At 49.5% G+C, this 57,671-nt stretch carries 50 protein-coding genes and 3 pseudogenes (2 of these 53 cut by a window edge); 23 read left to right on the top strand and 30 right to left on the bottom strand.

Features of this window, described 5'->3' with window-relative positions; translation table 11 throughout:
• Nucleotides 1-799, top strand: partial view of a histidine-type phosphatase gene (locus tag T499_RS0107775; protein WP_033150469.1) — the 3' portion only. It extends 506 nt beyond the left edge of the window; the window shows 799 of its 1,305 coding nt (coding positions 507-1,305); the start codon falls outside the window, past its left edge; the stop codon is at nt 797-799.
• Here T499_RS0107775 and nrdG read toward each other — a convergent pair.
• The 11 genes and pseudogenes from nrdG to T499_RS0107725 all read right to left on the bottom strand — a co-directional run bounded on the left by nrdG (nt 789) and on the right by T499_RS0107725 (nt 11,415).
• Nucleotides 789-1,286: an anaerobic ribonucleoside-triphosphate reductase activating protein gene (nrdG, locus tag T499_RS0107770; protein WP_013063954.1), complete on the bottom strand. Its 498-nt coding sequence runs from the start codon at nt 1,284-1,286 to the stop codon at nt 789-791. The genes T499_RS0107775 and nrdG overlap by 11 nt on opposite strands.
• A complete protein-coding gene (locus T499_RS0107765) occupies nt 1,283-3,523 on the bottom strand; it encodes an anaerobic ribonucleoside triphosphate reductase (RefSeq protein WP_033150468.1) in 2,241 nt (746 codons plus the stop codon). Before T499_RS0107765 ends, nrdG begins: the two co-directional genes overlap by 4 nt.
• Nucleotides 3,524-3,544: 21 nt before the next feature.
• A complete protein-coding gene (locus T499_RS0107760; protein WP_033150467.1) occupies nt 3,545-3,970 on the bottom strand; it encodes a SufE family protein in 426 nt (141 codons plus the stop codon).
• A 748-nt stretch (nt 3,971-4,718) separates the two neighbouring features.
• Nucleotides 4,719-5,051: pseudogene (locus tag T499_RS14995) on the bottom strand (BT0820 family HAD-type phosphatase); the annotation flags it as partial.
• Nucleotides 5,048-5,272 (bottom strand): annotated as a pseudogene (locus T499_RS14990) (hypothetical protein); the annotation flags it as partial. The pseudogenes T499_RS14995 and T499_RS14990, both read right to left, overlap by 4 nt.
• On the bottom strand, nt 5,169-5,444 hold the full coding sequence (locus T499_RS14665) for a hypothetical protein (protein WP_157054559.1): 276 nt from the start codon (nt 5,442-5,444) through the stop codon (nt 5,169-5,171). The gene T499_RS14665 and the pseudogene T499_RS14990, both read right to left, overlap by 104 nt.
• A 206-nt stretch (nt 5,445-5,650) precedes the next feature.
• Complete coding sequence (locus T499_RS0107745) at nt 5,651-7,573, bottom strand: SpoIIE family protein phosphatase (protein WP_084162984.1); 1,923 nt, start codon at nt 7,571-7,573, stop codon at nt 5,651-5,653.
• Nucleotides 7,574-7,585: 12 nt separating this feature from the next.
• The gene (locus T499_RS0107740) at nt 7,586-8,545 is read right to left on the bottom strand and encodes an ABC transporter substrate-binding protein (RefSeq protein WP_033150464.1); all 960 of its coding nucleotides are present in this window, start codon (nt 8,543-8,545) and stop codon (nt 7,586-7,588) included.
• Nucleotides 8,546-8,886: 341 nt separating this feature from the next.
• Entirely contained in the window at nt 8,887-10,134 is a 1,248-nt protein-coding gene (locus tag T499_RS0107735; protein WP_033150463.1) for a peptidase U32 family protein, read from the bottom strand.
• A 12-nt stretch (nt 10,135-10,146) separates the two neighbouring features.
• The gene (locus tag T499_RS0107730) at nt 10,147-10,767 is read right to left on the bottom strand and encodes a deoxynucleoside kinase (protein WP_013064125.1); all 621 of its coding nucleotides are present in this window, start codon (nt 10,765-10,767) and stop codon (nt 10,147-10,149) included.
• A gap of 33 nt (nt 10,768-10,800) precedes the next feature.
• Nucleotides 10,801-11,415 (bottom strand): deoxynucleoside kinase, encoded by a 615-nt coding sequence (locus T499_RS0107725; RefSeq protein ID WP_013065311.1) that lies wholly within the window; start codon nt 11,413-11,415, stop codon nt 10,801-10,803.
• A 134-nt stretch (nt 11,416-11,549) separates the two neighbouring features.
• Between T499_RS0107725 and T499_RS14185 the strand changes: the two genes are divergently transcribed.
• The 9 genes from T499_RS14185 (at nt 11,550) to T499_RS0107680 (ending at nt 21,846) form a co-directional block, all read left to right on the top strand.
• Complete coding sequence (locus T499_RS14185; protein WP_052173551.1) at nt 11,550-12,341, top strand: C1 family peptidase; 792 nt, start codon at nt 11,550-11,552, stop codon at nt 12,339-12,341.
• 15 nt (nt 12,342-12,356) lie between these two features.
• Nucleotides 12,357-13,307 carry an aldo/keto reductase gene (locus T499_RS0107715; protein ID WP_013063211.1) on the top strand — a complete coding sequence of 317 codons (951 nt, stop codon included), beginning with the start codon at nt 12,357-12,359 and terminating at the stop codon, nt 13,305-13,307.
• The gene (locus T499_RS0107710; protein WP_033150462.1) at nt 13,292-14,203 is read left to right on the top strand and encodes an amidohydrolase family protein; all 912 of its coding nucleotides are present in this window, start codon (nt 13,292-13,294) and stop codon (nt 14,201-14,203) included. The genes T499_RS0107715 and T499_RS0107710 overlap by 16 nt, the downstream gene beginning before the upstream one ends.
• A gap of 35 nt (nt 14,204-14,238) precedes the next feature.
• Nucleotides 14,239-15,255: a zinc-binding alcohol dehydrogenase family protein gene (locus T499_RS0107705; RefSeq protein ID WP_033150461.1), complete on the top strand. Its 1,017-nt coding sequence runs from the start codon at nt 14,239-14,241 to the stop codon at nt 15,253-15,255.
• A 16-nt stretch (nt 15,256-15,271) separates the two neighbouring features.
• Nucleotides 15,272-16,585: an L-fucose:H+ symporter permease gene (gene fucP, locus T499_RS0107700; protein ID WP_013063200.1), complete on the top strand. Its 1,314-nt coding sequence runs from the start codon at nt 15,272-15,274 to the stop codon at nt 16,583-16,585.
• 5 nt (nt 16,586-16,590) lie between these two features.
• Nucleotides 16,591-18,459 carry a glycoside hydrolase family 97 protein gene (locus T499_RS0107695; RefSeq protein WP_033150460.1) on the top strand — a complete coding sequence of 623 codons (1,869 nt, stop codon included), beginning with the start codon at nt 16,591-16,593 and terminating at the stop codon, nt 18,457-18,459.
• 8 nt (nt 18,460-18,467) lie between these two features.
• Entirely contained in the window at nt 18,468-19,652 is a 1,185-nt protein-coding gene (locus T499_RS0107690; protein WP_033150459.1) for an iron-containing alcohol dehydrogenase, read from the top strand.
• Between the two features lie 153 nt (nt 19,653-19,805).
• Nucleotides 19,806-21,296: a cysteine--tRNA ligase gene (cysS, locus tag T499_RS0107685; protein ID WP_028908082.1), complete on the top strand. Its 1,491-nt coding sequence runs from the start codon at nt 19,806-19,808 to the stop codon at nt 21,294-21,296.
• A gap of 22 nt (nt 21,297-21,318) precedes the next feature.
• Nucleotides 21,319-21,846, top strand: a complete 528-nt coding sequence (locus T499_RS0107680; RefSeq protein WP_033150458.1) for a peroxiredoxin family protein — start codon at nt 21,319-21,321, stop codon at nt 21,844-21,846.
• 88 nt (nt 21,847-21,934) lie between these two features.
• Here T499_RS0107680 and T499_RS0107675 read toward each other — a convergent pair whose 3' ends face one another.
• The 18 genes from T499_RS0107675 to T499_RS0107590 all read right to left on the bottom strand — a co-directional run bounded on the left by T499_RS0107675 (nt 21,935) and on the right by T499_RS0107590 (nt 41,843).
• Nucleotides 21,935-22,312, bottom strand: coding sequence for a RidA family protein (locus T499_RS0107675; RefSeq protein ID WP_033150457.1), 378 nt, complete (start codon nt 22,310-22,312; stop codon nt 21,935-21,937).
• A 25-nt stretch (nt 22,313-22,337) separates the two neighbouring features.
• Nucleotides 22,338-22,736, bottom strand: coding sequence for a M67 family metallopeptidase (locus tag T499_RS0107670; protein ID WP_033150456.1), 399 nt, complete (start codon nt 22,734-22,736; stop codon nt 22,338-22,340).
• 3 nt (nt 22,737-22,739) lie between these two features.
• Nucleotides 22,740-23,549 (bottom strand): HesA/MoeB/ThiF family protein, encoded by an 810-nt coding sequence (locus T499_RS0107665; protein WP_198021266.1) that lies wholly within the window; start codon nt 23,547-23,549, stop codon nt 22,740-22,742.
• A complete protein-coding gene (thiS, locus tag T499_RS0107660; RefSeq protein ID WP_033150455.1) occupies nt 23,546-23,758 on the bottom strand; it encodes a sulfur carrier protein ThiS in 213 nt (70 codons plus the stop codon). Before thiS ends, T499_RS0107665 begins: the two co-directional genes overlap by 4 nt.
• Before the next feature lie 4 nt (nt 23,759-23,762).
• The gene (locus tag T499_RS0107655) at nt 23,763-25,292 is read right to left on the bottom strand and encodes a SufS family cysteine desulfurase (protein WP_033150454.1); all 1,530 of its coding nucleotides are present in this window, start codon (nt 25,290-25,292) and stop codon (nt 23,763-23,765) included.
• Entirely contained in the window at nt 25,293-26,732 is a 1,440-nt protein-coding gene (locus T499_RS0107650; protein ID WP_033150453.1) for a family 2B encapsulin nanocompartment shell protein, read from the bottom strand.
• Nucleotides 26,733-26,740: 8 nt separating this feature from the next.
• Nucleotides 26,741-26,965, bottom strand: coding sequence for a sulfurtransferase TusA family protein (locus tag T499_RS0107645; RefSeq protein WP_033150452.1), 225 nt, complete (start codon nt 26,963-26,965; stop codon nt 26,741-26,743).
• Nucleotides 26,966-26,975: 10 nt separating this feature from the next.
• Nucleotides 26,976-27,455 (bottom strand): DsrE/DsrF/DrsH-like family protein, encoded by a 480-nt coding sequence (locus T499_RS0107640; RefSeq protein WP_033150451.1) that lies wholly within the window; start codon nt 27,453-27,455, stop codon nt 26,976-26,978.
• A gap of 5 nt (nt 27,456-27,460) precedes the next feature.
• Nucleotides 27,461-28,636, bottom strand: coding sequence for a trans-sulfuration enzyme family protein (locus T499_RS0107635; protein ID WP_033150450.1), 1,176 nt, complete (start codon nt 28,634-28,636; stop codon nt 27,461-27,463).
• Nucleotides 28,637-28,790: 154 nt separating this feature from the next.
• A complete protein-coding gene (locus T499_RS0107630; RefSeq protein WP_033150449.1) occupies nt 28,791-30,053 on the bottom strand; it encodes a carcinine hydrolase/isopenicillin-N N-acyltransferase family protein in 1,263 nt (420 codons plus the stop codon).
• 103 nt (nt 30,054-30,156) lie between these two features.
• Nucleotides 30,157-32,091 carry a TonB-dependent receptor gene (locus T499_RS0107625; RefSeq protein ID WP_198021265.1) on the bottom strand — a complete coding sequence of 645 codons (1,935 nt, stop codon included), beginning with the start codon at nt 32,089-32,091 and terminating at the stop codon, nt 30,157-30,159.
• 16 nt (nt 32,092-32,107) lie between these two features.
• Nucleotides 32,108-33,067 carry a FixH family protein gene (locus T499_RS0107620; RefSeq protein ID WP_198021264.1) on the bottom strand — a complete coding sequence of 320 codons (960 nt, stop codon included), beginning with the start codon at nt 33,065-33,067 and terminating at the stop codon, nt 32,108-32,110.
• 16 nt (nt 33,068-33,083) lie between these two features.
• Entirely contained in the window at nt 33,084-33,680 is a 597-nt protein-coding gene (locus T499_RS14180; protein ID WP_049769197.1) for a C-GCAxxG-C-C family protein, read from the bottom strand.
• Nucleotides 33,680-34,915 (bottom strand): OsmC family protein, encoded by a 1,236-nt coding sequence (locus tag T499_RS14175; RefSeq protein ID WP_052173549.1) that lies wholly within the window; start codon nt 34,913-34,915, stop codon nt 33,680-33,682. Before T499_RS14175 ends, T499_RS14180 begins: the two co-directional genes overlap by 1 nt.
• Before the next feature lie 21 nt (nt 34,916-34,936).
• Nucleotides 34,937-36,205, bottom strand: coding sequence for an OsmC family protein (locus T499_RS14170; RefSeq protein ID WP_084162980.1), 1,269 nt, complete (start codon nt 36,203-36,205; stop codon nt 34,937-34,939).
• A 21-nt stretch (nt 36,206-36,226) separates the two neighbouring features.
• Complete coding sequence (locus T499_RS0107600; protein ID WP_033150446.1) at nt 36,227-37,858, bottom strand: RagB/SusD family nutrient uptake outer membrane protein; 1,632 nt, start codon at nt 37,856-37,858, stop codon at nt 36,227-36,229.
• A 20-nt stretch (nt 37,859-37,878) separates the two neighbouring features.
• Nucleotides 37,879-40,947, bottom strand: a complete 3,069-nt coding sequence (locus T499_RS0107595) for a SusC/RagA family TonB-linked outer membrane protein (RefSeq protein WP_033150445.1) — start codon at nt 40,945-40,947, stop codon at nt 37,879-37,881.
• A gap of 17 nt (nt 40,948-40,964) precedes the next feature.
• Nucleotides 40,965-41,843 (bottom strand): hypothetical protein, encoded by an 879-nt coding sequence (locus T499_RS0107590; RefSeq protein ID WP_157054557.1) that lies wholly within the window; start codon nt 41,841-41,843, stop codon nt 40,965-40,967.
• Between the two features lie 299 nt (nt 41,844-42,142).
• On the opposite strand from T499_RS0107590, the pseudogene T499_RS13925 reads away from it, so the two are divergent.
• Both T499_RS13925 and T499_RS0107580 read left to right on the top strand, forming a co-directional pair.
• A pseudogene (locus tag T499_RS13925) lies at nt 42,143-44,124 on the top strand (TonB-dependent receptor plug domain-containing protein).
• Between the two features lie 6 nt (nt 44,125-44,130).
• Nucleotides 44,131-44,460 (top strand): heavy-metal-associated domain-containing protein, encoded by a 330-nt coding sequence (locus T499_RS0107580; RefSeq protein ID WP_033150443.1) that lies wholly within the window; start codon nt 44,131-44,133, stop codon nt 44,458-44,460.
• Here T499_RS0107580 and T499_RS0107575 read toward each other — a convergent pair.
• A complete protein-coding gene (locus tag T499_RS0107575) occupies nt 44,452-45,639 on the bottom strand; it encodes a dicarboxylate/amino acid:cation symporter (RefSeq protein ID WP_052173545.1) in 1,188 nt (395 codons plus the stop codon). The two genes, T499_RS0107580 and T499_RS0107575, sit on opposite strands and share 9 nt — an antisense overlap.
• A 136-nt stretch (nt 45,640-45,775) precedes the next feature.
• Between T499_RS0107575 and T499_RS0107570 the strand changes: the two genes are divergently transcribed.
• The 11 genes from T499_RS0107570 to fldA all read left to right on the top strand — a co-directional run.
• Nucleotides 45,776-46,585 (top strand): tRNA threonylcarbamoyladenosine dehydratase, encoded by an 810-nt coding sequence (locus T499_RS0107570; RefSeq protein ID WP_033150442.1) that lies wholly within the window; start codon nt 45,776-45,778, stop codon nt 46,583-46,585.
• Between the two features lie 130 nt (nt 46,586-46,715).
• Nucleotides 46,716-47,357: a response regulator transcription factor gene (locus T499_RS0107565; RefSeq protein WP_033150441.1), complete on the top strand. Its 642-nt coding sequence runs from the start codon at nt 46,716-46,718 to the stop codon at nt 47,355-47,357.
• A 107-nt stretch (nt 47,358-47,464) separates the two neighbouring features.
• Nucleotides 47,465-49,231: a carbohydrate-binding domain-containing protein gene (locus T499_RS0107560; RefSeq protein WP_033150440.1), complete on the top strand. Its 1,767-nt coding sequence runs from the start codon at nt 47,465-47,467 to the stop codon at nt 49,229-49,231.
• A 45-nt stretch (nt 49,232-49,276) separates the two neighbouring features.
• The gene (locus tag T499_RS0107555) at nt 49,277-50,461 is read left to right on the top strand and encodes a sensor histidine kinase (protein WP_232221075.1); all 1,185 of its coding nucleotides are present in this window, start codon (nt 49,277-49,279) and stop codon (nt 50,459-50,461) included.
• The gene (locus T499_RS0107550; protein ID WP_033150439.1) at nt 50,458-51,177 is read left to right on the top strand and encodes a LytR/AlgR family response regulator transcription factor; all 720 of its coding nucleotides are present in this window, start codon (nt 50,458-50,460) and stop codon (nt 51,175-51,177) included. The genes T499_RS0107555 and T499_RS0107550 overlap by 4 nt, the downstream gene beginning before the upstream one ends.
• 111 nt (nt 51,178-51,288) lie before the next feature.
• Complete coding sequence (locus T499_RS0107545; protein ID WP_033150438.1) at nt 51,289-52,569, top strand: hypothetical protein; 1,281 nt, start codon at nt 51,289-51,291, stop codon at nt 52,567-52,569.
• Nucleotides 52,570-52,599: 30 nt separating this feature from the next.
• Nucleotides 52,600-53,934: an imelysin family protein gene (locus T499_RS0107540; RefSeq protein WP_013064031.1), complete on the top strand. Its 1,335-nt coding sequence runs from the start codon at nt 52,600-52,602 to the stop codon at nt 53,932-53,934.
• Nucleotides 53,935-54,008: 74 nt separating this feature from the next.
• Complete coding sequence (locus tag T499_RS0107535) at nt 54,009-55,721, top strand: di-heme oxidoredictase family protein (protein WP_052173544.1); 1,713 nt, start codon at nt 54,009-54,011, stop codon at nt 55,719-55,721.
• A 30-nt stretch (nt 55,722-55,751) separates the two neighbouring features.
• On the top strand, nt 55,752-56,912 hold the full coding sequence (ccsA, locus tag T499_RS0107530; RefSeq protein ID WP_033150436.1) for a cytochrome c biogenesis protein CcsA: 1,161 nt from the start codon (nt 55,752-55,754) through the stop codon (nt 56,910-56,912).
• A 139-nt stretch (nt 56,913-57,051) separates the two neighbouring features.
• Nucleotides 57,052-57,426 (top strand): DUF2023 family protein, encoded by a 375-nt coding sequence (locus tag T499_RS0107525; protein WP_028908099.1) that lies wholly within the window; start codon nt 57,052-57,054, stop codon nt 57,424-57,426.
• Between the two features lie 24 nt (nt 57,427-57,450).
• On the top strand, nt 57,451-57,671 hold the beginning of the coding sequence (gene fldA, locus T499_RS0107520) for a flavodoxin FldA (RefSeq protein ID WP_013064475.1). 274 nt of this gene lie beyond the right edge of the window; the window shows 221 of its 495 coding nt (coding positions 1-221); its start codon is at nt 57,451-57,453; its stop codon lies beyond the right edge, outside the window.

The raw sequence follows: 57,671 nt of genomic DNA, 5'->3' as shown, positions 1-57,671 counted from the left end.
GAACAATCCCAAGCTGATATTCAATACCGATGCCTCGCAGCACGATATGTACTACATGAACATGCAGGATTCGGTGCTGTACAAGCAGCGTTACTCAAAGAAAACCCAGCAGGCCTACAGGGATTTCTGCGCCAAGTACGCAATCCACAAGCCTGCCATGGGCAAGATGTTTAACGATTCGGTTTACTTTAACAGCGAGGTGGATGCCTACGAGCTTAACAAGGCCATTTTCAAGATTGCCTCGAGCGTTCAGGGCACCGAGATGCGCGAGCTGTTCAGTCTGTTCGACATCTACACCCCCGACGAGCTGTATAACAACTGGTTGCAGGCCAACGCTTTCTGGTACCTCAGCTTTGGCAGCAATCCCTACAATGGCGGCAAACAGCCGTTTACCCAGCGCCGCTTGCTGCAACGTATCATCGAGGATGCCGACAGCTGTATTATCCGCCCTCACCCGGGTGCCACGCTGCGTTTCGGACACGAGACGATTATCTTGCCGCTAACATGTCTGCTGGATCTTAACGGCTACGGCCGCACGATTCGCGATCTGGACCGTTTGGATATCGACGGCTGGATTAACTTCGAGGTGTTCCCCATGGCAGCCAACATCCAGTTTGTGTTCTACCGTAAGGACGAGAACGATCTTGACATTATCTTCAAGGTGCTACTTAACGAGAACGAGGCTACACTACCCATACCAACTGATATAGCACCCTACTATCACTATCGCGATTTCCGCGAACACTACATGAAGAAAATAAACGATTACGAACTGAAGTTAGCCAAGTCTAAACGCTAACATCAGGCTTCCACAATACTACGTGCCCCTCGTAAAGCGATGCGGGCACGTTTATTATGCGTTGGTTTGATGAGCCGCGGAACAGCAGGTCGGGATCTTTCAGTCGCTCGATAAAAGGTCCGTCAACCAGCACGTCGATATTCTCGAGCAGTTCGCGCTGATCTTCCTGTATCAGGCTCTCGAACGTAAAGCCTGTAAAGCACCAGATATCCTTATTGGTTTGCTGGTGTATGGCGCGTGCCAATTCGGCAAAGCCTGCTGCCTGATACATCGGGTCGCCACCCGAGAAGGTCACGTTGGCAAAGGGGTCGGCCACGATAATCTTCATCAGCTGCTGTGTGGTCATCTCGCGGCCACCATCAAATGCCCACGACTGCGGATTATGGCAGCCTGGGCACTGATGATTGCATCCAGCACAATAGATGGACGTCCTGAACCCAGGTCCGTCCACCATTGTATCTTCTATGATATCTAATACTCTTATCATTTAAACAAGTCCTGATCCTGTGCGCTGTGGCCGATGTGGGTAACACGATCGTTCAGCTCGGCCAGCTTGCCGCTGTTCCAGCGATCGGTAGTACCTACCAGATAGCCGGTAATACGCTGCAACTTATCAATGTTGTTACTACCGCACTTAGGACACTTTTCCAGGTTGTCGTCGGCATTCTCATAGCCGCAGTCCATGCAGCGGTTGCGGTTGTGGTTTACGCTGCCGTAACCCATATCCAGCTGGTCCATCATGTCAACCACGCTCATAATTACCTGTGGGTTGTGGGTAGCGTCGCCGTCAATCTCTACGTAGAAGATGTGTCCACCACGAGTCAGGTTGTGGTAAGGAGCCTCAACCTCGGCCTTGTGGCGTGCGCTACATTTATAATATACGGGCACGTGGTTAGAGTTGGTATAGTAATCGCGATCGGTTACGCCGGGCACGATACCAAACTCCTTACGGTCCTTCTTGGTAAACTTTCCGCTCAATCCCTCGGCTGGTGTGGCCAGTACCGAGTAGTTGTGGTGGTAGCGCTCGCAGAACTCGTTAGCACGGTCGCGCATGTAAGTAACAATCTTCACACCCAGCGCCTGTGCCTCTTCGCTCTCGCCGTGATGCTTGCCAATCAGGGCTACCAAGCACTCAGCCAGTCCGATAAATCCGATACCCAGTGTACCCTGGTTAATCACGCTCTCAATGCTGTCCATAGGCTTCAGCTTATCGGCACCAATCCACAGGCACTGCATCAGCAGGGGGAACTGCTTGGCAAAGGCTGTCTTCTGGAACTGGAAGCGGTCGTCCAACTGCTTGGCAGTAATCTCCAGCATCTGATCCAGCTTGGCAAAGAACATGTCGATACGCTTCTGCTCGTCCTGCTCCTCGCGGCACTCCAGGGCCAGCTTTACAATGTTGATGGTCGAGAAGCTCAGGTTACCACGACCGATACTGGTCTTAGGTCCGAATCGGTTCTCGAACACACGTGTGCGGCATCCCATCGTAGCCACTTCGTGCACAAAGCGCTTAGGATCGTCGGCACGCCACTCGCTGTCCTGGTTAAAGCTGGCATCCAGATTCAGGAAGTTAGGGAAGAATCGGCGGGCTGTAACCTTACATGCCAACTGATACAGATCGAAGTTGCGATCCTCGGGCAGGTAGTTCACACCGCGCTTCTTTTTCCAGATCTGAATGGGGAAGATAGCTGTTTCGCCGTTACCCACACCCTCGTAGGTGCTCAGCAGTATCTCGCGCATCACGCAACGGCCCTCGGCACTGGTGTCGGTACCGTAGTTGATACTCGAGAACACCACCTGGTTACCACCACGCGAGTGGATTGTGTTCATATTGTGGATAAATGCCTCCATGGCCTGATGTACACGGGCCACCGTTTTGTTGATGGCATGCTGACGGGCACGATCTCTACCCTCCAGGCCATCCAGAGGGGCCTTGAGATAGTCCATCAAAGGCTCGTCGTACAAGTCCTGTAAGCTCTCGCCATACAGGTCTTCGAGTGCTTTCAGCTCCTCGATATAGCTCAGGCGCACGAATGGTGCCAGATAAAAGTCGAAGGCAGGAATAGCCTGTCCGCCGTGCATCTCGTTCTGAGCGCACTCCAACGAGATACAAGCCAGTACGCTGGCCGTCTCGATACGCTTGGCAGCACGCGAGGCACCATGTCCGGCAGTAAAACCGTTCTGCAGGATGTTGTCCAATGGGTGCTGCACGCAAGTAAGACTCTTGGTAGGATAGTAATCCTTATCGTGAATGTGCAGATAGTTATGCTCAACGGCGTTGCGACTCTCCTCGCTCAGCAGATAGTCGTCTACGAATGGCTTGGTAGTTTCGCTGGCAAACTTCATCATCATGCCCGCAGGTGTATCGGCGTTCATGTTGGCGTTTTCGCGCGTCACATCGTTATTCTTAATGTTCACGATATCCAGGAACACCTCGCGTGTCTTGGCCTTACGGGCAATCGAGCGCTGGTTGCGGTAGGCAATGTACTTCTGAGCCACGTCCTTACGACTCGACTTCATCAGCTCCATCTCCACCAAGTCCTGAATCTCCTCTACCGTCATCTGACTCTCGCCACGCTGGGCAATACGGTCGGTAATCTGGTACAGCAGTCGCTCGTCCTCGCCTTTGTCAGTATGTAACATGGCCTTACGTATGGCGGCCATCACTTTCTGTTCGTTAAATCCCACTATGCGCCCATCGCGCTTCTTTACAGTTTGTATCATGAGGTTTCTAATTATTTATGATTAATTCTTCAATGTCTCGTTAAACGCCAATGCGTACATCTTTATCTGCTTAACCATAGCCAGCAGTCCGTTGCTGCGGGTAGGCGACAGATGCTCTTTCAGTCCTATCTGCTCAATAAAATACAGGTCGGCATCCAGAATCTCCTGTGGCGTGTGGTCGCTCAGCACGCGTATCAACAGGGCCACGATACCCTTTACAATCAAGGCATCGCTCTCAGCGCTGAAGTGAATGTTACCATCCACCAGGTCGGCCTGCAACCATACACGACTCTGACAGCCGTCAATCAGGTTCTGTTCTGTTTTATACTTATCGTCCAGCGGCTCCTGCTCATTACCTAAGTCGATGAGTAGCTGATACTTATCCATCCAGTCGTCGAAACCACTGAACTCGTCGATAATCTCGTCTTGTATTTCGTTTATTGTCATAGCTTATATAATTTGCCTGCAAAGTTACTAAATTTCCCCTATCCCACCAAACATCTCCCGTATTAAATATGGTTAATATTTTGCCCCCATTTTTGTTATGTATTGATAAACAGAATCTTGCCCCGATTCTCTTTAGGCTTCACTGCAGAGAGAGGCCAAACGGTAGGGATTGCTACACGCTACAGTGCTACAGTTAGAAATCAAGTCGGCACCAAACCCAAACCAAATACCTATATTTATATAATATATATTATATATAATATAGACGTTAGTTGTAGGTGTGCAATGGCTCGAAAACTAACTGTAGCACTGTAGCACTGTAGCGCGTAGCAGGCTGAAAATTTGCGAGTATTAATAGTAGCAATTGCTACCATTAATAGTAACAACCGCAACTATTAATAGGATACTGTTGTTTACTTCAGTATATTATACAGCAGCGTAGTGAGGGAGATGGCAATGCCGGTGGCGCTGAACCAGATGGTGGTCATGGTACCGACACCTAGGGATTGGTGGTGTTAACGGTGATGGTGAGCTGGTCCTTGGGCATGATACGGGCATCGTAAAGGCGCTGCGAGCTACTCAGATCTACCTGCTCGCTGTTTTGCAGATAGGCCACATCGCGACTGCTACCACACGAGGTGAACAGCATACTCATAATAAACAGCACCAGCACCAAACCTCCACCTACCGACCAGCGGCAGCGACGACTGCAGTGGCTTTGCGACTGGAGCACGGCGGGGCGATGGGCAATCATCTGGTAGATGGTGCCCCAATCGGGCAGTGGGCACAGACCGCTATCGTCGATAAACACATCTACATTCAGCTTGCGTGAGTAGGTGGGATTGCCGGCGGGCGTTTCCTCGGGGTAGTTACTGTTAACAGCATAGAACTCTAAACCGCGCTGGCGACACCACTCTACGGCCTCCTGGAGCAAACGGCCCTCGCGACAGGTCCATAGTATTAACTGATGGTGGTCGCGGGCAAGCAACTTAAGGGTCTCGATGGCAAAGGGTTTCTCGTTGCCAATGTAAGGGTAACGGTTCTCAACGATGGTACCGTCGAAATCAACTGCAATAATCATCTCTTTATACTTTTATCGTTATTATTTCCGTAGTGCGAGTAGGCATAACGCCCGTAGCGACCATAAAAGCCGTAGCCATAATAATAGCCGTGCTTGCGCTTCGACATGTCGATGCCATTAAGCACCATGCAGGGCTTGGGCAGCTTTTGTTCGGCTGCCAGCGTGTTTACAATCTTTATATCGGTTTTGTGCGTATAGTCGGCACGGCACACATAGCAGCTTACGGGGCGTAAAGTTGAACGACTGCACAGGCTGACCGTTGCACAGCACCTGTCCCTCGACCTGCACGGTGTTATGAAGGGGTGCCAGCTCCAGACGGATAGTACGCGTTTCGTCGTGCAGCATGCGGTCCATACTGTCATCGGCTACACTCTGTTTCTTGTCATCTGTCATAAAAAAATCTTCAGTACTTAGTAAGTTCAGGGCATTGTTCTGTGTTGTTATCCTATCATGTCCAGCCCGTTTAATTTTTCCTTTTGGGCTGCAAAGGTACTGAAAATCAGGGAGAAATAGACAAGAAAAAAGGAGAAATCGACGATTAGTGTAATTTAACACTCAACCTCGTCGATTTCTCATATCAATCAAAACTCACTTAAACTTTACTGCATGCGCAGGCACATCATGGTAAGATCGTCGTTCGGATCGGCGCCGTCGCGGTGGCGCTGAACCTCGTTATAAAGGGTTTCAACTACCTGCTGGGCGCTCTCGAAATGGGTGTTGCGCAGGATAGATAGCAGCTGGTCGTCGCCAAACTGCTCGTGCTCGCGGTTCTCGGCCTCGTTCAGTCCGTCGGTATAAAGGAACAGCGCACGTCCCTTAATGGTATCAATCTCCTCGCCCTGGAACTCCAAGCCCGGCAGGACACCGATGGGGAAGTTGGGCAGCATCTGCAGGAACTCACCATGGTGCTCGCCACCACCTATCACAGGCGGGTTATGACCGGCATTACAGAACTTGAGGTGACCCGACTGCAGATTAACCATGCCCACAAACATGGTTACAAACATGTTGGTGGGGTTCTCGTCGCCCGACAGGGCCTCGTTCATGTGGGTACAGATATCGGCAGGTGCCATCTGCTGGTTGGCCAGCGTACGGAACAGGCGGGTTACCTGCGCCATAAACAGCGAGGCTGGCACCCCCTTACCACTCACATCGCCCACGCAGAAGTACAGGTTATCGCCCTTGAGCAGATAGCCGTAAAGGTCGCCACCAACCTCCTTGGCGGGTGTCATTGAGGCATGCATATCCAGTCCCTCGCGGTTGGGGAACACACTGGGCAGCATGCTCATCTGTATGTTGCTGGCCACGTTAAGCTCACTCTCGATAGACGCTTTCTGGGCGGTGGTAAGCTTCAGCTCGTCGATATACCTTACCAGTGATTGCTGCATGTAACCGAACGAGTGACTGAGCTGACCAATCTCGTCGGTACGTTCAAAGTCGGGCAGTTCGGCATCAAAATTACCCGAGGCGATGGTCTCGGCCTCGCGTGCCAGGCGGTGCAAAGGCTTGAGCTCGCGCGTAATTACATTAATAAATACGCACAACATAACCAACAAGCCAACAAACACAATACCCATCACGGTGTGGCGCAGGCGGTTAAAGCCGCCAAAAATGTCGCTCTCGGGGCACACAATGGCCATAGAGCAGCCCGTTTTGCCCAGCGGCTTGTAGAACACGTAGCTATCCTTGCCATCTATCACCATGCGGCGCATACCCTCTTCGCCACGCTGCATGGCATGGCCCAGGGCTGTCAGAGCCGTGTCGGGCTCCAGCATGGTCTGCGTAAAAATAGTCTGTCGGGTAATCTTGGTACTGTCGGGATGCACAAAGTAGGTGCCACCACGACCTATCATAATGCTATAGGAGTTAGGATAGGGCTTTACCGATGAGATGGTTTGCGACAACCAGTTGATAGACAAACTGGTGTTGATAACGCCAATTACCGCGCCCTGCTTGTTTTTGATGGCCTGACAGTATGTGGTAACCATCTCGTAAGTATTGGTGGGCGCATCAAGATCCATGTAAGGATCGGTCCAGCAGGGGTGCCCCAGCAACGTGGGCATCAGGTACCAGTCCATAAAAAAGTACTGGTAGTTATCGCTACCGCCCTGCAGGGTACGAATACTGTCGCCCTCGTATTTTGAGTAGGCCGAGAAATAACGGCCATACTCCTTGAAATAGTAAGGCTCGAAGGCGATTGAGCACGAGTAGAAATCGGGATTATTACGCAGCGTACCCTCGCTATACACAAACATCGAGTCGGCCACGTTAGGATGGCGCTGCACCAGCCACACGGTCATGTTAGTGGCCACCTCAACACGGTTCAGGATACCCTCTACCTGCAGCGATGTACGATCAAGAATGGTGGTGGCACGATGGATGGCCTCCTGGCGCACTGCCTCGCGCGACTGATAGAACAGGAACCCGAGGGCAGCCACAAAGATAACGGCGGCAAACATTACCACCCACAAACTAACCCTGATGGATAGCTTACGACGTATATATGCAATTACTTCATTCATAACGGTCAACTATCATTTTGCTATTAACTCCTGGTATGTTACCTCGCGATCAAGCATGCGGTTCTGTACCATCAGGTGGCTGGCGCGTTTTACCATATCGGGACGCAAACGGAACTCGCGCTTCTTCGACTCGCGATCCACCTGCAGTCGCAACACCTCCTTCAGCATCAGCTGCTGCATCACACGGTTGGTACCAATCTTCTCCCTGTCCACATACTTCATCACGATATCAAGCGCTTCGTCGGGGTGCTTAGCCACATACTCCCACCCTTTCTTGCTGGCCTGGGCAAAGCGCATGGCCTTGTCGCGGTGCTTCTCGTAGTAGCTGCGCGCCATGTACACACCATCCTCCTGCACGTTGTAGCCGTGGTCGCAAAATCGGTACACGTTCTTATCGGTTACGGTAATACCTGCTTGCACCAGCTGGTAGTACTCGTTGTAGCTCATTGCCAGCGTAGCATCCAGAGCCCCCGCCACAAACAGATTCACGTTCTGGGCAAAACGCACAAACTCGTAGTTCAGGTGATCCATGATACTCATGCAGATGGCCAGCTGACCGAAGCCCACACTCCAGATACCCACGCGGGCGCCCTTTTGCTTGAGCGGGTCCTCGTTACGGGCCGATACAATCACCATGGCGTTGTTCATGGATGTTTGCAGAATGTTTACCAGTGGTACGCCGCCATCCACTATCTCCAAGGCCTGGCACAATTGCAACGTGGTGGCCTGGCACCGGTTCTGCTGCAATCGGGCCATGGCGGGCTGCGTGGGCGTGGGGTGCTCAATACGCACCTTTACACCGGCCTCGCGGTAAAAGCCCTTGGCCTCGGCCACATAATAGCCGGCAAACTGCGCCTGCGCCGTCCACTGGGGGGTAAACACAATGGTTTCGTCCTGTGCCGCCATTGTAAACGGTACCATACTAAAGCATAGGGTTAGGATGACCGTAAGCATCCAACGTTTCGTATCCATGACAGTATCAACAATATAGTTTTAAGAGGTTTCTGCGGTGGCAAAGATAGTGTTTTTTCCGTAAACATCCAAACGTTTCTGTAAACTTTTTGTTTTTCGGGCTTCTTAAGAAAATATAAATCGGGCGATTGGCTGAAAAATAAGCCCATTTGGTTGAAGAGATTTGTATAGTTCAACCTTTCGGCATACCTTTGCACCAGAAAAAGTGATCAATAGTACATATAATTAATGGTAATGAGTTAGTTTTTTCATACATTTATAGTTTTTGTTAGTATAATGATTAGTAATTGGTTAGTAAGTTAGACAAATTAGGGGCGCAGTGATGCGCCCCTAATTTATTGTTATTCAGTAGGTTCAACCTGTTCGAGTTTAAACAGCTTATCGCTCTGACGTACCTTGCCTGTTACGGCTATCGATACGCGGGTGCCCTTCTCGGCAACCTCAACCGGACCGTTATCGCCGTGAATCTCTTCGGCCGTTACATACATCACACCGGTGGTAGGACCGGTAATCAGCATCTTGTCGCCTACCTTAAAGGTGTTTGCCTCAACCGTAAACTCAGCCACACCCAGGTTCGAGAAGTATTTCACGCCCTTACCAATGTAAACCTTGCGCTCGGTGGCGTTACTACCATAGTGTTTGTTCCACTCGCCCATGGTCTGACCCTGATAGTAGCCATCCCAGAAACCGCGGTTAAACACAGTAGCCAGACGGGCATCCCACTCGTCCTTCTTCTCCTCGGTAAACGTACCATCCAGCACAGCCTTAATGGCCTCCTTGTAGGCAGTAACCACGGTGTAAACATATTCGGGACCACGGGCACGACCCTCGATCTTAAATACACGCACGCCGCTCTTCATCATACGGTCGATAAAGCGTACGGTCTTCAGATCCTTCGGACTCATAATATATTTATTGTCGATATCCAGCTGGTAGCCAGTCTCGTTGTCGGTAGCGGTGTACGAACGGCGACAAATCTGAATGCACTCGCCGCGGTTGGCACTGCGGTTAGCAGCATGCAAACTCATGTAGCACTTACCGCTAATGGCCATGCACAGGGCACCATGACAGAACATCTCGATACGTATCTGCTTGCCACTGGGACCGCAGATGTGCTCCTCCTCAACCTGACGGAAAATCTCGGCCACCTGGTCCATGTTCAGCTCGCGGGCCAGCACTACCACGTCGGCAAACTGGGCGTAGAACTTCAGGGCCTCGATATTAGAGATGTTAAGTTGGGTTGAGAGGTGAACCTCCTGACCCACCTTGCTGCAGTAGGTCATTACAGCCACATCGCTGGCAATCACAGCCGAAATGCCAGCCTGCTTGGCGGCATCGATAATCTCGTGCATCAAGGGGATATCCTCGCCATAGATGATGGTATTAACTGTAAGGTAGCTCTTAATGCCATGTTCATCGCAGGTCTGGGCAATCTCGCGCAGATCGTCGATGGTAAAAGTAGTTGCCGAATGGGCACGCATGTTCAACTTCTCGATGCCGAAGTAAATACTGTCGGCACCAGCCTGTATTGCAGCTGCAAGGCTCTCGCGCGAGCCCACAGGTGCCATTATTTCGTAATCTTGTATCATATCCTTAATTTTTTACTCCATGGGGAAGAGACCGTACAGCTTCTGGTCGATAAGTTCGCAAACCTTCTGGAAGTCCTCTGGACGATCGCCAAACTTACAGGTATCACCATTCACAATAATCAGCGGACCTTTGTAGGTAGCAATCCAGTCCTCGTAACGTTTCTCCAATCCCTGCAGGTAATCCAGGCGCATGGTCTGCTCGTACTCACGTCCGCGCTTGGCAATCTGCTCTACCAGCGTAGGTATGCTCGAACGGATATAAATCATCAGATCGGGCAGTTTCACGAGCGACATCATCAGGTCGAACAGGTCGGTATAGTTAGCAAAGTCGCGATCGCTCATCATTCCCTGATCGTGCAGGTTGGGCGCAAAAATGCGAGCGTCCTCAAAAATGGTACGATCCTGAATCAGAGTATCCTTGCTCTGCGAAATCTCAACCACCTCCTTGAAACGTTTGTTCAGGAAATAGATCTGAAGATTAAACGACCAACGAGGCATATCGGCATAGAAATCAGCCAGATACGGGTTATTATCAACTGGTTCGAAACGGGGAATCCAGTTGTAACGATGTGCCAACAACTTAGTAAGCGTGGTCTTGCCACTACCAATGTTTCCTGCTACTGCAATATGCATACTATCTTTACGTTAAAGATTAAATATTAAACATTAAAACAGTCCAAAGAGAGTTGCATCGATTTTGTCGATGATGCCAGAGAGGTCCTTAGGAATGTTAAGGAAGTCGAGATTGTCTTTCTCGATAGTAATCACACGGCCGGGGTATTTATTCTTAATGAAATCGTCGTAACGACGGTTCAGGTTCTGCAGATACTCCAGCTGTATGCTCTGTTCGTAGTCGCGGCCACGCTTCTGGATATTGCTAACCAGATGGGGCACCGAAGCACGCAGATAAATCATCAGGTCGGGTACTTTCACCACCGTCATCATCTGCTCAAACAGTTCCATGTAAGTCTCGTAGTCGCGCTCGCTCAGGTTACCCATATCGCGGTTATTCTCCATAAACACATACACACCCTCGTAGATGGTACGGTCCTGAATAATAGTGTGATCAGCCTGAGCAATCGTAATCAGATCGCGGAAGCGTTCCTTCAGGAAATACACCTCCATATTAAACGACCAACGGTGAATATCGCGGTAGTAATCCTCGAGATACGGGTTATGCTCTACGGCCTCGAACCTCGGTTCCCAGCCATAGTGTTTGGCCAGGAGCTTGGTGAGCGTAGACTTGCCACTACCTATATTTCCTGCTACTGCGATATGCATACTTAATTGAATTGGGCTGCAAAGATACTACTTTTTCGGCACGTATTATGGATTTTATCGATTTTTTTTCGTTCGGCCATATATTTTTCATGTTAATTCGCAGAATTCGCTCCAAAATATATTATCTTTGCAGCATGAAACTTAAAACCGTGATGGCATGTGCAGTTGCTTTAGTGATGCTGATGGGAAGTTGTGCCCACCAGCCAAGTGTCTATACCCCTGGGGGCAAGCACTTTACCAACGAAGTACTGAACCGCATGACCCCCATTAAGGACCAGGGCGAAAGCCAGACTTGCTGGATTTACGCCATGCTGGCCGCCATTGAGACCGAGCACCTGAGCTGGGGCGACTCGGTAAATCTTTCACCCTACTATATCGAGAAGATGATTGAGCAGGAGAAGGCCTGTCCCGCCACCAAGCGTGGCGAGCCCACCACCCTTATCAGCATGATTGAGAAATACGGCATATGCGGCTACGACGCCATGCGCAAGATTACAACGCCCGCCCCCCAGTGGGTGTTTATGCTGGGCGCACAGTACACCCCGCAGGAGTTTGCCCGCAGCGTGTGCAAGCCTGGCGAGTACATTGCCCTGACCAGCAACAGCCATCAGCCCTATAACGAGGAGGCCGAGCTGGAGGTGCCCGACAACTGGACCCACGAGCGCTATCTGAACATACCGATGGACTCGCTGCTGGCTAAGACCGAGCGTGCCGTGCGTAACCACCACGGAGTGTGCTGGGAAGACGAGAACCACGCCATGGCCATCGTAGGACTGGCACACGACGAGGATGGCGAGCGCTACTTTATCATGAAGAACTCGTGGGGCGACCAAGGTCCGTACGGCGGACTGGAATACTATCCCATGGCACGTTTCTGCCAGGAAACCGTAGCCGTAGAGATGACTAACCAAGCATATCAGAACTAACTTATATCAATAAATATGATTTATAACGAAATCGGGAAAACAGGTATGAAGGTATCGAACTTAGGTTTTGGTGCCTCATCGCTGGGCGGCGTGTTCCATAGCATCCGCGAAGAAGAGGGAATAGAGGCTGTACACACAGCCGTTGACAATGGTATCAACTTTATCGACGTGTCGCCCTACTATGGTCACCTGAAGGCCGAAACCGTACTGGGCAAGGCGCTGAAGGAGATTCCACACAGTAAGTATTTCATATCTACCAAAGTGGGCCGCTACGGACATAACGGCGTGAACACCTGGGACTACAGCGCCAAGCGCGCTCAGGAGAGTGTGTACGAGAGTATGGAACGCCTGAACGTGGATTACATCGACCTGATTAATGTACACGACATTGAGTTCCAGGGCGACATGGAAGGCGGCCTGCAACTGATTGTTGACGAGACCCTGCCTGCACTGGTAGAACTTCGCGAAAAAGGTATTGTAAAGCACGTGGGTATTACCGACCTGCAGCCCGAGAACCTGAAGTGGGTGGTAGAGCATGCCCCCGAGGGTACGGTAGAAAGCATCCTGAACTTCTGCCACTACTCGCTGAACGACACCCTGCTGGCCGATTACCTGGGATTTTTTGAGCAGCACAACGTAGGTGTTATCAACGCCTCGCCATTCTCAATGGGCCTGCTGTCGCAACGTGGCGCCCCCGCATGGCACCCAGCTGGCAAGGATTTGCAGGAGGCTTGTGCCAAGGCTGCCAAGTACTGCGAAGAGCAGGGCTATCCTATCGACAAGCTGGCCATCCAGTTCTCAACCAGTCTGAATCCACGCATCGCTACTACCCTGTTCAGCAGCGCCAATCCCAAGAATGTACTCAAGAACATACAGTACGTTAACGAACCTATGGATGAGCAGCTGGTAAAGAAGGTACAGGAGATTATCGGCGACCAAATGTTTGTAAGATGGAAAAACTCATAATTGATGCCCACAGTCATCTGTGGCTGAATCAGGACACGGTGGTTAACAACCAGCGTATCTGCCAGTTAGAACCCAACCGCAGTCGCTCGCTGTTTTTCGGCGAGGAGCGACAGATGCTGCCGCCATTTATGACCGACGGACAGAATACGGCCGAGCGCTTTTTGAGTAACATGGACTACGCCCAGGTGGCAGCCGCCGTGGTTACGCAGGAGTTTATCGACGGCATACAAAATAGCTACCTGTTACAGGTAGAGAGCCGCTACCCCAACCGTTTTTTCACCTTCGGTATGCTGGATTACCGCAATCCCGACTTTATGCAGAACGCTCCAGGCGTGGTAGAGGCCTTTAAAGGCATCAAGATACCCGCTGCCCGATTACCCCAGCAGTTCCTAACCGATGCAATGTTGCAGTTGTTGCAGTTGATGGAGAAGCAGGGTAAGATATTAGGCATTGAGCTACAGGACGGCGACGCACAGGTAGGACAGATGGAAGAGCTGATACAGGAGTGCCCCAACCTGAAAATAGCCATCGGCCATTTCGGCATGGTAACACGCGAGGGTTGGATGAGTCAGATTAGCCTGGCACGCCACAAGAACGTATACGTGGAAAGCGGTGGTATTACCTGGCTGTTTAACGACGAGTTCTACCCCTTCCCATCGGCCATCCGCGCCATTAAGCAGGCTGCCGACGAGGTGGGCATGGACAAGTTGATGTGGGGTAGCGATTATCCCCGCACCATCACCGCCATCACCTACAAGATGAGTTACGACTTTGTAGAGAAATCGGCCGACCTAACCGCCGATGAGAAGCGTATGTTCCTAGGCCAGAACGCCAAGCAGTTCTTCGGCTTCGGCGAGCTGCCCGAGCTCCCTTACATCAAAAACATGAGCGAATAGTATAATAGTAAATAGTGAAATAGTCAAATAATCCAATGAAAGCAATACAGATTCCTGGCGAGCGCCAGATGGAAATAGTAAACATTCCTGAGCAGGAAATGAAGCCCAACGAGGTGCTGCTGCGCCTCAAGTATGTAGGTTTTTGTGGTTCCGACCTGAGCACATGGCTGGGTAAGAACCCCATGGTAAAAATGCCCGTTATACCTGGCCACGAGGTGGGTGCCGTGATTGAAAAGGTGGGTGCCGACGTGCCCGAACACCTGAAGCCCGGCATGGTGGTAACCTGCAATCCTTACACTAACTGCGGCAAGTGCGCCTCGTGCCGTAACCAGCGCGTAAACGCCTGTCAGCATAACGAAACACTAGGCGTACAGCGCAACGGTGCCATGCGCGAGTTCATCGCTCTGCCTTGGGAGAAGGTGATTCCCGCTGGTAATCTCGATCCCCGCACCTGCGCCCTCATCGAGCCTATGAGTGTTGGTTTCCACGCCGTGAATCGTGCCCAAGTAACCGATATCGACACCGTAGTGGTGATTGGTTGCGGTATGGTTGGCATGGGAGCTATCGTACGTTCGGCCCTGCGCGGTGCTACCGTGATTGCTGCCGATATCGACGACGAGAAGCTGGCACTGGCCAAGGAGATGGGCGCCACTTACGCCATCAACACCAAGACCGAGGATGTACATGCCCGATTGCTGGAGCTGACCGAGGGTTTCGGTCCCGATGTAATTATCGAGGCTGTGGGTAGCGCACCTACCTACCAGATGGCTGTAAACGAAGTAGCTTTCACCGGTCGCGTGGTTTGCATCGGCTATGCCAAGACCGACGTATCGTTCCAAACCAAGTTCTTTGTACAGAAGGAGCTCGACATTCGTGGTTCGCGTAATGCCCAGCCACAGGATTTCCGTGCTGTGATCCACTACCTGGAGCGTGGCACATGTCCGGTTGACCGTCTGATTAGTGCCGACGTAGCACCCGAGCAGGCCCCCAAGGCCATGCTGCAGTGGAGCGAGACACCTGGCAAGGTATTCCGTATCTTAGTTCACTTCTAAAAACCTACTAAAGAAAATGGAAAAGCAACAACAATCTCTGATAGTCAAGGATGGGGTTAACTACCTCATCCCCTTTATACTCGTAACATTCTGCTTTGCACTCTGGGGCTTTGCCAACGATATTACCAACCCCATGGTGAAAGCATTCTCTAAGATCTTCCGCATGAGCGTAACCGATGGCACGCTGGTGCAGGTAGCGTTCTATGGCGGTTACTTCTGCATGGCGTTTCCTGCAGCCATCTTTATCCGTAAGTTCTCGTACAAGGCGGGCGTATTGATGGGACTCGGACTCTATGCTGCCGGTGCCCTGCTGTTCTTCCCTGCCAAGGCCATCGGTATCTACGGCTGTTTCCTCATCGCCTACTTTATCATGACGTGCGGACTCTCGTTCCTCGAAACTTCGTGCAACCCTTACATTCTGACCATGGGCCCAGCCGAAACAGCTACGCGCCGCCTGAATATGGCACAGTGCTTTAACCCCTGCGGCTCTATCATCGGTATGTTTGTGGCCATGAACTTTATTCAGGCCAAGCTCAACCCCATGAGCAGCGACGAGCGTGCCCTGCTGAGCGACACAGAGTTCGAGGCACTGAAGGATGCCGACCTGAGCGTACTGATTTCGCCTTACCTGATTATCGGACTGGTGATTGTGGGCATGCTACTACTGATGCGCTTTACCAAGATGCCCAAAATCGGCGATGCCAACCACGACATCCACTTCCTGGTAACCATCAAGCGAATCTTTGCACTCAAATACTACCGCGAGGGTGTGATTGCCCAGTTCTTCTATGTAGGTGCGCAGATTATGTGCTGGACCTTTATTATACAATATGGTACGCGCGTATTTATGGCCGAGGGTATGGACGAACAGGCTGCCGAAGTACTGTCACAGCGATTCAACATCTTTGCCATGCTGTTCTTCATCTGTTCGCGTTTCATCGCCACCTTCTTGATGAAATACGTAAAGCCCGCCATGCTGCTGGCCATCTTTGGTGTACTGGCCATGGTATTTACACTGGGTGTTATCGGTTTCCAGGATCGTTTGGGCATGTACTGTCTGGTATGCGTTAGCGGTTGCATGTCGCTCATGTTCCCCACCATCTATGGTATTGCACTCGACGGACTGGGCGACGATGCCAAGTTTGGTGCAGCAGGTCTTATCATGGCCATCTTAGGCGGTTCGGTACTGCCCCCGCTGCAGGCTATGATTATCGACGAGGGCACGTTGATGGGTATGCCAGCCACCAACATCTCGTTCGTACTGCCACTCATCTGTTTCCTCGTGGTAACAGCCTACGGTTATCGAATTCATATCAAGAAACATTTATAAATCCCATGAAGAAAAAGTTTTTAATTTTTCTAACTACATGTTTCGGAGCGCTCAGCCTGTCGGCTCAGCAGCCCGTATCGCCCAATGGCAAGCTTACTGTATCCAACAGCGGCCAGGGCATCAGTGTTAACTATCAGAAACAAGAGGTGCTCAACATACCCGTGCTGGGCTACGAGGGCATCAAAAGCAATCGGCTGAAATTTAAGCCCATTGGCAAGGTAACAGCCAACTATCAAATGCTGGCTGGTAAAAAATCTACCTGCACCAACGAGGCCAACGAGTATGTGGCAAAGTTGAGCGGCAACCTGCAGCTGGTACTGCGCCTGTATAACGACGGTGCAGCCTTCCGCTATGAACTGAACGGACTGAAAGGCAAGCTGCCCAAGGAGAAGACAGCCTACATGATACCCGAAGGCACCAAGCGTTGGATGCTGCAGTGGACCGACAGCTACGAGGGATTCTACCCCATGAGCACCACTGGCAAAATAAAACCTATCGGTAGAATGGCTGGTGTAGTGAAATCCGACGAGGGTTACAACCTGCGCTGGGGATTCCCCACACTGGTTGAGCCACAGGAGGGTGTATTCATGCTGCTCTCCGAAGCTAACATCGAGCGTAACCAGGCTGCAGCATGCCTCTACACCGAAGGCAATCTGCTGCATGTAACTCCCGATGTAAACGAGGTAAACCTCAAAGGCAAGTGGCACTCGCCTTGGCGCATCGCTATCATCGGCAGCATGCAGGACCTGATTCAGAGCACCTTGGTAACCGACGTAAGCGAGCCTTGCAAACTAAGCGATACCAGTTGGATTAAACCTGGTGTTGTATCGTGGATCTACTGGGCATACAACCATGGTTCGAACGACTACAATATTATTAAGAAGTACGTAGATATGGCTGTTACCCTGAAGCTGCCTTACGTGCTGATTGATGCTGAGTGGGATGAGATGAAGGACGACAAGACCATCGAGGATGCCGTAGCTTATGCCAACTCGAAAGGTGTTAAACCCATGATTTGGTATAACTCATCAGTAGGCTGGATTGATGGTGCCCCCACACCGAAGTTCCGCCTGAACAAGCCCGAAGACCGTGAAAAGGAGTTTGCCTGGTGCGAGAAGATTGGCGTAGCTGGTGTAAAGATCGACTTCTTCTCAGGCGACTGTCAGCGCGATATGACTTACTGTATCGACCTGCTGGAGAGTGCCGCCAAGCATCATCTGCTGGTTAACTTCCATGGTGCCACCATACCTCGTGGATGGCAGCGCACCTACCCCAACCTCATGTCGACCGAGGGTGTGTATGGTGCCGAGTGGTACAACAACGTGCCCACATTTACCAACGTAGCAGCCAGTCATAACACCACACTGCCCTTTACCCGTAACATCATCGGTCCGATGGACTACACACCATGTACCTTCAGCGATTCACAGCATCCACATATTACCAGCGATGCCCACGAACTGGCTCTGACCGTACTGTACGAGAGTGCCCTGCAGCACCTGGCCGACAAACCCGAGAGCTATCTGGTGCAGCCTCAGCAGGTACAGGATTTCTTCGGAAAGCTGCCCACCACATGGGATGAGACCCGCTACGTGAGCGGTTATCCCGGAGAGAGCGTAGTACTGGCCCGCCGCAGCGGCGAAACCTGGTACGTAGCTGGTATCAACGGTACCGACAACAAGAAGGTGCTTGATGTAGATTTGAGCTTCATCAGTGGCGCCAAGTGCGTGCAGACCTTTGCCGATGCCGACCCAGCCCAGTATCAACTGTCAGGCAATAAGGATTGGCTGATTACCAAGGGCAATCAGATACCTAAGCAAATTGCTACACAGCCCCGTGGTGGTTTCGTGCTGGTCATCAAATCACAAAGATAAACATTTTTATGAAGGATTTTAATTTCTATGCCCCGACCGAGGTGGTTTTTGGAGAACAGAGTGAAGAACAAGTAGCTAAGCTAGTAAAAAAGTATGGTGGCACCAAGGTGCTGGTACATTATGGTGGACAGAGCGCCAAACGCTCTGGTCTGATCGACAAGATTTGTGGTTTGCTGAGCGAAGATGGCGTTGAGTATGTGACACTGGGAGGTGTAGTGCCCAATCCCCGTTTGTCACTGGCGCAACAGGGCATCGAACTCTGCCGTAAGGAGGGTATCGACTTTATCCTGGCCATAGGTGGCGGTAGTGTTATCGACTCGGCTAAGTGTATTGGCTACGGTGTACCTTTCGAGGGTAACGTATGGGATATCTACATGGGTAAGGCCCAACCTAAGACCATGCTGCCCGTAGCAGCGGTACTTACCATTCCTGCTGCTGGTAGTGAGATGAGCGAAAGCTCAGTGATTACTAATGAGGACGGCGATGTAAAGGTGGGTTACAGTAACAATCTGAGTCGCCCCAAGTTTGCTATCCTGAATCCTCGTCGCACCATGACATTGCCTCCTTACCAGACGGCAGCCGGTGTTACCGATATGATGATGCATACCATGGAACGTTACTTTACCAAGGACGATGATATGGACTTTACTACCGATTTGGCCGAGGCTGCACTGCGTAGTATCAAGAACGCCGTATTCCCTGTGCTGAAGAATCCTGAGGACTATCGCTACCGTGCACAGATTATGTGGGGCGGTTCGCTGATGCATAACGACCTTACTGGCTGCGGTGCTATCGGTGACTGGGCTACCCACCAGCTGGAGCACGAGCTGAGCGGTATGTTCGACGTAACCCATGGTGCCGGTCTGGCTGCCATCTGGCCAAGTTGGGCCCGCTATACCATGCACGAGAATCTGAGCAGATTTGTGCGTTTTGCCGTTAACGTAATGGATGTACCCAACGACTTTACCGATCCCGAAGGCACAGCCGAAAAGGGAATCCTGGCCATGGAGCGTTTCTATCATGCCATCGGTATGCCTATCAACATCAAGGAACTGATTGGCAAGGACATCACCGACGAGGAAATCAAGGAGATGGTACGCAAGTGCAGTCGTAACAACACCATTACCTGCGGTAACCTGAAGGTGCTAAAGGCCGAGGATATGGAGGCAATCTACAAAATGGCACGCGGATGAAGATATTAATGATAGGTGGCACGGATTACGCGAATTAACACGGATTATGATTCATTTAAAGCAATTTTTCGCTCTTTATATAAAAAATCTGTGTTAATCCGTGTAATCAGTGCCAACTTTTTATTACCTTTGCACCCAAAAATTAAGAGCATTATGGAATCTAAGTTAGTAATTTACAATACTTTGACACGACAGAAGGAGCGTTTCGAGCCCCTTCACGCCCCCAACGTGGGTATGTATGTGTGTGGTCCTACCGTGTATGGCGATCCCCATCTGGGACACGCCCGTCCTGCGATTACTTTCGACCTGGTGTTCCGTTATCTGAAGCACCTGGGTTATAAAGTACGTTATGTACGTAATATTACCGACGTAGGTCACTTGGAGCACGATGCCGACGAGGGTGAGGATAAGATTGCCAAGAAAGCCCGCCTGGAGCAGCTGGAGCCCATGGAGATTGCCCAGTACTACACCAACCGCTATCATGCGGCTATGGATGCACTGAATGTACTGCGCCCCTCTATCGAGCCCCATGCCACTGGTCATATCATCGAGCAGCAGCAGCTGGTTCAGCAGATTATCGACAATGGCTTTGCTTACGAGAGCAACGGCTCTATCTATTTTGATATCGAGGCTTACAACAAGAAGTTCCAGTATGGTATTCTTTCAGGTCGTTCGCTCGAGAACGTGAAGGATGCCAGTCGTGAGCTCGACGGTGTAGGCGAGAAACGCAATCAAGCCGACTTTGCCCTGTGGAAGAAGGCTCAGCCCGAGCACATCATGCGCTGGCCATCGCCTTGGAGCGACGGATTCCCCGGTTGGCACTGCGAGTGTACTGCTATGGGGCGCAAGTACCTTGGCGAGGAGTTTGATATCCACGGAGGTGGTATGGACCTGGTATTCCCACACCACGAGTGCGAGATTGCACAGGCACAGGCCTCGATGGGTCACCCCGCTGTAAAATACTGGATGCACAACAACATGCTGACCATCAACGGACAGAAGATGGGTAAGTCGTATAACAACTTCATCACCCTCGAGCAGTTCTTCACCGGCAATCACCCATTGCTGAAGAAGGCCTACTCACCGATGACCATCCGTTTCTTCGTGCTCAGCGCTCACTACCGTGGCACGGTAGACTTCTCGAACGAAGCGCTTGAAGCTGCCGAGAAGGGATTGGAGAAGATGATGAACGCCATTGCCGACTTGGAGCGTGTTCAGGTAGCCGACAAGTGCGATGCCGAGACTGAGAAGGTAGTTAAGGCTCTGCGCCAGAAGTGCTACGATGCCATGAACGACGACCTGGCCACCCCACAGGTGATCAGTTATCTGTTCGAAGCTTGCACCGTGGTGAACAAGCTCACCGACCACAAAGCAACCATCTGTGCCGAGTGCCTGCAGGAGCTGAAGGAAACCATGCACCTCTTTGCCGAGGATATTCTGGGCTTGAAGGCCGAGAAGAGCGGCACCAACGATGAGCGCGAGGCTGCCTTTGGTAAGGTAATGGATATGGTACTGGAACTGCGTGCTAAGGCCAAGGCCGATAAGGACTGGGCTACCAGCGATAAGATTCGCGATGAACTCGCAGCAGCCGGTTTCGAGGTGAAGGACACCAAGGATGGTGTTACCTGGAAACTGAACAAATAGATAAAACAAACAAGTATCTCTTATGAAGCTCAAAACACTATTGGCAGCCCTGCTCTTAGCGGGGTTTGCCATTAACACAAAAGCGCAAACCACCGACGAAGATCTGGATGCCAAGTATGCCACCAGTCTGGTACAGCCAGGCACTGTGGCTCCCGACTTCACCATGAATACCCCCGACGGCAAACCCTTCAGCCTCAGCTCGCTGAAAGGCAAGACCGTAGTACTCGATTTCTGGGCCTCGTGGTGCCCCGACTGCCGCAAGGACGCGCCCGAGGTGGTACGCCTGTACAACGAGTTCCACTCCAACAAGGTTGAATTCGTTGGCGTATCGATGGATACCAACGTTGAAGCATGGCAGAAGGCCATCAATCAGTACGGCATCAGCTATCCCCAGGTGAGCGAACTGAAGAAGTTTAAGGAAACAGATATTTCTAAAGCCTACGGTGTACAGTGGATACCTTCGATGGTAGTTGTATCACCCGAAGGCAAGATTCTGCTCTCAACCGTACAGTATCAGAAGGTAGAGAAACTACTGAAAGATTTGAAATAATACGGAACATCAATACCAAATTCAGTGTATTTGCACATCAAATTCACTGAATTTGTTCATCAAATACACTGAATTTGGTTTATAAGAGCTACTGAGCTGCTATCACTTCAATTTCTACCAAGGCTCCTTTCGGCAGTGTTTTTACCGCTACAGCCGAACGGGCAGGATAAGGCTCAGCAAAGAATTCAGCATAAACCGCATTCACATCGGCAAAGTCGTTCATATCGGCCAGGAATACCGTTGTCTTCACAACGTTATCCAATGTCAGCCCAGCCTCATCAAGGATGGCCTTCACATTAGTTAGCGACTGGCGGGCCTGCTCCTTCACGCCCCCCTCTACAAAACTACCCGTAGCAGGGTCGATGGGAATCTGACCTGATGCAAAAACGAGGTTACCTACTTGAATGGCCTGACTGTACGGTCCGATGGCAGCTGGTGCCTTTGATGTACTAATAACTTTTTTCATTTGTCAAATCATTAATATATTCTTTTTATAAATGCACCTCTTTATCTACAACTTCTCCATTCAGAATCTTAAAGGAGTTAAGATGAATACCTTCGTGTAGCGATAGGATAGCGTAGCGGATAGTGGGGTCGTTAGCCAAACGCAAATCCTCTTGCGAGGGACGCGAAGGAGAGGCCGGATGACTATGCCAGTTGGCAAGAATCTTCAATCCGTTGGTTCGGGCATACTTCAATGCTGCGAACTGATCCTTTGGAGCAAAGGCAAAATGTTCGGGCGAGTGATCGATGTTCTCCATCCAGTAGTTCTCTGTTACCACCTCGCCATCCTCAGAGCTTACACCCAACAGGTAGCCGCACGTTTCGTTAGGTGCGTCCTGCTGGGCTTGATTAATCAGCTCCTCAATAATCTCTCTCTTAATAATCATTATCTAGTGGTTTTTTAAGTCGCAAGCCGCCTGTTCGTAATCTATCAGGTGGTCGATTGTAGGGTTGGTGCCGCAAATCTCGCACGTATCACGATGCTTTACATTGATGGTGCGGAACTGCATAGTTTTAGCGTCGAAGGTGAGCAGACGATTGGTAAGCAACTCGCCTACACCTGTAAAGTACTTCAAAGTTTCGGCAGCCTGGATAGTACCAAGCATACCGGCAATGGCTCCCAGGACACCAGCCTGACTACAGGTAGGAACAGCCCCTGCAGGAGGTGGTTCCTTAAAGAAGCAACGGTAGCAGGCAGTGCCAGGCAGATGGGTAAACGTCTGACCATTGAAACGCAGGATACCACCATGTGAGAATGGCTTACCTGCCATCACGCACGCATCGTTAATAAGGAACTTTACAGGGAAGTTGTCAGTACCATCCACCACAAAATCGTACTCTTTTATGATATCGAGTGCGTTCGACGAGTCGAGGAACTCGTAATAGGTATCCACCTTTACGTCGGGGTTAATGGCCTGTATCTTCTCCTTGGCACTCTGCACCTTTGGCACATTCACATCTTTAGTAAAGTGGATAACCTGACGTTGCAGATTACTCAAATCTACCACGTCGGCATCAACAATACCGATGGTGCCTATGCCCGCAGCAGCCAGATAGAGCGAGACAGGAGCGCCAAGGCCACCTGCACCCACTACCAGCACACGCGCATTCATAATCTTCTCCTGGCCCTCCACGCCAACATCCTGCAACAGGATATGGCGAGAGTAACGCTGGATTTGCTCTTCGGTGAAATCAATCATAGTGTTCCTCCTCCCATAAAGTACAGGAAATCAACCACATCACCCTCCTTAATCTGCAGCCCATCCCATTCGGTACGGTCCACAAAATCATCGTTAACCTGCACACTCACCATTTCGGGCTGCTGCACATTATTCTGCTTGATAAGCTCTGTAAGGTTCAGTGGCAGCTGCACCTCCTGTGCCTCGCCATTTACTGTTATCTTTGCCATAGTTTTATCTACCAATTATCTTTTTAACTGCAATTACTAATTTATCCACATCCTCGCGGGTATTGTAAAGCGCGAAGGTGGGACGAACACTCATTTCGTAACCGAGTGCACGCAGAGCGGGTTGGGCACAATGGTGACCTGCACGAACAGCAATACCCTCTTTATCAAGTAGTGTACCTACTTCGGGAACAGGAATGCCATCGAGCACAAAACTTACCACCGACACACGGTTCTTAGGATTACCAATAAGCGTAAGACCAGGAATCTGACTAAGCTGTTCGCGAGCATACTCAGTCAACTGATGCTCGTGGTGCTCGATATTACGGATGCCGAGATGACTCACATAGTCGAGTGCAGCCCCCAATCCGATAGCATCGGCCACATTAGGCGTACCAGCCTCAAAACGAGCAGGCGGCACATTATACTCCGTACGCTCGATGGTTACATCCTTAATCATATTGCCACCACCTTGCCAGGGCTGCATCTTATCGAGCAGTTCCTTGCGACCATACACAACACCGATACCATTGGGGCCGTATATCTTATGTCCGCTGAATACAAAGAAGTCAGCGCCAAGAGCCTGCACATCCACAGGTGTATGAGCAATCGACTGTGCACCATCAATCAGTACAGGAATCTGATGGGCATGGGCAATCTCAATAATACGCTTCACATCGTTGATAGTGCCAAAAGTGTTATTCACATGACCAACCGAGACAAAACGCGTACGAGGTGTGATCAGACGTTCGAACTCCGATAATACCAAATCACCATTCTGGTCGGTTGGGATGGCACGCAGTGTGGCTCCCTTCTCCTGACACACACGCTGCCAAGGCACAATGTTAGCATGGTGGTCGAGCTCCGACACAATCACCTCGTCACCAGGTGTCAGGAACTGACGGCCATAGGTCTGCGCTACCAAATTGATACCCTCGGTGGTACCACGTACAAAGATAATCTCCTCGGTGGTGGCTGCATTGATAAAGTGTTGCACCTTTTCGCGGGCCTCTTCATAGGCATCGGTTGCACGGGCAGCCAATGTGTGCGCGCCACGATGGATGTTTGAATTGTACGTACGATAGTAGTCCGAAATCTTATCAATTACCTGATTGGGCTTCTGTGTAGTTGCACCATTGTCGAGCCACACAAGGTCGTGACCATTCACCTTCTGCTGCAACACGGGGAAATCGCGCTTAATCTGGTCGGAGTTCAGCGTATCGGCCTCCTCATAATGCAGGTCACGCAGCTTCTGCGTTTCAGGAATACCGATCCCAAAGCCGTCGTCCTTAGGCAATGACGAGGTCTGCGCATCAGTATCACCGATGTAAGGTAACTGGCCATAAGCACTGCCACCAGCCAGAAGCTCTTTAAAGCCTGCTTCCAGTTCCGTGAGGTTTAGAGACTCGTCAGGCCATATACTCTGACGAATCTCCTGTGCCTCCTCTGGGCAGTATTTCTGTGCAAGTTCCTTCAGCAGAGCCAGCGAGCCACCATCTCCTGTTGGGAAACTATTCAGTTCTGATATATTAATCATTTACTTTTCTACTTTATTTCTATGCTGATAATCGTGATAATAGCCCACCTCAACATTCTCCAATACAGCGATGGCATCGTCGGTAAGGGTAGCCAGCGAGAAGTATTTGGTAAGCAGGTATGAGGCCACACCAAACTTGTCGAGTCCCATCAATCGTGCACTCAACGATGGTGCAATCTCGCCAGGGATACCACTCTGATGCAATCCGATAACACCCTGATTCTTCTCGCCAACACGTACCAGGATAATCTTTGTAGTACCAACGCCACGACCTGTCAGGTACTGACCTTCAACCTCAACCTTATCCGATGGAATGATGGGCACACCACGCCACAGGATGACTCTAGTGCCAAACAAGTCGGTGGTTACAGGTGGTACGCCACGCCATGTGCACTCACGCTCAAAGGCAGCAATAGCACGAGGATGAGCGATGAAGAATGCAGGCTCTTTCCATACCAACGACAGGAGTTCGTCGAGATCATCGGGTGTGGGCGAACCGTAACGTGTGGTAATGCGATAAGCAGGGTTAACAGCCGACAGCAGTCCGAACTGCTTGTTGTTAATCAGTTCCCACTCCTGGCGTTCCTTGATGCTCTCGATCGACAGGCGAAGCTGCTCCTCAAGCTGGTTGTAAGGGTTATTGTAGAGATCGCTCACACGGGTGTGTACACGAACTACGGTTTGCAGTGTATTCAGCGAATATTCTGTAGGATTCTCCTCGTAATCAATATAAGTCTCGGGAATGATATTATCCTCCTCATGACCACTTACCAGGTCGATATGCTTCTCACCATTGTCGTTAACCGAAGCCTTCAGGCGCAGCTGCTTATCTACAGCCTTATCAAAAGTCTCACGGAAATCGGGCACATCCTTAATGAATCTAATCAGTTCCTTCAGCTTCAAGCCCAGGAAGATAGTAGGTGTGATGGCACGTACTGATACTGTCGACTCCTGTTCATCGAGCAGGTCGGCCTCGCCAAAATACTCACCATCGCCCAACAGAGCAATCCGTAGTTCCTCACCATGAGGTCCCTTACTGATAACCTCGGCCTGACCTGAAGCTACGATAAAGAAACGCTGCTTGTCCTTACCCTCTTCTACAAAGAGCTTATCTACTTCAACCTCCTTGGCCTCGAACGAGCTTACCAAACGATGCAGAATCTCATCGTCGAACTCTGAGAACAGAGGAATGGCCTTAAGGTCCTTTGCTGTAAACGAAGGCACACCATTCTGGAAAGTAATGGGCAGACGATCGTTCTTGCGAAGTTCGACCTTAGTACGGTTCACACGGAATGTACCACCCGACACCTGCACCCAAGGCAGCAGCTTCAGGAGTAATCTGGGAGTGATTGAGCCCATCTGAGGGGCTGTCTTGGTAGTGGTTGCCAGTCTTCTGGCTGTTGCAGTGGTTACACTGCGCTGTAAATTTGAATCTGCCATAATCTTTCTTATTTTTTTATTGTTACCTTATGTGTTGTACCTTCTACATGCTCAATCGATAGTACATTGTACCCTTGCTCTTTAGCATTACGGGGCACATTGTCGAGAGGCTCACCCTCGGCAAGTAATACCTCAAGTATATCGCCCGCTTGAAGCTTCGAGAGCTCAATCTTTGTCTTTACGAAGGTCATTGGGCAGTGCTCCTTCGTAATGTCTAATACCTTTGTTGCCATATCCTTACCTTTAAATAAATAATGTTTGACCACCTTCAGAAAGCTTCAGGAACGAAGCTACACCAAGCACATCCTTCACCTCGGGTATAAAGTCATCTTTCTTTAAACCAAGTACATGCATGGCCATCTCGCAGGCATAGAGGTTAATGCCAAGCACCTTAGCAGCCTCAACCAGCTCCTCGAGCGTTGCCACATTGTTCTTACGCATCAGATAGCGGAAAATCTTAGGACCAGCGCCCAGGAAGTTAAACCTACTGGTAGGCGTAGCCTTTAATCCGCCCATCATAAAACCAAAAATCTTGGTAAGCCAGTTGCCACCGGTAAACGAGCGTCCCTGCTTCTGCTTAATGGCATCAAGGCCCCAGAAGGTAAAGAATATGTTTACTTCGTAACCCACGGCTGCGGCACCTGTACCTAATGTGAACACCGCTGTAAGTTTATCGAAATCGCCACTAAAGGCGATAATGCTAAGTTTCTTTGTCTCTGCCATATTTCCTATTGGTTAGTTGCTTGTTGTATATCTGCCAAGATGTCCTCAGGAGCCTCTAGGCCTACCGAAAGACGAATGGTAGTCTGGTGCACATCCATCTGCTCTAACTGTCGGTCGGGGAACAGACCGAAGATGGTAGAAGCAGGATGGATAGCCAAGGTACGACTGTCGAAGAGATTGGTTGCACGATGGATGAGTTTTAAGCGGTTAAGGAACTTAAAGCATGCCTCCTTCGATGCCAGATCGATAGTAAGCATCGCACCTGCAGTAGGACCAAACTGCTGTTGAGCCAGCTCATGATAGGGATTGTCGGACAGTCCCACATAGTTTACGTCGGCAATAGCCTGCTCGTTCTGCAAAGCCTTGGCCAACCAAAGTGCGTTGGCAGCCTGCTGCTGGTAGCGCACATCCAACGTCTCCAAACCAAGCGTCTGCATATAAGCCGTCTGCGGTGTCATATACACACCGAGATTTATCAGCAAGTCGTACTTTACACGTTTATTGATATCTGGAAAGGTTCCGTAGTCGATAATCAGTCCACCCAACGAGGTACCACCACCCGAGATATACTTGGTACTCGACACAACCTCTACATCTACACCCAGATCTTTCAGGTTGGTCTCGGTAAAGGGTATCACAGTTGAATCGGCAATAACAGGCACCCCCTTTCTATGGGCAATCTCGGCAATGGCCTTCAGATCAGCCACTTCTAATTGCGGGTTCGTTACTATTTCAAGAAACACGCATGCCGTCTGTTCGTCGATGGCAGCCTCTACAGCTTCCAAATTAGTAAGATCGCGCAAACGTGGCTTTACACCAAGGCGCAGCAACGTACCACTAATAAATGCCAGTGTATTACCAAACAAGTGACGAGAAGTAACAATATTCTCACCCTGCGCCACAACAGCCAGCAATGCCGTGCTGATAGCGGCCATACCCGAGTTAAACGCTGTAACATGATCGGCATCGGTCAACGCTTTCACGCGCTGTTCGAACTGCGTTACCGTAGGATTAGCTATACGGGCATAGTCGGGTGCCTTGATACGATTACAAAAGGCATCAGCCATCTCCTGTGCGTCCTTAAACTCGAACGACACATTGTTATATATAGGAACAGCCAATGCTCCGTAAGCATCAGGCCGCACATATGGCGTATGGATTGCTATTGTCTGTTTCTTCATTTTTTATTATCCTTTTGTCGGGTGCAAAGGTACGAAGATTAGAAATATCCTCCAAATTTAGCCTAATTTTAGGAAAATTCAGCCAAAAACGGAGGATATTTACAGAATTTATTCTAAATAGCATCCAAATACTGCCCCAAAAAAGAATATTATTCTAAATGCGCAGTTCTATACCAAATTTACGCTTATATTGTTCTTTTAAAAATATATCTATCCAGTGGTAGAATTCGGCAGTTTCTTTGGCTGTTGGACCATTTTCCCTCAAAGCATTCAAAGCCTGTTCACTCCTTGCAAAAATCTCGGTCTCTATCGGCTCTATCTTTTGGAGAATACCTGTTCCTGCATGGTTTATGAGTTTAGCCAGATTAATATAATCGGTGCCATTACCGCGCTCTATCGGGAATAATTGTTTCTTTAACTCGAAGCCTGCATCCACCAGTGTGGCATGCCCCTGACTGTTGCGGGTAACAATCTGTGGCAGCTTGCCGTCGGCAGTTATCCAAAGCGGGATGGCAGGTGTGGTGAGCGTTGAACCAGGTATGGTCCAAGCAATGGTGAGGCGTGGATCCTCGCCAGGGCGTACGCCTTGAATGAGCTGAGCCGAAGCGGTGTGCCAGCGGGGGATGAAATCGCGGAAGGGGAAATATACAGGCTGCGAATCGTCTTGGGGCGCAAAGTCCCACAGATTCAGGCGCGTCAAACCATGTGTCAACGTGCGTGTTACCTTACGGATGATAGGCTCGAAGCCCAGATTGCCTTCAAAACCAGCCCGTGTCATATAGTCCTGTATGGCCAGATAGCGCTCAATGCCCTGATCTAACGACCTATCACCCGACATGCCGTGGTTGGTGCGTATCAGGTAACCATAAGGTGCCTGAATGGGGTCGTTGGCATCAAACTTCACATACCCCTTGTTGCCTGTCTCATAGTATGCCACACCGCCTTCTGCATCGAGCACAGCGAAGTTGGAGTTGGAGTGCAGCGTGCCTTTGGCTTGCTTGATACTATCCAACAGATGCTCGAAATCGGCCAGTGTGGCGCATGTCTCCAAGGCCTTATACATCAGGTTGCCGTCTTTCTCATCACCATTAGGGCGCGGCTGACCTGGTTTCTGTCTGCCATTGAGATTATAGGCAGCTGTGTTGGCAATAGCAAAGCCTGCCTCGTTATGACCTGACCACACGTTCAGGTTCAGCGAGTCCTGTCGTCCCACAATGGCAATAAAACGGTATTTACTGCCTTGTACCGTCACCACCAGATTGTCTTGGTTGGGGGTGTCGCGATTCTTGAAGATGTAAGGACGTCCGTCTGGCGTTACCTTGCCCGACACGATGACACTGGTGCAGGCAGCAGACTTTGTGGCACCCGTCAAGAGTGCCACAGTCATCAACAAACAAATATTAGCAAAGAACTTCATACGATACTTTTTTTATTTATTAATATCTGGGGTGCAAAAGTACGGCTTTTCGTTTACGTGTGCAATCGCTTGTTTGTGGTATTCGCATACCAAAGATATGCTATTATAGCTGGAAAGAAAGATTGGCATAGATGTTACGACCCTTTTGGGGAATATGATTCCAATCTGAATAGGTAGAATAGTAACGATCAAACAGGTTATCAACACCCACATGGATATTAGCTACAACCGTATGGATGTTAAACTGATAACCGGCACTGATATGCCATACAGCATAGCCTGGTGTAAGACTCTCGCCATACTTATTGCTGTAGTTGCTCTGTTTGCCAACCAGTTCGCCACCCAATTCTCCTTCCCAGTTCTGATGGAACAGTTTCAATGCCGTAAGATAGGTAAAGGGAGCAATCAAAGGCAGATGAGCCCCAGTGCTCTCCTTGCCATAACTGTAACTCACCTTATTGTCCCAACGCAACCAGGAAAGAGGGGTGACACTGAATGTAAACGCAGTATTCACAATCTGCGCATGTTTTAGGTTCTGGTAAACCTTCACACCCGGAGCTCCAATAGTCATGGCCGACAATCGGTTATCGGGTGTACCGATAATGTAGTTATGGAAAAGAAATGCATTCACCTCTAGGCGAGTATCTATCACATCATTCTGCCACGAAGCCGATGTATTCAACTCAACCGCACTTTCGTTCTTAAGGTGGGGATTACCAATGTAATCATAACGGTCGAAGGCATTATTCAGGAAGTAGCCAAACGACTCGGTAACCGATGGTGCACGATTACCGTATCCTGTTCCAGCAGCCAATCGCCAACCATTATTCTGCCAGGCATAGCTTACAGACACACGTCCCATAAAAGTACGCTTGCTACGTTCCACACCTGGGAAAAATATTTCCAAGGCATGGTAGCCTTCATCGCTGTTAATACGTTGCTGCTGCCAAGAGCCTTTTGCCGACAGATGGATACTATGCGTATCAGACAAACGGATATTATCAGACAACGACAAACCGCTGTTGAAAGTACCCACATCAGGCCACGTAAGCATGTACATGGGTTTAGCCCCCTCAACATACATGGTCATATCAGCAAAAAGGGTATTGTAATAGCAATCAAAATTAAGCTGATACTGATGTTTACCCCTTGAGCCCTCGAGCAGACTATAAAGTCCGGCCGTACTGCTTTTACCAGGCATATCCATGTGAATAATCACGTCGGGGCGTGTGCTATCATCCATATTATGGGTGATATGATTATAGTACACCTTGGTTTCCCATCGGTAGAAAAGCCCCGCAAGCTGCTCCCTGCGATAAGAAAGCGACGTGATAAGTCCTGTAGCATCGCTAACATCCATATTCAGAGCCGGATAGCCAACATCGGTGGCACGGTCGAAAATGACCGTACCCTCTACGATGTGGTTTGGGGCTGGACGGAACCCCAGGTTCAGAAACGAATTGACTTTATGGAACTTGGAAAAAGGAACATCCTGATGTCCACCAGCCCTGTAATTATCTGCATCACGATAAAACGCGCCGAAGTTGGCATAGAACGTCTGCGACGAGAACGCAGCATCGGCACCATACACCTGCAGATGGCCGTTGGCTTCATACCCAGTAGTAAGGTTAAACTCCTGAGGAGCAGCATCAAACCCCGCCTTACGGAGTTTCAGATCAATACTTCCGCCGATATTACCTGTTGCCTGTGGATTGCCATCAAGGCCCGAATCCAGTCTTACGCGCTGCAGGTTACCACTTTCTACATACGACGTTACAGGATCCATCTTATCGGTACAAGCATAGAATATCTTCATGCCATCGATAGTTGTACTCAATCGCTCGGTAGACATATTGTTTACCACTGGTTCCCAGGCATATGCGCCTCGTTTCACCATGGCAACATTGTTCAACTGCAACAGATGCTCCTCTATCGATGCAGTACGCCCCTTGCCAGCCACCTTGCGCTTGGAACCGACAGTCGAGGTGATAGTCACCTCGTTAATCGATGCTTCTTTCTCGATACTGTCGGTTGGCAAAGCGGTCAATACATTACTATAATATAACGCTCCAATAAATATTGCTATACCCGCTGTCATTATTCTCTCCTCCTGCTACGATGTTACCTTCTTTGTCCTTTACAACCAGATGAATATCCCACAGGCCTGTCATGGTAAGGTTTAGCTTACCTTCGTATATGCCTGATGGCTGTTTGGTAAGAGCCACATTATCGGGTGAAGAATGATTGCCCATATCGGGCATAGTGGGTATAATTTCGATAGTAAACTCCTGATCAGCTAATGGCCAAGGTTTGGCTTTCTCAGCATTCTGCTGCGACACGTATGCCTGAATAGTGTTTATACCAGTCTGGAAATCATTAGGATTTACCAGCGAGAGGTAATAATTTACATTCTGATATTTGAACGACTTAATCCACTCCTGGCCTGTAGCATTGGCCGAAACCTCGATAACACTACCGGTATGGGCAACTGTTTTATTCTGGGTAGTTGCCTTGTATCCCAGTTCCCAATAGCCCATACTGCTACTACTCATTACGAAAGATATCCACGCGTGCTGTACGGCAGGGAATGTTTCATCGTAAAGGCTGCTCTCTGTAGCCGTTGGTGTTGAGTGCTTCATACCTTTCTCGGTCATGGTCATCACGGGACTTATCTCTGTTACAGAAAAATCACGAACAAAACCTTGATTAGAGATTTTTGTCAGCGCAAAAAACACATCATTATAGCCTGCATGCAGTTTGCCACCTCGCGAGTAAACGCTCAGGGCATATTTCTCATCGATTGTGTCGCGTAGCGATTCAATCTCTTTCAGATAACCGTTGTGCAGGAAAGTATATGCCAGAAATGTCTCTTCGGCATTGCAGCATTCGTCGTCTTCGGTTGGTATATTGATAGGTGGTACTGGATCGTCACTACCTCCGCAGGCAGTGAGTACGAAACCTGAAAACAGCCAAAAAACTATCACGCTAATTCTTGTATAAACTCTCTTTTCCATAATCATCATCTCCTTTTTATTTCTTTTCTTCTGTTAACTGCTGCCATGGGGCGATGGTACTTGTGTGGATATCACCCTCACGGTAAAGAACTTCTATCACTTTCTGTATCGCACAGAGATTACATCCGTCGCAGTGACTAAAATGATAACGGGCGTAGATATCACCACACGTAATGGATCCCTGTTGCTTCTTAAACTCATCATATACTTCAGCTGCCAACCGCAAATGTTTCTCCTTATCGCCACTGGCATAAAAACCTAAGGCTGCAATGGCACCGGTAAGTGCGCCACAAGTGCCTTCGCCAAACTTATGACCGATACCACCCGAGAACGCCTCCGACATGCTTCGAAGTTGCTGCTCGCTTAATGGACTGCCCAGTGTAGCAGCGATAGAGGTTAGTGAGAGTGCCGAGCACCCATAGTGCTGTCCGTACCGCTGCTCCAGTTGCAGCTTCACTTCTGCTTTCAGCGAGTCGAGCGTCTGATGTCGGCTTACAGCAGGAAAAGCGGCCGGACGAGCTATGCGTAGTGAGTCTGCCTGTGCATTGGTAGCACAAACGGTTACCGGCCAAGTAGCCAAAGCGAGTAAATATGCAGGCTCATACTTCATCATTATTGTCTTTTAAAACTACCACGTACGATGCGATGCTCAAATGTCTGAGTATCCTTAAAGAGGTTGTACATGGGGCAAATCTTCTCAACAGCCTCGATCCACTCTTTCACGGCCTGAGCACTTTCGGGTGTCTTCACATGCAAAGTATAACGCACATTCTGTGGAGCAATCGACACCTTCTCAAAGCCCTTGCGACCTGCTCGTGGGTCCCATTCAGCCTCGACGGTCAGCGAGATAGAATCCACGTCGAGTGCACGCTCGGCTGCCTGTCCCAATGAGATGTGAGTGATACAGGTGCCCAGGATGCCAAGCACACCCTCGATTGAGGTAAAACCGAGATTGGTACCACCCAGATAAGCAGGATTATCGTGCAGAATGAGATACTTATCATTTACGGTTAGCTGACGCACACCATTGGGGAACACCTTTACCCATGGGCCCTGCTTTGGAGCAAGTGCTTTACGCAAGGCATCTGCGTCAGCCTTTGGATTCTTGGCTTTTGCTGCTTCTGCTTTCGCCTTGCTTGCCTGCAGCGCCTGACGCTTACCCCAGATATACTCGCGAAGTCCAGCCAAGGTGGCGCCTTCAACCTTCTTCTCGCGTGGTGACGACTTCTGATCGATAATCAGTTGAGGTACTACGGCAGCCTTCACCAGAGTAGCCACTGCCGAGTTCTGCTCTGCCAATACTGCCAACTTTTCCAACTCAGCATCCGAGGCAGGTGAATCAATATAGATGGTGTAGAGGAAGTTGCGTGGATACCACACACGATTGGTCTTCACCTTGTCGGGCTGACCGTGGATTTCGATAGTCAGTGAGTCGATATCGATACCCAGCAGCGCAGCCTGGTTCAGATAACTGTCGGCCAGATCCGAAGCAAATACGGCCTGAGCTGTAGTTGGGGTGTCCACACCCGAATCCTGTCCACCATGTGCATAACCACAGTCGCCAATATAATGAAACTCTCTGATTCGGAGTTCACGTACACCCGAGCGGTTCTTGGCGGTAACATTGGCTGTAAGTGTTACTGGCTGCAAATCGCTGGCGGGTATAGCATTCCAAGCCTCAAGAGCCACCTTACGCTCCTTCAGGTGGTTACGCAACGAAGGGGCATTCTGTTCCAACTTGGCTTTCTGCTGAGCCGACTTAAAGATGTTGAGAGGCCCCTGTGCGAGTGCACTACTAACCTGCAAAGCAAGGGCTGCTGTAATGATAACAATCTGAGTCTTTTTCATAATTTCTTCTATTTTTAATGATTACTTATTCTTTGCTATTACTCTTTTTATACCTCCTTTGATTTCCTGCGCATTGGTTACCAGATTGTAGATGGGGCATCCACGCTCGGTATCGGCAACCAGCTGACGGATCTCAGCCTCACTGCGTGGACTGCTTATCACCACACGCATCTGTATGTCGGTAGGATAAAGTGGGGTTTGCTCGTAGCCTTTGCGACCGCTGCGTGGGTCGAACTGGGCAGTGAGTGCCACGTTAAGGGTATCAAGTGGAATCTTGTTGCGAGCTGCGGTTCCCTCTGCCACATGGGTAAAGCACGAACCAAGCAATCCGATATGACTCTCAACCGCAGTAGGTCCAAGGTCGTTACCACCAAAAATCTGTGGATGATCCTGCAACACTCTGTGATGGCGCACTTGAAGTACGGTTACACCTGATGAGGGATTGATGAAAGCACTTGGACCGTCAGGATTCAGATAGCTCTCGCTCTGAGCAGGCGTAAACTCGTTCTTACGAGAGTAAGGATAGTCGTATGCATAGCCACCAAACTTCGCCTTATCGGGACGCTGACCGCTTTCACGAAGCTGCTTGTTAGCCTCGCCTTTACGCGTTTCCCACTCAATGAACTCACGCAAACCTGGTTGATAGGTAGGTGGAATCACCAAATCCTCGGCACTCTTATGCAGTTCAACTGTTGTGTTTACCTTATGCGCACGAATAGAGAACTGATAAAGTGGTGAGTTTTTCTCGGCCAGGACACGTAACTCCTCAAGTTGCTGGTCAGAAGCAGGCGAATCAATAAAGATGGTATAAACCAGTCCCCAGTTCTGCAGCGAATGCCCAGTCTGCTTGATATTGATGGCAAGCGAGTCGATGGCAACGCCCTTGATAGCAGCCTGTGTGACGTAGCTGTCGATGATATCACCGGCAATAGCTGCAATCACATGGTCGGGAGTACCAATTCCCAGGTCGAAGCCACCATTGTTGTAACCACTGTCATTCAGATACTGATGCTCACGTATAATCACATGACGTGTGCCGGCACGCTGCTCTGCTGTGGCAAAAGCTCTGATAGTGATGGGTTGCAATGCTGCAGTAGGGATAGCCCTGAACTGATTGACTGCTGCCTTGCGACGCTTAAGCAGGTCGCGAAATGATGGTGCACTCTTCCAGGCTTTCTGAAAATAGCCTTTATCGGTGATAGCCTTATTCAAACGCTGATCGTTTTGTTGAGCAAGTGCCCCCGTGAGGGTAGCACTTGCAATTACGGCTGACAAAATTAATTTTTTCATATTGCTCTCTCTTTTTTTTGTTTATTCTCTGCCTACATAGGGGTTGGTGGTGATGTCGGAACCATCGTAGCCATAGTTCTGCCAGAGATTGGGGTTAACTACTCGCTGTGCTTGTGGGATGGGGAAACGATAATGCTTGAAATCAATCGTCTGCTTGTTATACTCTGGGAAGTTCTTGGCCAAAGCACTATTCTTAATGGTCTTCACAAGAATCTTCCAGCGCTTCAGGTCGAGCAGATGTTTCTGCTCCAGGACGAACTCCCATGAGCGTTCCTGTATGATGGCGCTCTTGAAGCCTTCGTAGTCAAGACCTGACTTCAGGTCGTGTGACTGTGCTGCTGCGCTGAAGATATCCTCGCGGAATGCACGGCGACGCACCTTGTTGAAGGCATCATAGGCCTGCTGATTAGGCTGTCCGTCACGCTCGTTGATAGCCTCGGCCAGTACCAGATACACCTCAGCCAAACGGATCACCTGACGGTTCATAGCACGGTCGGCAGCACTTGTCTCAACCCTGTCATGGTCGATGTACTTGTTGTAGCGTGAGAAGCCCGACTCGCGGATGCCATCACCGTCGGCATCGAAATAGAAGTGGAAATAGTTCTGTGTAGAAGGACGCCAAAGTGAGTCGGCAAATGATACCTCCTTGCGCTGATCACCCGGCAGATATGAATTCTCGACGGTGTTGTCCGGACCCGGTGCGATATGTGGCAGCGACACGCTGAAGCTGGTTGAGAACGAGCAGTGGCACAGGTGGTTATTACCCGAAGCATCGCCATCGCGTGTGCTTGATCCCAAATAGAACTGGATGGCAAATATGCTCTCCTTACCATTTCGGTTCTGGTTGTTCCAGTTGTCATAGAAATCCTCTTCCAGACTATATTCATTCGAATCGATCACCTGCTGTGCATACTGAACCGACTTGCCGAAATACTCCTTGCGCTGTGCATCGGTCAGTTCGTCATCCACCTGAGCCCAAGTCAGGTAAACCTTTGCCAAGGCAGCCAATGCAGCACCACGCGAGGCACGACCGATATCACTCTGACTCTGCTTACTGCGCTCAGGCAGTCGGGCTGCAGCATCCTCAAGGTCGGCCACTATCTGCTGATAGACCTCTGTCTCCGAGTTTCTTACTGCATTTGTACCGCCTTTGCTGCTGGTGATGACAGGCACTGGCCCCCACAGCTGCACGGCATAGTTCAGATAGTAAGCACGCAGAAACTTGGCTTCGCCTATCACCTGCGATGCAATCTCGGGTGACACGCCTGCAGGATTAGTCTGCAACTTCTCGATGGTATCGTTAGCACGTGCCAGCGAGGCATATACAGCACGCCACAGGCTCACCACATAGGAGTTGGTTCCATCCCATGAGAGCAGTCCTAACATGCCACCGCCACCATTAGGATTCTCACCGCTCACGGTGGTCTCGGTAGTGAGGTCGATAAGATACATGTAAGTAGTGGCCAGTTCAATATCCGACGAATAAACGGCATTAACAAGTGCCTTGGCATCTGCATCGCTCTGAGGAAGATTGCTTTCGGCCAGCTCGCTCAGGTTGCCCTGATCCAACGACTCGCACGATGCAAGTGTCAAGCCGAACACCACGCCTGCCAACAGAGATTGCGCTGTATGATATATCTGATTCTTTTTCATTTTTCTTATACCTTTAAAGATTAATACGACAGTTTAACACCAAATGTAAATGTACGAGATGCAGGATAGGTTCCACGATCTACGTAGCCGCTGTACTCAGGATCATAACCACTGTAATTGGTTATTGTAAGCAGGTTCTGGGCCGAAGCGTAGAGGTAAACACCCAGTTTCTGATTGTTACCCACTTTGGGCTGGAAATTGTAGCCAATCTGAATATTCTTCAGGCGCAGATAACTGGCATCTTCAATAAAGCGGCTATCCAGATAAGCGCTATAGTTATTCTGAGCTACGGCACGTGGGATGGTTGTACTGGGATTCTCGGCTGTCCAACGGTTCAGCAGCTTGGTGGAAGCATTATAGCTGGCATTAGGCGACTCGAGTGCCTGTTCCATCTGGTTATAGAGCTTATTGCCGTAGGAACCTTGGAAATTCAGACTCAAGTTCCAGTTCTTATAACGCAGTTGGGTAGCAAATCCGTAGGTGAAATCGGGCTGTGCCGAACCAAGAACCACACGGTCGTTCTCCTGATCTACCACACCATCACCATTCTGATCGACATACTTCACGTCGCCATATTCTACGACTGGTTTGTTGGATGGTGCAGGAACCGACTTCAAATCCTCGGATGTCTGCACGATGCCATCAAACTGCCAGCCATAGTAAGTACCGAGTGCTTCGCCTGGACGGATAATGGTCTGGTTGCCGTTGATAATCTCACTCTGTCCGGTACCGATGCTTGTTACCTCGTTGTGGTTGTGGGCAATATTGGCGCTCACCTGCCATGTAAGGTCCTTGGCCTGCCAAAGGGTGGCATTAACAGCAAACTCAACACCATCATTGGTGACGTTGCCCACGTTTGTAAGCTGGCTGCTGAAACCTGTAGTCTGCTCAACAGGGATATTCAGCAGCAGGTCGGAAGTTTTCTTGTGATACACATCGAAAACAAAACCCAGTTTACCCTTCAGGATATTAAAGTCGAAACCCAAATCGTACGAGGTGGTAGTTTCCCACTTCAGGTCGTCGTTGCCCAAAGCCGAACGATAATAGGCTGTATTCTTAATACCGCCAAGGAAATAATGGGTGGCAGCATAAGTTGAGAGGAAGGTATAGTCGCCAATCTCCTGGTTACCCACAGTACCAATGCTGGCACGCAGTTTCAAGTCTTCAATCCACTTGATGTTCTTCAGGAACTTCTCTTCGTTCACATTCCAAGCAAATCCAAGTGAGGGGAACCAACCCCATTTCTTGTTTTTGGCAAAACGGCTTGAACCATCGGCACGCAAGGTGGCTGTAAGATGGTAGCGATCCAACAGCGAGTAGTTGATACGACCGATGCCTGAATAAAGTACCGATGTAACAAAATCGGTCTCGGTAGCAATCAGCTGCGAACCTGACTGAAGACTCTTGTAACTCAGGTTATCATTGGCATAATCGGCAGTACTGCCAAGCAGTCGCTCACTCTTCTCCTGCTGATAGGTATAACCACCCAGCACCTCGAACTCGTGGATATTACCAATTTTCTTGTTCCATGTCAGGGTGACCTCAACCTGGTCGCTCTCCCAGCGCTTTGAACCCACGGCGCCATAACCATCAGAGTTAAAACCAATCTGTGAGGTGGCTGGACCGAACACATTCTGACGGGTATTCAGGATGTTAACCGAACCCTGTGTACGCAATTTCAGCCCTTTGATGATTTCCCACTGTGCAAAAGCGCTCACCAGCGTATTATCAACACGTGTCTGTGCATCAACCTCGCTCAGGTCGGCAATAGCATTTGGAGTCAGGCCATTGCGCACAAAGTCGCCTGCCTCAAAAGGATTAGCATAGTTGTAGGTACCATCAGTATTATAAATAGGTACTGCAGGCGATGTACGCAAGGCCAACTCCAGCAGGCCGCTCACACCGTTCGACTGTCCGCGGAACGACTGAGAACCGGTCTGAGTGCTCTTTGAGAAGCTCGTCTTCAGGCCAACGGTTACGTTCTTCAGAATGTCACGTTCATAGTTCAAGCGTGCACCTAAGCGGGTAAAGCCAGTGCCGCGAATCACACCATCCTGATTGGTATAGTTGCCCGAAATATGGAAGCGCTCATTATCCGAACCACCACTTACCGATACCTGGTGCTGCTGGGTGGTAGCAGTACGGAACAAAGCATCCTGCCAATCGGTGCCCTCGCCCCAAGTCTTAACCAACTCAGGTGTAACACCCGAAGCTTTCTTCTGGGCATCGGTTGCCAACTCCAGATATAACTCGCCCCACTGCTCAGCGTTGAGCACATCCAAACGCTTACGGACCGACGATACGCCAATAGAATAACCGTAATCCACCTTAACCTTACCATGTTTACCACTCTTGGTGGTTACGATTATTACACCATTGGCACCACGCGAACCATAGATGGCCGAGGCCGATACATCCTTCAGCACCTCGATCGACTCGATGTCGGATGGGTTGATTGAGGCCAAAGGATTAAAGTTTGTACCAGCCACGCTATTGCCGGCATTAGTGGCCGAACTACTGTTGTACAGCAGTACACCATCAATCACATAAAGGGGCTCGTTACCGGCATTGATGGAGTTACCACCACGGATGCGGATGTTGATGGCTGCTCCGGGCTGACCAGAAGATGCTGTGGCATCAAGACCAGCAACGGCACCACCCAGGATGTTATCGAACGAGGTCGAGGTATTCAGCAGTTCATCATTCTTTACGGTAGTTACAGCACCAGTAAGCTGCTTGCGCTTCTGTACACCATAACCTACTACTACCACCTCGTCCAGACGGTTCGAGTTATCAATCAGGGCTATCTCTACTGGCTCATCGAAATCGTAAACATCTACATCGAGGGCACGATAGCCTACGTATTCTACTTTCAGGGTCAGTGGGGCTTCTACCTTTGTCTCAAGCTTAAAGTTACCATCCACATCGGTCACTACACCTCTACCCTTTTCTGATTTTACAATCACCGAAGCTCCTATCAGCGGCTCGCCGGTGCGAACGTCTGTGATGTGTCCGGTAATCAGGTTCTGCGCAAAGGCCACTAAGGGCCCTATTGCAACAAGCGTTGCAACTAACAATCTTTTTCCCATAAGACTAATACTACTATTTATTTAAGATTCAACAATCCATATTCGTGGTTGTACTTGGTGCCCTGTGCCAGCACCCATTCCAAGAACTTGTTCACCTCGTCGTCGGCATTGTTCACACTGATGCCAACCTTCTCGATGGCAACCTCCGACTCCTTACTATTCTCGAGTGCTGTAAGCAGTTCGTCGAGTGTGCCGTTATCGCTGAAACTGTTGGCCAAGTCCTTCTTCACGTCAAGACCTACCAGCGAGAGATCTTCTTTCAGGTGGCGGCTCTTCAGATCAAAGATATTAGGAAGTGCGTTGAACGACACGCCCAGAGGATCCTTTGCCAAAGCGGTGTTCAAAAACAGGTCGTCGCCTGATATACGCTTGCCACGGAAATTGCTGCTCTCCTCGCCCAAATTGTGAGCGAACGACGAAGCTACCGATGTGGCATTGCTGCCGCTATAAACAGTGATGGTTTCGAAAGCCTTGTTCTTCTTTACTTCCTCGTCAAAATCCTCATTCAGGAAATAAAGCTGCTTTAGTTTCTTGTTGTTCAAGTGTTTACCTTCGAGCAGTCGGGCTGCCTCAGAGCTACGTGCGGTGATAGGCAGCACGGCTGTCTCTCCGAAATAAACAATCTGGCTAAAGTTTTTATCATCAAGTACTACATTGAGGTCGGAATTACCTTGTCCCTTTGCAATCTGGAACTCTACGCCTGGTTGTGTTTTTGCGTATTCTTTAATCCACTTTTCTACCAATGGACGCGCAAAGCGTGGCGCCTTAATGGTGCGTACGGTTGTATTGTTGGTGCCCTTAACTTCGTTGACGTCGTTCACACCGTTACCTTCAGCCCAAATGTTGCTGATACTGATACTGAATAATACTGCTATTGTTAATGCTATCTTTTTCATATTGCTTCTTTTTAATTTTGTTTACACCTATTATATATATACCCTCCTTCATCATCATTGTCATCATCATCTGGCGACAACAAAAAACATCTTGCATACGCATTCGCATTGTTCTTTTCATACCTTTATAACCCTTTAAATAATTAATTAATGTTTCTGGGTGCAAAGGTACGGCGTTTTCTCCATCCCCACAATCCCTACCCTATGGCATTCCATATACCATGATATTGGTATTTCGATAGTTAATAAAGATATAATGCGCATTTGATTCATTTTTTATACATAACTTTGCAGCCGAAATGAAGAATAAACGACACTATACTGGACTGATAGCCACCTTTGTGGCAACTTGTGGAGTTTATGGACAAAGCGCCATAAACACAGACACCCTGCAGATGCTCGAAGGCGAGCGTCTGCAAGAGGTGCATGTGTCGGCACATGCTCATCAGCATGCCAAGACAAGAGGATTAGCCAATACAGACTTTATTGGCAGTGGCGATTTGCTACGCGCTGCCTGCTGTAACTTAGGCGAGAGTTTTACAACCAATCCATCGGTAGATGTGAACTATGCCGATGCGGCAACCGGTGCGCAGCAGATTAAGCTGTTGGGACTGAGCGGTACCTATGTGCAGATGCTAACGGAGAACATACCAAATTATCGCGGTGCTGCAGCCCCCTACTCGTTAGGTTATATCCCAGGTCCCTGGATGCAGAGTATCCAGGTATCGAAAGGAGCCTCGTCGGTTAAGAACGGCTATGAATCGATAACCGGTCAGATTAACGTAGAGTTTAAGAAACCGCAGGCCACACCTTTTGCCGACGCGAACCTATATTATAATACCAAGGGAAAAGTGGAAGCCAACCTTGGTGCAAACCTCAAACTCTCAAATCGCTGGAGCACAGCCCTGTTAGGGCACTACGAGCTACTCGACAAGGCACACGACGAAAATAACGATGGCTTTGTGGATATGCCGAAAGTACGCCAAGGCTCGCTGATGAGCCGTTGGGCCTACATAAGCGACGGTTATATCTTCCAGGCAGCCATCAAGGGGCTGAAAGAACATCGTGAGGGAGGACAAATCGGTCATCACACTAACACCTCTCACCCCTATACTATCGACATCACCAACGAACGTTATGAGGCTTTCACCAAGAATGCCTTTATCATCGACCCAGAACATGGTTCGAACATCGCCCTGATTCTTTCGGGCTCGCTGCATCATCAGAATGCACTCTATGGTCATAAACAATACAATACCGACCAGCGCAACGGATATGCCTCGTTGATGTTTGAAACAGATTTTGATGAGCATCATAGTATTTCTACTGGTATTAGTCTGAATCACGACCGTTTTGATATCGACGAAACCACACCTGGCATCTATGCCCAATACACTTATAAGATAGGCGAGCAGTTTACCCTGATGGGAGGACTGCGCTGGGATCACAGCAACATCTATGGCGGTTTCATTACACCACGCATGCACCTGAAATACTCACCAAACGATATCCTGACGCTGCGTGGTTCTATCGGAAAAGGCTACCGCACCAATCATGTGATGGCAGAGTACAACAACCTGCTGGCCAGCAGTCGACAAATCATCATCGATAACGATCTCGACCAGGAAGAGGCATGGAACTATGGTTTGAGTGCAGCACTCAGCATCCCTATTGGCGAACGCAAGCTGGAGCTTAATGCTGAGTATTATTATACCACATTCCAGCACCAGCTACTGGTAGATATGGATAGCAATCCCCATGCCATACACTTTACCAACCTTGTGGGCGACAGCTACTCACACACCTGGCAGGTAGAGGCTACATACCCGCTATTCGATGGCTTTACTATGACAGCCACCTATCGTCGCAACAACGTAAAATCAACATATAGCGGTGTGCTACGCGAAAAGCCCTCACCAACCGCTATAAGGGGCTTATCACAGCCCAGTATAAACCAGGCTTAGGCAAGTGGCAGTTTGATGCTACGCTACAACTGAATGGTGGCGGACGTATGCCCGACGCTTACACTACCACCAACGGGCAGCCTGCTTGGGAGAGCAGTTATAAGGGCTACGAGCAATTGAACGCACAAGTAACCCGATTCTTCCGTCACTGGAGCATCTATGCCGGTGGCGAGAACATCACAGGTCGCCGACAGCAGAATCCTATCATTGCCGCCAGCGATCCCTGGGGGCAGGACTTTGATGCCACCATGGTATGGGGCCCCATGCATGGTGCCATCTATTATATAGGTATAAGATTAAATTGGATTAAAATATAAAACATTATGAGAGCAAAAGTATTATTCGTCGCATTAGCACTCGCAAGCGCTTGCTTTGCAAAGGACATCAAAACTGTGGTACTCACCACCAATCCACAGATGCATTGCAACAACTGTGAGAAGAAGATTAAGGAAAATATCCGCTTTGAAAAGGGCGTTAAAAGCATCAAGACCGATCTTGATACAAAAACAGTCACCATCGAGTACGATGCCGACAAGACTACCATAGCCGACATCATCAAAGGCTTCGAGAAGATCAAATACGAGGCCAAAGAGGTGAAAGAAAATCCTAAGAAGGTGGATGCAACAACATCCGCCACAAAAGTATCAAATTAAATCACGGTTTACCATTGCTGCTACGCACGAGTCGCTCCATACGTTCTCGGCCGTCTCAATCATATCAATAATGGTGTAAATAGGCAAAATTACACCCAAGACTGCAACTGGGGCACCTATTCCCGACATGAGCGAGAGGGTGAGGAAATAGCAGCCCATTGGCACACCCGCATTACCAATAGCCGATACTACCGACACAAGTATCCAAAGCAGAATGGTGCTCCATGTAAGTGGGATGCCACCATTCTGCATCACAAATAGCGATGTTACAAGAATAAAGGCGGCACATCCATTCATGTTAATGGTAGTACATATAGGTAATACAAAGCGCGCTATCTTGGGACTGACACCCAAACGGTTTTCGGCTGTATCCATAGTAACAGGCAGGGTTGCAGCACTACTCTTGGTAAAGAGTGCCATCAGTACAGCTGGCATCATCTTACTGAGCACATGAATAGGATTCAACCCGCGCGCCATCAGGAACAAGGGCAGCACCACAAAAAACTGAATAACATTGCCACCCAGCACTACCAGCACATACTTGCCAATAGAATCGGCTACAATACCTGCTGATACCTGCGCCGACAACTGGGCCGAGAAAGCAACAATGCCTAATGGTAAAGTCCAGATCAGTCCACGTATCAACAAAAACAAAAGTTCCTGAAGCCCCAGCAAGCCTTTAATCAATACGGCCTTATTTTCTGACTCTGGCAATTTCGATAGTCCAAAGCCTATGGCAAAGGCTAACAACAATAATGAAAGTACGTTTCCATCAAAGAATGGCTTTACGATATTGTTAGGGATAATGCTGATGATATGCTCGGTATAGGTTAGCTGCTGACCGATGTCTGAAACCTTTGAGCTACTATTAACCACCTCGGCAGGCAGATTACCTGGCGCAATCAGCAAATAGAGTACGGCGCCCACAGTAGCTGCAGCAATTGTGGTAAGTAACGTATAGGTGAGCGTATGACCGAAGATACGCTTTGACCCCTTTGCCCCAAAGGTGGCAAAAGTAGTGATGACTGCCAACACTATCGTAGGTACAGCCAGCAATTGGAACAATCGGGTATAAACCGTTGCTACCAAGTTCATCACAACATCGAGCCAATTAAGCCCAAGAAAACCTAACAACGCACCAACAACAAGTGCCCCTATCCAAATTAATGTTCTTTTCATATCGAGTGCAAAGATACAATAATTAAAATAATTAACCAAATATCATCCCTAATTATCGGCGTTAACACACTGATTTTTCATTATAAATTTGGATAATTACGCACTTTATCGTACCTTTGCAGCCAAATTAAAAAAGATGGCAATACAAGATGCAATATTCCGTCGCTCCGAACTGCTTTTAGGCAATGAATCTATGGAGCGCATCGCCCAGAAAAGGGTGATTATCTTTGGCGTGGGAGGTGTTGGTTCATGGTGCGCAGAGAGTCTGGTACGTAGTGGTATCAGGCATTTGACGATTGTGGACAGCGACCGTGTTTGTATCACCAACATCAACCGCCAGCTGATGGCTACCACAAAGACCGTCGGTCAGGTAAAGGTAGATGCACTGAAAGAGCGTTTGCTAACAATCAACCCTTCAGTAGAGATTAATGCCCTACAAAAGATTTTCACGGCAGAGAATGCAGATGACTTTGCACTTGATACTTACGATTACATCATAGATGCCATCGATTCGCTGAAAGATAAGGCCGCGCTTATTCTCCTGGCTTGTCGTACTAATGCCAAACTGTTCTCATCAATGGGAGCTGCCTTAAAGCTGGATCCTACCCGTATCAAAGTTACAGAGTTCTGGAAGGTACAGGGCGATCCACTGGCCCGCGCACTTAGAAAGAAATTCAAGTCGCAGAAGCAATTCCCTAAGCGAAAGTTCCAGTGCGTTTATAGCGACGAGCTACTGGAGAACCGGGGGCATAATGCCACCTGTGGCACCGAGAAGTGCATGTGCCCCAAAGCCCAGAATGGTCCAGGCGACAAGAGTCTGTTGAACCACGAGTGGTGCTCTTCTAAAGCCCAGATCAACGGTACGCTTGCTCATATCACCGCTATCTTTGGTTTTATGTTGGCAGGTCTGGTGATAGAAGATATAGAATATTATTCTACGAAATAGGCAAACAGGCTTCGAATCTAGCAAAAAACATCAATTAACGCCACGTTTATAGATATATTATCTAAATATCGCCAGATATTTGGAGGTTATATCTATTCTTTGTATCTTTGCACCCAAAATCGGAACAGTTATGGCAAAGTATATAATAGCAGATAATCAGGAAATAACAAGGTTCGCGCTCGAAAGTCTGCTCAAGCAGAACGACGAGAACCAGATATACCGAGCATCAGACAAAACAAGTCTGGTTGCCAAGCTAAAGGAGCACGAGCATGCTGTTGTTATACTCGACTATACCCTGTTTGATTTTGCCGACGAAGACCAGTTGCTGATTATAAGCGAACGCTTTGCCCTCTCGCAATGGCTGCTCATCAGCGATGAGCTGACGCCTCAATTCCTGCGTCGTGTTATCTATTCATCACATCAGTTCAGTATTGTTTTTAAAGACGGACCGATGAAGGACGTGCGCGATGCCCTGCACGCTGTAAGTCACCATCAGCGTTTTATCAGTCAGCGTGCGCTCGAAGTGATTATCTCGCAGCAGAACGACGAGGAAAAGCCCGACATTCTAACCGCTACCGAAGCCGAAATCGTAAAAGCCATCGCTCAGGGCAAAACCACCAAGGAGATAGCCGAGGAGCGTTTCTCCAGCATCCACACCATCACCACCCACCGCAAGAACATCTTCCGCAAATTAGGCATCAACACGGCACACGAACTCATCAAGTACGCCATCCGTGCCGGCTTGATTGACCCTTCGGAGTTCTACATCTAATCCGCAATTTAGTTGATTGTTTTACTGCGTTCGTTGAATAAATTAGCACGATAGGTTTTATCATGCTACCTTTGCACACCAAATAATTCACTAAAACGCATTAAAACATGAAAAAGGCAATGACCAGAATGATGCTAATTGCATCAGTAGCATTGATGGTATGCTGCTCGGCAGAAGATCCATTCAGCGATTACACTAACAGTTGGGGCGATAACGGGGGCAACGACACTCCCAGCGAGAATAGCAGCGGCAGTTCGACCACCACTGGCGAGCTAACCACATTTACCGTAAACATCGACCAGACATCGGCCGAACCAACTGATGCGGCTACAGAGTACATGCCCGACGAGGAAGACGCTCTGGAAAACAGTACTTTTACCACCGAGGTTGCCATCGATATGGCCAGCCCCACAGCTAAGACCGAGAACGGCGTAGAGATAACCGTGAACGGCGGACATATCACAGCCAATCACGGCTCTACCAAAAACATCTGCTACGTACTGAGCGGCACCACCAGCAACGGATCGTTTACCGTTGTAGGCGACAAGAAGTACGAGATAAAGCTGAATGGTGTAAATATCACCAATCCCGACTCGGCAGCCCTGAATCTGCTGAGCGGCAAGCGCGCCTATATCGTATTAGCCGACGGCACCAGCAATACGCTGACCGATGGTACGAGTGGCAGCCAGAAGGGAGCACTCTACTGCAAGGGAAAACTACTGTTTAACGGCAGCGGACAGCTGAGTGTTGTCGGCAATACCAACAATGCCATCCACTCGGCCGACTACATTGTGTTTCGCAAAGGCAACAACATCTACGCCAAATCAACCGCCAACCATGGTATCAAAGCCAACGACGGTGTGTTTATCAACGGCGGTATCATCAACGTAGAGGTAACGGCGGCAGCAGCCAAAGGTATTAACTGCGAGAGTAACATCGTGGTTAACGGCGGTCGCACCACCGTGATTACCACTGGCGACGGCACCTACGACACCGACGATCAGGAGGCCAAAGGGGCTGCCGGCATCAAGGCCGACTCTACCTTTACCATCAACGCTGGCGAGTTATGGCTCAAGAGCACTGGCAGCAGCGGCAAAGGCATCAACGTGGATATGACGGCCAACTTCTGTGGCGGCAATGTGTATGTGGTGACCGAAGGCGGACAGTATAAGAGCAATAACGACACATCGTCGCCAAAGGGTATCAAGGCCGATGGTGATATCAACATCAGCGGCGGCACCATCTGGGTGCGCACCAGCGGCTATAACGGCGAGGGCATTGAAACCAAGAGCCAGCTGAACATCAGCGGTGGCGAGGTGGCTTGCTATGCCTACGACGACGCCATCAACTCGAAAGGCGACATGACCATCACTGGCGGCTATGTGTATGCACAGGGCAAGAACAACGACGGACTGGATGCCAATGGCAACATCTATCTGAAAGGCGGACTGGTGTATGCCATCTGTTCGGGACAGCCCGAGGTAGCTATCGACGCCAATACCGAAGGCGGCAAGAAGCTCTATCTCACCGGTGGCACCATCGTAGCCATAGGCGGTTTGGAGAGTGGCAGCAGTCTCACACAGTCGTGCTACCAGTCGTCGTCATGGAGCAAGAGCACCTGGTACACCATGACCGTTGGCGAGAACACCTTCTCGTTCCGCACCCCATCCAGTGGCGGTTCAGGTTTGGTAGTATCAGCAGCCACTACCCCCACCCTGCAGTCGGGCACATCAGTTAGCGGCGGTAGCAGTTTCTTTGGCGGTTTAGGTATTGCAGGCGGTTCCATATCGGGTGGAAGCAGCGTTTCGCTCTCAAGCTATACCGGCGGTAGCAGCATGGGCGGAGGCGGCGGTTGGCCTGGCGGTTGGCACTGACACAATAAATCGCAATTTTTCACGTTATTAATAGTAGTAATTGGAATGTATTGGATGAAAAATCAGTCGAGACAAGAAAACCTGATATACTTAGTAGTGTGGAGTTTGCTCTTTGCAACTCCGCTACTAAGTCTGTATCTACGTACCATGAGCGATGATAACCTCAGCTTTCATTGGGGTGAAGTATTCTATATCTGGAGGCAGTTCGGTGTTTTTTTGTTGCTGTTTCTGTTTCACAATTTCCTGCTGGCACCCTTGCTCATCCAGCGGCATAAGCGCACCCTATACTTATCGGCCATCACCATTGTGGTTACAGGATTTGTGTTCGTTCAGATGAATACTCATCCACGGCCTTTCCCTGAAAGAGAAAAACGCGAATTCTTTAACGGTCCACGCCAAGAACGCGATGACCGCAGAATGGATCGCGATGACCGCAGAATGGATCGCGACGACCGCAGAATGCCACCAGAATTTCATGACCGGAAGCCCCATCCGCCATTCATGCGCAAAGAGGGACCGGGCAAAGGACTTCACGACATCATTGCCACCGTCATACTCGTGCTGATGTTTGGTGCCAACCTTGGTTCCAAGCTCTACTTCCGCACCCGTAGCGACCAGCGCAAACTGCACGAACTGGAAAAGCAGAATCTGGAGCAGCAGCTGGAATATCTGAAGTATCAGATAAACCCACACTTCTTTATGAACACGCTCAACAATATCCATGCCCTGGTGGATATCGATCCAGCCAAGGCACAGGACACCATCCTTGAGCTGTCGAAGATGATGCGCTTTGTGCTCTACGAGGGCGATAAGAGCGGTGTGCCTTTGAATCGCGAACTGGAGTTTATACGTACTTACATCACACTGATGAAGCTACGTTATACCGACAAGGTGAAGATTAATCTCGACCTGCCTACCCAGATGCCCGATAAAACCGTTCCACCCCTGATGCTGATTTCGTTTATCGAGAATGCATTCAAGCATGGTGTGAGCTACCAGCACGAATCGTTTATCGATATTAAGGTAGAACTTATCGAGCCACTGCCTCAGGTAACCCACCTGCACTTTACTTGTAAGAACTCCAAGGCCGAACGTCCCAATGAAATGAAAGGTGGTGTAGGTTTAGTGAACGTGAAGAAGCGACTGGACTTGTTGTATGACAAGAACTACACGCTGAGCATCAAAGATGATACTGATACCTATTTTGTAGAACTAATATTACCATTATGATACGTTGTTTAGCTATCGACGATGAGCCATTGGCTCTGGGGCAACTGGTTTCCTATATTAATAAGGTGCCATTTCTGCAACTGGCAGCTCAATGCCAGAGTGCCTTAGAAGCCCGCAAGTTTTTAGAGAACGATACAGTTGATGCCATCTTCTGTGATATCAACATGCCCGACCTGAATGGTATGGACTTTGTAAAGTCGCTGGCGGTACCACCACTGATTGTATTCACCACAGCCTACTCAGAGTATGCGGTTGAGGGATTTAAGGTGAATGCTGTAGATTACCTGCTGAAGCCCTTCGGCTTGCAGGACCTGCAGCGTGCCGCCAACCGGATTAAGGACAGACTAACAGAATCGGTAGCCGCAGCCAGGCCTGCTACCGATATCGACGACTCGCTCTTCCTGAAGACCGACTACCGCATTGTAAAGGTGAGCATCCCTGATATCAGGTATGTAGAGGCCATGAGCGAATACCTGAAAGTGTGGATAGAAGGCGAGGCGAAACCCATCATCACACTCCTATCGATGAAGAAGATGGAGGAGCATCTGCCCAACAACTTTATGCGTATTCACCGCTCTTATATCATCAACCTGAACAAGATTCAGGAGGTAAATAAGAACCGTGTGATTATGGATAGCGATACCTATTTACCAATAGGCGATTTGTATAAAGATGCATTTCAAGCCTATCTCGATACCAAGTTTTTAGGAAAATAAAGGTGGCCGCACGTGCGGTCACTTTCTTTTTTCACACTTTTTAGGTATTGTAACATTGCCTTAATCGCCGTACCTTTGCACCCGGATTTGTTTAAGAGACTAAATTCGGTTATGAAAAGGTTTATATATACATTAATGATGATGGCGATCTGCTTAACAGGCAGCGCACAGAAGAACAATGCAGATAGCACCAAAACCTCACGTTTGAGCGTTGGTGGCTATGGCGAAGCAAACTTTACACGAAATTATTACAGCGACCACGTGAGTCGCTACAGTCAACCCGAGGAACATAAGAATGATCCTAGTCACGGACGTCTCGACATTCCCCATGCAGTGATTTATCTGGGTTACGACTTTGGCAAAGGCTGGAGTTTTGGTACCGAGATAGAGTTTGAGCATGGCGGCGCAGGTATTGCCTACGAGAAAGAAGACGAAGAAGGCGGTGAATGGGAGCAGGAAACCGAGAAAGGCGGCGAGGTAGAGCTGGAGCAGTTCTGGCTGCAGAAGTCGTTTGCACCCTGGGCCAACATCCGTGCCGGACATATCGTAGTGCCTGTTGGTTTGAACAATGCACACCACGAGCCACTGAGCTACTTCACCGTATATCGCCCTGAAGGCGAGAACACCATCATGCCCAGCACCTGGCATCAGACAGGCGTATCATTCTGGGGTCGTGCAGGCAAGTTCCGCTACGAGGCTCAGTTCTTAGGCGGCTTGAATGCCGACCAGTTTACCAACGTAGGTTGGATTCACAAAGGTCATAAGTCGCCCATGGAGTTTGATGTAGCCAACAAGTATGCAGCTGCCCTGCGTATCGATAACTACTCTATTCCTGGTTTGCGTATCGGTTTGAGCGGCTACTACGGTCACAGCATCGGTAACACCTACCCTAACGATGCCAATGGTACAGGCGCCACCTATCAGGGTAAGGTTGCCATTGGTGCCATCGACTTCACCTATAATGCCCACAACTGGATTGTTCGCGGTCAGGCCGACTACGGTTACTTAGGCGACGCTGAAGAGCTGAAGTACATGTACAACCGTTTGAACTCTAAGTCGCCTTACAAGCACTCTGCCTTTGTAAGCGGCAATGCTTATGCCATGGGTATCGAGGCTGGCTACGACATCTTCTCGCAGATACAGAGCATGCGCCAGCAGGGTGAGCGCCTTTATCTGTTCGGACGTTACGAGGCCTACAACCCTTATGCCAGCGACACCAAGGGCATCAGCTACGACTACACAGCCGTTAAGCGCATGGCAGTGGGTCTGAACTATCACCCCATCAAGCAGATTGTGATCAAGGCCGAGTACTCTAAGCGCTTCTTAAAGAGCAAATACAACAACGAGCCATCAGTTAACATCGGTGTGGCTTACGAAGGATTCTTCCTCTAAAATCGAAATTTCCACATAATTATTATAGCAATGAAGAAAATTACTTATGCAATGTCGGTCCTCATGATGGGACTCGCGTTCACTGCCTGCAGTGAAAGTAACAACAACAATGAAGAGAACGGTAACGAGTTCAACGTTATCAACACTACACCATTGGTAGATGAGGACAGCTATCCCCAGAACACCACCGCTGCAAACTACAACAGCAAGGCTTTCGGTCAGGACGCTATCGACAACTGTTTGTCGCTGATTTCAGAGCTTGAAAATGCCAATACCACCATCGCTACAGCAAAACTGAGCGAGGCTCAAGAGGCTTACCTGCGCAAGGTACTCGAGACTCTGGTTGGTAACGTAATCGTGCCTACCTATACACAGTTGGCTGATGATGTTGAGGATTTGGAGAAGACTCTGAACGGTCTGACCGTAAACAGCATTACACAGGCCCAGATTGACAAGGCTTGTGCCGACTTTAAGCAGGCCCGCCAGAACTGGGAGCGCTCTGAGGCATTCCTGATGGGTGCCGCCAGCGATTTCGATATCGACCCAACTATCGATTCATGGCCTTTGAACCGCAGTCTGCTGCTCAACTACTTTAACAATGGCATGAACGACGAGATGCTGGAGGATGCCACCATCCTGGGCTTCCACGCTTTGGAGTTCATCCTGTTCCGTAACGGTCAGAACCGTAAGGTAGCCGAGTTGCAGGGTAACGATACCTACACTAACTTCGAGAAGATTACTGGTGCCCAGGAGCTGGCTTACGCTCAGACTATCTGCACCCTGCTTAAGCAGCGTTGCTTCCAGTTGCAGGTTGCCTGGGAGGGCGAGACAGCAGCTAATGCCGCTCGTGTAGCAGTAGTTAAGGCCGCAGGTCTGGATATGACTACCGCCGCAGGTCTCTCTTATGGCGAGAACCTGAAGCAGGCTGGTGTAAGTGGCAGCAAGAGCACCTTCCCCACACTGAAGGATGCCATTGCTCAGGTACTGATTAACGACGAGGGCTCATGCCTGGCTATCTGTAACGAGGTAGGTACAGCCAAGATTGCCAACCCATTCAGCGCTGGCGACATCGCTTATGTAGAGTCGCCTTACAGCTACAACTCTATCACCGACTTCCGCGATAACATCCGCAGTATCCGTAACGTATGGCTGGGTTCAACCGACAAGAAGGCTAACGAGTACAGCTTCCACACCTTCTTTGCCAGCGTAAAGAGCGATAAGGTGAACACCGCTGTAGAAAGCAACTACGTGGGTGCTATCGAGGGTATCAGCAACATGCCAACACCATTCGTTAAGTATTGCAGCGTGGTATGGGGCAAGAACTTCGACGATCCCGACAACTGGGACTCTACATCTGGAGAGTAATACACCTGAAAATTAATTAAACAAATACACTAATGGAGAAAATATCGAAACTAACATGTGTTGTATGTTTCGGAATGCTGTCGGCCGCAGGGCTGACAGCATGTTCCGATAATAACGACTTTGCAGATCTGGGACCTCTGACACCTGAAGAACAAGCATTCGGAAAAGCTACTGGCAACTTTACTGCCGAGGAATGGTATCCAGGCGGTGAGCTCGGCACCACCGAGAAGGCCAGCTATTCGGCCATCACTCCTGCTGCTATTGCCGCTGGCATGGAGGAAGACTTCAATACGGGTGAAGGTTTCTTTGAGAAGCTCTACACCTTTGAGCAGGAGCCACGTAAAGGCTTAGGTCCTGCATGGGTGCGCAACTCGTGTATCGCCTGCCACCCCAGCTACGGTCATGGCAAGCGACAGACCGAATATCGTGCCAACCAGATTGGCAACGGCTATCTGCTGGTGATTTATCATCCTGATACCAACGGTTACATCACCGAGGTTACAGGTATGCCTCAGACACAGGCCATGTCGCCATTTAAGGCACCTATCGACGAGAGCCAGATTACTATCGACTGGAAGAATGTGACAGCCATGGAGAGCGGACTGCCCATGAAGTTTGAAGATGGCGAGGAATATGCCCTCATCTACCCTGAGGTGACCATCCCTCAGACCGCTTTCAACACCAACCCACTGCCTACTAACTACGAGGTGCGTCTGGAGTCAACCATCGGCGTATATGGTACTGGTTTGCTCGATGCCATCAGCGATGAGGATATCGAGGCACAGTGGTTGGCCGAGTCGAAGCATGCCACACTGAACCCCGCCATGTGGGATCAGGAGGCTGGCACCTTCAAGTCATCAGCCTACTATTCGGCAGCTTATAACGATCTGGGCACATTCCGTGGCTCTCACGGTCCGATTAAGCGTTTCACTTATGCCATGACTCGTGGTTCGCTGCAGGATGGTGCTGGTTCTAACGCTATCTGGAATATCACCAACGTCACCCGTAGCGACCGTCACTTCCTTTACACCACCCCCGCATGGGCCAAGGCACAGAGCGAGGACAAGGAGGTTATCAGCTATATCAAAGAGCACGGAGAATCGCCACTCAGCATTCTGCACCCCTACTATGCCGACGGTACCGACGAGGGTATTGCGGCTCGTGTAAACGAGATTCTGAGCTGTTCGTCGATTGCCAAGAAAGAGACTTTCGACAAGTACCTGTTTAACGGTGCACCTTACAATGGCAAGGAAGAGATGAGCGACAAGCAGTACTATCAGTTCATGGTATGGCATCGCGCTCTGGCTGTGCCTGCTGCCCGTAATCTGAACGATGAAGCCGTACAGCGCGGTAAGGATCTGTTCTCGCAGATTGGTTGTGCCCGCTGCCACCGTCCTTCATGGAAGACTGGCAACGACGATATGTGGGTAGATGCCAGCATCAAGGCATACGCTAAGAGTGTTGGTAAGGATGCCAACAAGATGCTGCCACGCTATCCTAACCAGACCATCTGGCCTTACACCGATATGGTTCAGCATCGCCTGATGATGAAGAACGATATCCGCACAGGCTGGTGCCGCACGACACCTTTGTGGGGACGCGGCCTGTCGCAGTTGCTTACAGGTGCTAACGATCGTCTGCACGACTGCCGTGCCCGCAGTGTACTTGAGGCTATCATGTGGCATGGTTATTCAAAGCAGTCGGATGCTTACGGACCAACAGAGAAATTCTATCATCTGCCTAAGGCCGATAGAGATGCTGTGATAAAATTCATCGAGTCAATATAATAATCGCACGCCATTTACGTTTTATTATATATGAAGCGAAGTATAATCATTCTATACATCGTGGTGGTTGCTGTACTGGCAGCCGCCACGGTTTTTGAGAAATATCAGGGTACAGAGTATGTATCCAACAATATCTATGGTGCCTGGTGGTTCTCGGCCTTATGGGCTTTGTTAGTAGCCATCAGCATATTCTGGCTCATCAAGCGTAAGGTGCGTCGCCCATCGGTAATGGTGCTACACCTGTCGTTTGTAGTTATCCTGGCAGGTGCCCTGCTCACGCATCTCACCGCCGTAAGAGGTGTAGTACCTTTACGTCAGGGCGTAGCCACCAACACATTCCTAACACGCGACATGCACCTCCACCAGTTGCCTTTCAACATCTGTCTGGAGCATTTTGACGTAAAGTTCTATGAGGGGACAGAGATGCCATCCGACTATATCTCGCAGGTTACCATCGATGGCAAGCCCTTTACCATCTCAATGAATCAGATTGCCAGTTATAGGAATATCCGCCTGTATCAGATGGATTACGATGCAGATATGCAGGGTAGTATCCTGTCGCTGAATTACGATCCATGGGGCATCCCCGTAACCTACTGTGGTTACGCCTTGCTGTTTGTATCGCTCATCTGGATACTCATCGATCCTAAGGGCAGGTTCCGCGAACAGCTGGCTTTGCTGCGCAATCATCGCCGACAACTGAATATCTTTGCAGCTGGCATCGCGGCATGCTTCTTATTCCTGATGTATCACTTCTTGAATAAGTACTCGCCTGAGAACCACCCCATGCCTGTACTCAACTCGCGCCTGCTGCCCGTACATATTGCAACCATCATGTTGGCTTATACCCTGTTGTTGTTTGCATGTCTCAGCAGTCTAGTGGGACTCATTTCAGCCAAATATCAACAGGGCATGCAGCACCTGTCGCAGATGCTGCTCTACCCTGCGCTCACCTTCTTAGGCTTTGGTATCTTTATCGGTGCCATCTGGGCCAACATCTCGTGGGGTAACTACTGGTCGTGGGACCCCAAAGAAACCTGGGCACTCATCACCCTGATGATTTACGGCATCCCCGCCCATCGTAGCATCAAACTTAATCACAACGTGTATATGGTTCTGGCATTCCTCACCATCCTCATGACTTACTTTGGTGTAAACTACTTCTTAGGCGGCATGCACTCGTACGCTTAAGGATACACCAATACCTATTTTATATTAGTTCTTTTTATTGAACACCGAAAGGTGCGCGATGCTTAAAACACTCAGTTTTAGGTATTGCGCACTTTATTTTTTCGCCGTACCTTTGCACCGTCGAATTAAAAGTATAACAATGAGAACAGAAAGAAACATCCCAACGGAACTCAAAGTACTGATGAACCACATCTACGAGCTGAATAAAGGCGTGCGCCAGATGGTACTGTTTACCTGCAATAAAAAGTATGGTAACCAGGCTGTTGAACGATTGGAAAGCCAAGGCATACCCTACGTGCTGCAGCCTGCAGGTCAGCAGAACCTGAACGTTTACTTTGGGCGTCGCGAATGTCTGGATGCCATCCGACTCATTGTTACCCGTCCGTTGAACCAACTTACACCTGAAGAGGATTTTATTCTTGGTGCTATGTTGGGGTACGACATCTGTGCCCAGTGCGAGCGCTATTGCAAACGTAAAGGACAATGCGACGGAAACTGCAAATGTAAGAATTAAACCACATAATGATAATATAAAGTAATGAATTCAACTATTGTAATTTATGGTTCCTCTACAGGAACATGCGAGGCCATCGCAGAGAAGATAGCCTCGAAGCTGGGTTGCGAAGCCTTGAATGTACAGGATCTTTCGGCCGAAACCGTTGCCGCCAACCAGAATCTGATCTTAGGTACCTCTACCTGGGGAGCTGGCGAACTGCAGGACGACTGGTACGACGGTTTGAAGACCTTGCAGGGTGCCGA

Source organism: Prevotella sp. RM4 (genome assembly GCF_000701965.1).
Classification (GTDB): domain Bacteria; phylum Bacteroidota; class Bacteroidia; order Bacteroidales; family Bacteroidaceae; genus Prevotella; species Prevotella ruminicola.
This window is presented reverse-complemented; position numbering and strand designations above follow the sequence as displayed.

What these genes read in the sequence shown, in the direction of transcription:
- nrdG (WP_013063954.1), bottom strand. Translation starts at nt 1,286, where the DNA reads ATGATAAGAGTATTAGATATCATAGAAGATACAATGGTGGACGGACCT.
- T499_RS0107765 (WP_033150468.1), bottom strand. Translation starts at nt 3,523, where the DNA reads ATGATACAAACTGTAAAGAAGCGCGATGGGCGCATAGTGGGATTTAAC.
- T499_RS0107760 (WP_033150467.1), bottom strand. Translation starts at nt 3,970, where the DNA reads ATGACAATAAACGAAATACAAGACGAGATTATCGACGAGTTCAGTGGT.
- T499_RS14665 (WP_157054559.1), bottom strand. Translation starts at nt 5,444, where the DNA reads ATGACAGATGACAAGAAACAGAGTGTAGCCGATGACAGTATGGACCGC.
- T499_RS0107745 (WP_084162984.1), bottom strand. Translation starts at nt 7,573, where the DNA reads ATGAATGAAGTAATTGCATATATACGTCGTAAGCTATCCATCAGGGTT.
- T499_RS0107740 (WP_033150464.1), bottom strand. Translation starts at nt 8,545, where the DNA reads ATGGATACGAAACGTTGGATGCTTACGGTCATCCTAACCCTATGCTTT.
- T499_RS0107735 (WP_033150463.1), bottom strand. Translation starts at nt 10,134, where the DNA reads ATGATACAAGATTACGAAATAATGGCACCTGTGGGCTCGCGCGAGAGC.
- T499_RS0107730 (WP_013064125.1), bottom strand. Translation starts at nt 10,767, where the DNA reads ATGCATATTGCAGTAGCAGGAAACATTGGTAGTGGCAAGACCACGCTT.
- T499_RS0107725 (WP_013065311.1), bottom strand. Translation starts at nt 11,415, where the DNA reads ATGCATATCGCAGTAGCAGGAAATATAGGTAGTGGCAAGTCTACGCTC.
- T499_RS14185 (WP_052173551.1), top strand. Translation starts at nt 11,550, where the DNA reads ATGAAACTTAAAACCGTGATGGCATGTGCAGTTGCTTTAGTGATGCTG.
- T499_RS0107715 (WP_013063211.1), top strand. Translation starts at nt 12,357, where the DNA reads ATGATTTATAACGAAATCGGGAAAACAGGTATGAAGGTATCGAACTTA.
- T499_RS0107710 (WP_033150462.1), top strand. Translation starts at nt 13,292, where the DNA reads ATGGAAAAACTCATAATTGATGCCCACAGTCATCTGTGGCTGAATCAG.
- T499_RS0107705 (WP_033150461.1), top strand. Translation starts at nt 14,239, where the DNA reads ATGAAAGCAATACAGATTCCTGGCGAGCGCCAGATGGAAATAGTAAAC.
- fucP (WP_013063200.1), top strand. Translation starts at nt 15,272, where the DNA reads ATGGAAAAGCAACAACAATCTCTGATAGTCAAGGATGGGGTTAACTAC.
- T499_RS0107695 (WP_033150460.1), top strand. Translation starts at nt 16,591, where the DNA reads ATGAAGAAAAAGTTTTTAATTTTTCTAACTACATGTTTCGGAGCGCTC.
- T499_RS0107690 (WP_033150459.1), top strand. Translation starts at nt 18,468, where the DNA reads ATGAAGGATTTTAATTTCTATGCCCCGACCGAGGTGGTTTTTGGAGAA.
- cysS (WP_028908082.1), top strand. Translation starts at nt 19,806, where the DNA reads ATGGAATCTAAGTTAGTAATTTACAATACTTTGACACGACAGAAGGAG.
- T499_RS0107680 (WP_033150458.1), top strand. Translation starts at nt 21,319, where the DNA reads ATGAAGCTCAAAACACTATTGGCAGCCCTGCTCTTAGCGGGGTTTGCC.
- T499_RS0107675 (WP_033150457.1), bottom strand. Translation starts at nt 22,312, where the DNA reads ATGAAAAAAGTTATTAGTACATCAAAGGCACCAGCTGCCATCGGACCG.
- T499_RS0107670 (WP_033150456.1), bottom strand. Translation starts at nt 22,736, where the DNA reads ATGATTATTAAGAGAGAGATTATTGAGGAGCTGATTAATCAAGCCCAG.
- T499_RS0107665 (WP_198021266.1), bottom strand. Translation starts at nt 23,549, where the DNA reads ATGATTGATTTCACCGAAGAGCAAATCCAGCGTTACTCTCGCCATATC.
- thiS (WP_033150455.1), bottom strand. Translation starts at nt 23,758, where the DNA reads ATGGCAAAGATAACAGTAAATGGCGAGGCACAGGAGGTGCAGCTGCCA.
- T499_RS0107655 (WP_033150454.1), bottom strand. Translation starts at nt 25,292, where the DNA reads ATGATTAATATATCAGAACTGAATAGTTTCCCAACAGGAGATGGTGGC.
- T499_RS0107650 (WP_033150453.1), bottom strand. Translation starts at nt 26,732, where the DNA reads ATGGCAGATTCAAATTTACAGCGCAGTGTAACCACTGCAACAGCCAGA.
- T499_RS0107645 (WP_033150452.1), bottom strand. Translation starts at nt 26,965, where the DNA reads ATGGCAACAAAGGTATTAGACATTACGAAGGAGCACTGCCCAATGACC.
- T499_RS0107640 (WP_033150451.1), bottom strand. Translation starts at nt 27,455, where the DNA reads ATGGCAGAGACAAAGAAACTTAGCATTATCGCCTTTAGTGGCGATTTC.
- T499_RS0107635 (WP_033150450.1), bottom strand. Translation starts at nt 28,636, where the DNA reads ATGAAGAAACAGACAATAGCAATCCATACGCCATATGTGCGGCCTGAT.
- T499_RS0107630 (WP_033150449.1), bottom strand. Translation starts at nt 30,053, where the DNA reads ATGAAGTTCTTTGCTAATATTTGTTTGTTGATGACTGTGGCACTCTTG.
- T499_RS0107620 (WP_198021264.1), bottom strand. Translation starts at nt 33,067, where the DNA reads ATGGAAAAGAGAGTTTATACAAGAATTAGCGTGATAGTTTTTTGGCTG.
- T499_RS14180 (WP_049769197.1), bottom strand. Translation starts at nt 33,680, where the DNA reads ATGATGAAGTATGAGCCTGCATATTTACTCGCTTTGGCTACTTGGCCG.
- T499_RS14175 (WP_052173549.1), bottom strand. Translation starts at nt 34,915, where the DNA reads ATGAAAAAGACTCAGATTGTTATCATTACAGCAGCCCTTGCTTTGCAG.
- T499_RS14170 (WP_084162980.1), bottom strand. Translation starts at nt 36,205, where the DNA reads ATGAAAAAATTAATTTTGTCAGCCGTAATTGCAAGTGCTACCCTCACG.
- T499_RS0107600 (WP_033150446.1), bottom strand. Translation starts at nt 37,858, where the DNA reads ATGAAAAAGAATCAGATATATCATACAGCGCAATCTCTGTTGGCAGGC.
- T499_RS0107595 (WP_033150445.1), bottom strand. Translation starts at nt 40,947, where the DNA reads ATGGGAAAAAGATTGTTAGTTGCAACGCTTGTTGCAATAGGGCCCTTA.
- T499_RS0107590 (WP_157054557.1), bottom strand. Translation starts at nt 41,843, where the DNA reads ATGAAAAAGATAGCATTAACAATAGCAGTATTATTCAGTATCAGTATC.
- T499_RS0107580 (WP_033150443.1), top strand. Translation starts at nt 44,131, where the DNA reads ATGAGAGCAAAAGTATTATTCGTCGCATTAGCACTCGCAAGCGCTTGC.
- T499_RS0107575 (WP_052173545.1), bottom strand. Translation starts at nt 45,639, where the DNA reads ATGAAAAGAACATTAATTTGGATAGGGGCACTTGTTGTTGGTGCGTTG.
- T499_RS0107570 (WP_033150442.1), top strand. Translation starts at nt 45,776, where the DNA reads ATGGCAATACAAGATGCAATATTCCGTCGCTCCGAACTGCTTTTAGGC.
- T499_RS0107565 (WP_033150441.1), top strand. Translation starts at nt 46,716, where the DNA reads ATGGCAAAGTATATAATAGCAGATAATCAGGAAATAACAAGGTTCGCG.
- T499_RS0107560 (WP_033150440.1), top strand. Translation starts at nt 47,465, where the DNA reads ATGAAAAAGGCAATGACCAGAATGATGCTAATTGCATCAGTAGCATTG.
- T499_RS0107555 (WP_232221075.1), top strand. Translation starts at nt 49,277, where the DNA reads ATGTATTGGATGAAAAATCAGTCGAGACAAGAAAACCTGATATACTTA.
- T499_RS0107550 (WP_033150439.1), top strand. Translation starts at nt 50,458, where the DNA reads ATGATACGTTGTTTAGCTATCGACGATGAGCCATTGGCTCTGGGGCAA.
- T499_RS0107545 (WP_033150438.1), top strand. Translation starts at nt 51,289, where the DNA reads ATGAAAAGGTTTATATATACATTAATGATGATGGCGATCTGCTTAACA.
- T499_RS0107540 (WP_013064031.1), top strand. Translation starts at nt 52,600, where the DNA reads ATGAAGAAAATTACTTATGCAATGTCGGTCCTCATGATGGGACTCGCG.
- T499_RS0107535 (WP_052173544.1), top strand. Translation starts at nt 54,009, where the DNA reads ATGCTGTCGGCCGCAGGGCTGACAGCATGTTCCGATAATAACGACTTT.
- ccsA (WP_033150436.1), top strand. Translation starts at nt 55,752, where the DNA reads ATGAAGCGAAGTATAATCATTCTATACATCGTGGTGGTTGCTGTACTG.
- T499_RS0107525 (WP_028908099.1), top strand. Translation starts at nt 57,052, where the DNA reads ATGAGAACAGAAAGAAACATCCCAACGGAACTCAAAGTACTGATGAAC.